Raw genomic sequence first — 57,112 nt, forward strand, 5'->3', positions numbered from 1 at the left:
AATATCGCCCGCGAAGGCGCCTTCGAAGTCAAAGCCACCAGCAACGGCAAACACCATTTCGTACTCAAAGCCAGCAACGGCCAGGTGATCGGGCAAAGCCAGATGTACAGCACGCCGGCCAGTTGTGAACAGGGCGTGCAGTCGGTGACCAAGAACGCCCCCGCCGCCACCCTGCAGGACGACAGCTAAAGCTCCGGCAAATGCACTAGTTGGCCTGTTTTCTGAACACATAAAACAGGTTCGGCTCGCTGACCAGGAAGATATTGCCGGCATCGTCGCTGGCAATCCCTTCGGCCTGCGGCACGGTTTTTTTCAGCCCGTGCTGACCGCGCATCAGCGACAGGCTGCTGATCGGCCGGCCATCGGCATTCAGCTCCAGCAGCAGTCGCGACTCATCGGAAAGCGCCAGCAGATGGCCGCTGCGCTGGTCGAAGGCGAGACTGGACAGATCGCGGACGAACAAGCCGGCATCGCGCTCGGGGTCATCGACCACATGCACGGCGAAGGGGCGCTCTGGATTGGTATGGGGAAAGCCGTGCACCTCATAGATGCGCACCGGATCGCGCTCCTTGGCGACGAACAGGCGCTTGCCGGCTGGATCGTAGGCCAGCCCCTCGAAACCCTTGTTGCCGCTGAGGCCGATGCCCAGCGTCAGCTGTTGGGCATCGGCCGCCTTGATCGGCGCCGAGCCCTCACCCAGGCGCACCTTGATCAGGCGCTGCTGGCGCTCGTCGGTGATCACATAGAGGCCTGGGCTGATGTACTCGATCGCCTCCGGATCGCCAAACCCCAGCAAGGGAATGCGCCGCAGAACCCGCCCATCCAGCGACAACTCAATGAGCTGGGAATTCTGGTTGGTGACGGTGAACAGCGTCTTGCGGTCCGGGTCGTAGGCCAGCGCGGAAACGTCATCCTCCAGCCCGGCAATGGGCTGCGCTTCGATGACCACCCGATAGTCCGGCAGCCAGATCGAAACTTCCCGCCACTCGCTGCCATGGCGCCATTCTTGCACTTGGAACCAGGCCCGCTCGAACAGGCGGAACTCCTGAGCCGCCGCTGCCAATAGCAGCAACAGGCCCAGCAGCAGGGCGCCCAGCAGGTGTTTCAGGGTCAGCAGGCGACGCATTCGGTTGAGCTCACGAGGAAAAGATCGGCTAGAAATAACATACCCATACTGAATTGAAGCTTAACGCCCCAAGTCTGGGGGAACCTGAGAGCTCAAGCGTTACAAGAAGAAGCACAAAAGGGACAAAGAATGGTTTTGTCATTGCTACCTGAAGAGCGCGCCCTGACCACCTTGCACACCATCGCCCTGGCGGTTAGCCAGCTCAGCGTAAGCGGGGTGCCACGCCAGCGCTTGCTGCAAGACAGCGGCCTGACCAGTGCGGATCTGGAAACCCCGGACAAACTGATCAGCCACGCCCAAGAACTGCGGGTCTTCGCCAACGCCATCCATTGCACCCGCGACCCGGCACTCGGCCTATCGCTAGGCCTACGGATGCACGTTTCGGCATACGGCATGCTCGGCTACAGCATGCTCGCCAGCCGCACCCTGCGCGATGCGCTGAGCCTGGCACTGGCGCATCCGGCGCTGCTCGGCACCTACTTCAAATTGAGCCTGCAAGAGGACGGCGACGAGGCCCGCCTGGTGGCGACCGGTTATCGCTACGCCCCGGAGTTGACGGTATTCAACACCGAGCTGTGCCTGACCTCGCTGCTCACAGTAATCCAGGATCTACTCGGTGAAGCGGTGCGTCCTCGGCGCTTACAACTGCCCTTCCGCCAACCGCTGCACGCCCAGGCCTATACCGACAAACTCGGCTGCCCGGTGGACTTCGGTGCCCCCGCGAGCGCGCTGTGCTTCAACGCCGCGCTGCTCGACCGCGAGTTGCCGCTGGCCGACCCGGTGACTTGCCATTACGGCCTGCAGCAATGCCTGAAGCTGGATGCTCAGTTGAACAGTGGCCACGATGTGCTCGAGCAGATCCGCCAGCACCTGGCCAGTCATTTGCGTGAAGCCAGTAGCCTGGAACGGGTCGCGGCTCAACTGCATCGCAGTGCGCGCACCCTGCGCCGTCATTTGCAACGGATGAACACCAGCTACCAACGCCTGCTCGACGAGGTGCGCTACGACAAGGCGCGCCAGCTGTTGATGCAGACCGACCTGCCTATCTACCTGATCGCCGAACAGCTCGGTTACAGCGAAACCGCCAGCTTCCGCCATGCCTTCCTACGCTGGAGCGGGCAGACGCCGAGCCTGTATCGGCGGTAGGGCCGACGCCACCGATGCTGAGCGGGGTGTAGGAGCGGATTTATCCGCGATAAATCGGTGAATGCAGGGCGTGCGCATGCTCGCCCTACGCTAGCCCCATCGCGGATAAATCCGCTCCCACAGAAGCCTGCCCCCCCCCCCCCCCCGCACCACGCAACTTGGCCACGATTATCCCCTTTTGTCCTGATCTATCGTTCTTAGCCACGCGGCACGCTGCCAGAATCAAGTCAAAGCGGGGCATGATCGCCTCAAGAAAGATAAAAAACCAACTATAACAACAAGTTAAGGTTATCTATCAGCATGTCCAGCGCGATCAGCATCGAACACCTGTGCATGGAATTCGGCGATCCAGGCCAGGGCGTCAAAGCCCTCGACAACGTCTCGCTAGAGATCCACGCCAACGAATTCTTCACCCTACTCGGCCCCTCCGGCTGCGGCAAAACCACCCTCCTGCGGCTCATCGCCGGCTTCGAGCAACCGAGCTCCGGCACCATCCGCCTGTACGGCGAGCCGATGCAGGATTTACCGCCGTTCCGACGGCCGGTGAACACCGTATTCCAGAGCTACGCGCTGTTCCCACACATGACGGTGGCGCAGAACATCGCCTTCGGCCTGGAGATGCGCGGCCTGTCGAAAAGCGAGATCGCCCAGACGGTCAGCGCCATGCTCGAGCTGGTCAAACTGCCGGAGGTCGGCAACCGCCGCGCCGATCAGCTTTCCGGTGGCCAACAACAGCGCATCGCCCTGGCCCGCGCGCTGGCCAACCGGCCCAAGGTGCTGCTACTCGATGAATCGCTCTCGGCCCTCGACCAGAAACTGCGCAAAGACATGCAGATCGAGTTGAAGCGCCTGCAGGGCGAAACCGGCATCACCTTCATCTTCGTCACCCACGATCAGGAAGAAGCCCTGACCATGTCCGACCGTATCGCGGTGATCAATAAGGGCCAGGTGCTGCAAGTCGGCACCCCCACCGAGATTTACGAGGCGCCGGTCAACCGTACGGTGGCGGATTTTATCGGCGAAACCAATTTCCTCGCGGCCGTGGCGCTGGAGACCGGCGTGCGCCTGGCTGACGGCCAGCTGCTCAGCGCCTTTAGCAGCAAACGCGGGGCCGTGACCCTGGCCATCCGCCCGGAACGGGTCAGCCTGGCCGAGGATGGCCAACTGGAGGCGCTGGTGGAAAACGTGGTGTATGTCGGCACCGACACCGTCTACCACCTGCAAGTCGCCGGGCAGAGCGGCTTTCGCGTGCGCCAGCAGAATCGCGACGGTGCACTCTGCGCCTATGGACCCGGAGAGCGCGTGCGCGTGCGGGTCGCGGCCACCGCGATCAAGGTGCTCAACGAATGAACAGCCCACGCCTTGTCGCCGCTCGGCGCCAGCTCAACCTCCGCATGCTGCTGAGCGCGCCAGCCATGCTGACCTTGCTGGTGTTCATGCTGTTGCCGCTGGGGATCATGTTCGTCATCTCGATCCTGCAATCGGGTGACTACGGCGGCGTGAAGTGGGGCCAGTACTCGCTGGAGGCCTACCGCAACTTCTTCTACGAGCGCGACCTGGACGACAGCCTGGTGTTCAACACCGACTACCTGCAGATTTTCCAGCGTTCGTTCTGGCTGTCGATACTGACCACCGCTGGCTGCCTGCTGATCGGCTTCCCCACCGCGCTGTACCTGGCCTTGCAGACCGAGCGCAAACGCAACCTGCTGCTGTTTCTGGTCACCGTGCCGTTCTGGACCAACCTGTTGGTACGCGCCTACGCCTGGATGCTGCTGCTGCGCAACGGTGGCCTGGTCGATGGCGGCTTGCAGGGGCTGGGGCTCACCGAGCAGGGTCTCGGTCTGCTCTACACCGACAACGCAGTGATCATCGGCCTGCTCTACACCTACCTACCGTTTATGGTGCTGCCGATCTACACCAGCCTGGAAAAACTCGACTGGCGCCTGGTGGAGGCTGCCTTCGACCTCGGCGCCAACCGTTTCCAGGCGCTGAAACGGATCATCGTGCCGCTGGCCATGCCCGGCATCGTCGCCGGCAGCATTCTGGTGTTCATCCCGTCGCTGGGTAACTACATCATTCCGGAACTGCTCGGCGGCGGTAAGACGTTGATGATCGGCAACCTGATCCAGCTGCAGTTCGGCGCCTCGCACAACTGGCCGCTGGGCGCCGCGCTGTCCTTCGCCCTGCTCAGCTTCGTGTTACTGGCCATGCTGATCTATAGCCTGCGCTTCAAACCGGTCACCGCCGGAGGCCACCCATGAACACGCAAAATCCCTTGTGGCGCTTCGCCGGCATGCGCCCGGCGGCCTGGTTCTTCTTCATCTTCCTGTATCTGCCGATTCTGGTGCTGGTGGTGCTGAGCTTCAACGGCGGGCAATCGGCGACCCTCTGGGATGGCTTCAGCTTGAAATGGTACTCGGTGGTGGCGAATGATCCGGACATCGTCCGCGCGGCGAAGAACTCGCTGATCGTCGCCAGCTTCGCCACCTTGATTTCCACCGGCCTGGCCACCTTGGCCGCGCTGGGCATGCGCGGCCGCGCTTTCCGCGGGCAGACCCTGATGAGCGGCGTACTCGGCCTGCCGCTGCTGGTGCCGGAGATTGTCACCGCGGTGGCGACCCTGATGTTCTTCGCCTTTATCGGTTTGAAGCTGTCGCTGTTCACCATCCTGATCGCCCATGTGGTGTTCTGCATCCCCTTCGCCTACCTGCCGATCCGAGCACGCCTGGAGGGCATGAACCCGCAACTGCTGGAAGCTGCTGCCGATCTCTACGCCTCTCCCTGGCACGCGTTCTGGAAGGTGAGCTTTCCGCTGCTGATGCCGGGGATTGTCTCGGGAGCGATGCTGGCGTTCATCATTTCCATGGACGACTTCGTCATCACCTACTTCGTCGCCGGCGCCGGCTCCACCACCCTGCCGGTGTACATCTTCAGTTCGATCCGCATGGGTATTTCGCCGAAGATCAACGCGATTTCCTCGATCATTCTCGTGATTTCCATAGCGTTTGTTGCGTTGTCCTACTACGTCGGTCAGCGCAAACGCTGACCTCACTCCGACCTGCAAGGAGATTTGCCATGCACCTACGCCGTACCTCGCTCGCGCTGTCCATCCTCTGCGGTTTCAGCCTCGCCAGTTCGGCCCAGGCCGCCGGCACCCTGCACTTCGCCAACTGGTCGGACTATTACCCGCCGGAGCTGCTGAAGAAGTTCGAGGCCGACACCGGGATCAAGGCCACGCTGGACGCCTACGACTCCAACGAAACCCTGCTGGCCAAGCTGAAAGCCGGCGGCGGCAGCTATGACGTGGTAGTACCGTCCGACAGCTTTATCGAGATCATGGTCAAAGAGGACCTACTGCAGAAATTCGACAAGAGCAAACTGCCCAACCTGGCAAACCTCAAGCCAACCTTCAAGGAGCTGCGCTTCGACCCCGGCCACGACTACAGCGTGCCGTATCTGTGGGGTACCACGGGCTATAGCTATGACAGCACCCAAGTGCCGGGCGGCAAGCTGGAAGAAAGCTGGAAATCCTTCTTCGAACCACCGGCCGAGCTGAAGGGCAAGGTGGTGGCGCTCAACTCCATCGAAGAGGTGTACATCCCGGCGGCCTTCTACCTAGGCGTCGACCAGTGCACCGAAGACCCAAAGGTCGCGCTGCAAATCCAAGAAGTGCTGCTCAAGCAGAAGCCCATGCTGGCCATGTACAACAGCGACGGCACCATCGAGCGGATGGCCGCCGGTGAAGTGGCGATGCACGAACAGTGGAACGGAGCCTTCCACCGCGCCCACGCGCAGCGCTCGACCCTCACTTACGTCTATCCGAAGGAAGGTATCAACGTCTTCATCGACAACTTGGTCATCCCCAAAGACGCCACCAACGTCGCCGAGGCCCACACTTTTATCAACTGGATGATGCAGCCGGAGAACATCGCCGCCGCCTCCAACTTCGCCAAGTACAACAATGCCATCGAGGGCTCGGACAAGTTCATGGACAAGGAGTTGTTCGACGACCCGGCGATCAACACCCCGGCCGACAAACTCGAGCGCCTGAAGCCATTCAAACTCTGCTCGCCGAAGGCCCTGAGCCTGCGCAGCAAGGTCTGGACCAAGCTGAAGAAGTAACGGACGGCATGGCCCCTGTAGGAGCGAGCTTGTGCCCCACATGGATGTGGGAAATGCAGTCAGCCGTAAGGAACGGCTGCTGCCTCGCGATATACCCGCGCAATCGCGAGCAGAGCTCGCTCCTACAACAAGCAGGCCTGCGTGCTCCTACTCACGGAACCGAACCCAGCACCGCCGAGACAACACCTATGCTGACTATTTATAGCGACGACCATCACCTGCACCACGGCAAGCACGAGCTGATCGGCGGCCAATTCAAGCCCTGCTTCGAGATGCCCAGCCGCGCCGACATGGTGCTCGACCGAGCCAAAGCCGTTGCTCTCGGCAACGTGCAGAGCCCACTGGACTTTGGCCTGGCGCCGATCCGCCGGGTGCATAGCGAGGGCTTCCTGCGCTTTTTGCAAAACGCCTGGGCCGACTGGCAAGCCATCGGCCGTAGCCACGACATGCTGCCGATCGCCTGGCCCACCCGGCGCCTGCGACAAGTGGAACCGACCGACATCGACGGCCGCCTTGGCTACTACTCCTTCGACGCCGGCGCCCCCATCACCGCCGGTACCTGGCAGGCCATCCTCAGCTCGGCCAACGTCGCCCTGACCGGCCAGGCCGAACTGGCCAAGGGCGCGCGTGGGGTCTTCTCGCTGTGCCGGCCGCCGGGCCACCACGCCGCCGCCGACTATATGGGCGGCTATTGCTACCTGAACAACGCCGCCATCGCCGTGCAGGCGCTGCTCGATCTCGGCGCCAAACGCGTGGCGGTGCTGGATGTGGACTACCACCATGGCAACGGCACCCAGGACATCTTCTACGACCGCGCCGACGTGCTGTTCACCTCGATCCACGGCGACCCGCGCTTCGAGTACCCGTACTTCCTCGGCTTTGCCGACGAGAAAGGCACAGGTGTCGGTGCAGGCTTCAACTTCAACTATCCATTGGCTGCCGGCAGCGATTGGTCGGTCTGGAGCCTGGCGCTGGCGGATGCCTGCCGGCAGATTCACGAGTACGCACCAGACGCGCTGGTCGTATCGCTCGGGGTGGACACCTTCAAGGCAGACCCGATCTCGCAGTTCAAGCTGGACAGCCCGGACTACCTGCGAATGGGCGAAGTGATCGGCAAACTTGGGTTGCAGACCCTGTTCGTCATGGAGGGTGGCTATGCCGTAGAGGAGATCGGCATCAATGCCGTGAACGTGTTGCAGGGCTTCGACAGCATCGCGTAGGTTGGTGCTGAACGCAGTGATGCCCAACAAGGAGTCGCTTAGCGACTCCCTCTGCTCGGTCTTGAACGTGAACGCCCGGCCTTGCAGGCCGGTTGCGGGGCATCGCTTCGCTCAGCACCAACCTACCACCAACCCATCGCCGGGTTACTTCAGCACTTCGACGATATCGACGTCGATTTCCCGGCCGGTCAGGTGGCGTTCGACTTCACCGCTGAGCCTGACCTTGGCCTGCTCGGAAACGGCTTGCGGCGGCCAGTCCTCATCATCGATCTCGACTTCCAGGGTGCCGGTGGCATCCTGGAACTCATAGGTGTCGTCTTTCAGACGTTTGACGATCTGCCCTTGCAGCATCACCGGCGTGTCATCGGCAGCTTCCAGGGCCGCGGCGACCGTGGTGATCTGCATATTGGCGCCCGGGCCGGTGTAACCGCCGGCCGCCAGAGCCGCGCCGGACAACAGTGGAGCAAACAGCAGAGCGAGTACTTGAGCTTTCATAGCGAGGTTCCCATCACAGTGGTTGATGGGGCCAGGCTAAAGGGCGTGGCTGAACTGAGGCTTAATTGCGCCTTAAGCCAAGCTTAAGACGCCGGCACCTCGGCCGTCGCCGGCTCAGGCGACTCAGGCTCCTTGCGAAACACATAGAACAGGTTCGGCTCGCTGACCATGTAGATGGTGCCCTGCTCGTCGATGGCCACGCCCTCGGCGCGCGGGATGCTCTTGTGCAGGCCGTTCATGCCGCCGTACAGGCTGATGAAGCTGATCGGCTGGCCGTGCTCATCCAGCTCCAGCAACAGCTTGGACTGAGCCGACAGTACCAGGGAGTGGCCCGTGCGCGGGTCGACGCTCAGCGCCGAGAGGTTGCGCATGTACAACTGGTCGCTGGGCAGCGGTACCATCTTGCCCTCGAGCCCCGCAGTGCCATCGCTGCTCCAGCTGAACATGGCCGTGGGCGAACGCTCTTTACCCAACAGCAAACGCTGCTGGGCCGGATCCCAGGCAATGCCCTCGAAGCCCTTATTGCCCGAATCGGCGAAGCCCAGGTCGAACTCCTGGGTATCGATGGCGCGCAATTCGATGGTCAGCGGGCTGAGCTTGAAAATCGATAGCGTACGTCGGCGCTCATCGGTGATCGCCATATTGCCATTGCTCAGCATCGCCACTCCTTCCGGGTTGGAGAAGCCGATCAGGTCGATACGCCGCAGCACTTCGCCATCCAGGCTCAACTCGACCAATTGGGGGTCCATGCCGGTCACGGTGAATAGCGTCTTGCTTTCGGGGTTGTAGGTCAGGTCCGAGGGTTCGTCGTCATCCAGATCGGCCAGAGGCTTGGCCTGGATCACCGCGCGGTAACCCGGCAACCAGATGCTGGCATCGCGCTGGGATTGGCTGACATTGCGTTCGTCGAACCAGTACAGCCCCTGCCCGAGCCAACGCTGGGTGTAGCCAAGGACCGCAACGACCAGGACAACGAAAACCAGCAGGAGCCGGCGCGGGCGCCACAGACGGGACAAAAGGTTAGACATATGAACCGGCTCGACAAGACAAAGACGGGCAAACTAGCCGCCACTGCATGACAGTCCCCTAACATCATCCCTGACAGAACCCTGGTCTCTGCAGCGCAGAGACCACCGACCTTACAACACCTGGCTGACGAAACGCGAGTGGCCGACCAGCTCCAGTACCAGCTCATCGCCGCGGCTCAGCGGGCCAACACCGGCCGGCGTGCCGGTCAGCAGCACATCGCCCGGCTGCAGGCTGAAGTGGCCGCAGATGTGCTGGATCATCGGCAGGATCGGGTTGAGCATGTCGCGGCTATTACCGTCCTGACGCACTTCGCCGTTGATGCTCAGGCGAATGCCGATGTCAGTCAGGTCTTCGATTGCGCTGCCCGGCACGAAAGGCGCAAGCACGCAGGCGCCGTCGAAGGACTTGGCGACCTCCCAGGGGTAACCCTTTTCCTTGAGCCTGGCTTGCACGTCGCGCAGGGTCAGGTCGAGCGCCGGGGCGAAGCCGGAAATGGCGTCCAGCACTTCTTCCTGGTTCGGCGTGCGCGATAGCGGTTTGCCGATCAGCACGGCGATTTCCGCCTCGTAATGCACTACGCCGCGATCCACAGGAATGCTGAAGCCACCCTCCAGCGGCACCACGCAACTACCCGGCTTGATGAACAGCAGCGGCTCGCTCGGCACCGGGTTATCCAACTCCTTGGCGTGCTCGGCGTAGTTGCGGCCGATACACACCACCTTGCCCAGCGGGAAGTGGATGCGAGTGCCGTCGATGTACTGGTGCTGGTAGCTCATACCGATTCCTAATCTCTGGTAGGGCGGGTGAAACCCGCCATCCGGCCCTGCTGGCCGGTGCTTCAATGGGTGCCGACGGCAGCAACGCGGGTTACAACCCGCCCTACAACTACGCCTTACCCGTAGGAGCGAGCATCGCGAGCGATCACTCGGGGGCCAATCGCGAGCAGAGCTCGCTCCTACAAGAGCCCGACGCGTCAGGCGAAGATTTTACCGGGGTTCATGATGCCGTTTGGATCGAAGGTGGCCTTGATCGCCTTCATGTAGGCAATCTCCACTTCCGAACGGCTGTAAGTCAGGTAGTCGCGCTTGGTCATACCGACGCCATGCTCGGCGGAGATCGAGCCGTTGTACTTCTGCACGATCTCGAACACCCACTTATTCACCGTGGCGCACTTGGCGAAGAACTCGTCCTTGCTCAGGTTGTCTGGCTTGAGGATGTTCAGGTGCAGGTTGCCGTCACCGATATGGCCGAACCAGACGATCTCGAAGTCCGGGTAGTGTTCGCCGACGATAGCGTCGATATCGTGCAAGAAGGCTGGCACTTTCGCCACGGTTACCGAAATATCGTTTTTGTACGGGGTCCAGTGCGAGATGGTCTCGGAGATGAACTCACGCAGTTTCCAGAGGTTCTGCAGCTGCTGTTCGCTCTGGCTCATCACGCCATCGAGCACCCAGCCCTGCTCGACGCAATGCTCAAAGGTGGCCAACGCAGCATTGGCGACTTCCTCGGTGGAGGCCTCGAACTCCAGCAGCGCATAGAACGGGCAATCGGTGTCGAACGGCGCCGGCACATCGCCACGCGCCAGCACCTTGGCCAGCGCCTTGTCGGAGAAAAACTCGAAGGCCGTCAGGTCCAGCTTGTTCTGGAAGGCATGCAGCACCGGCATGATCGAGTCGAAATCAGCCGCGCCAAGGACCATCGCGGTGAGGTTCTGCGGGGCGCGATCGAGGCGCATGGTCGCTTCGACCACGAAGCCCAAAGTGCCTTCTGCGCCGATAAACAGCTGGCGCAGGTCGTAGCCGGTGGCGTTCTTGATCAGGTCTTTGTTCAACTCAAGCAGATCACCCTTGCCGGTGACGACTTTCAGCCCAGCCACCCAGTTGCGGGTCATGCCGTAGCGAATCACCTTGATTCCGCCGGCATTGGTGCCGATATTGCCGCCAATTTGACTGGAACCAGCCGAGGCGAAGTCCACCGGGTAGTACAGGCCCTGCTCTTCGGCGTACATCTGCAGCTGTTTGGTGACCACACCCGGCTGGCAGACCACGGTGCGGTCGAATTCGCTGAAGGCAAGAATCTGGTTCATGTAGTCGAAGGCCACCACCACTTCGCCATTGGCGGCGACGGCGGCGGCAGAAAGCCCGGTACGGCCACCCGAAGGCACCAGCGCGACCTGCTTGTCGTTCGCCCAGCGGACGATGGCTTGCACTTGCTCGATGCTCTTGGGGAAGACGATGGCCAGCGGCGCCGGGGCGAAATGCTTGGTCCAATCCTTGCCGTAGGTATTCAGGGAGTCGGCGTCGGTCAGCACCTTGCCAGGCTCAACCAGGGTCTTCAGCTGTTCAATCAGGGCAACGTCGGTCATCTACGGAACTCTCGCAATATTCATGGTCGCCCTGAGAACGTTTCAGGTCGCAACCGAGCAAGGAAAAAGGAGAACATGCTAGCATACGCACCCCGCGAATCGTGCCCTCCGCTCGGTTTGCGCAGCGGCTCCACGCCGGCTCGGCCAGCCCGCGCTGTCCGCTTTCCCTGACATTTTTACCGGGACAACAGGTACTCAGATGAGCAAGACCTCTCTCGACAAGAGCAAGATCAAGTTCCTTCTCCTGGAAGGCGTCCATCAATCCGCCGTGGACACCATCAAGGCTGCCGGCTACACCAACATTGAGTACCTGACCGGCTCGCTGCCTGAAGATCAGCTCAAGGAAAAGATCGCCGACGCCCACTTCATCGGCATTCGCTCGCGCACTCAGCTGACCGAAGAGATTTTCGACTGCGCGAAGAGGCTGGTCGCGGTCGGTTGCTTCTGCATCGGCACCAACCAGGTCGACCTGAACGCCGCCCGCGAACGCGGCATCGCGGTGTTCAACGCGCCCTATTCGAACACCCGCTCGGTGGCCGAACTGGTGCTGGCCGAAGCCATCCTGCTGCTGCGCGGCATCCCGGAAAAGAACGCCTCCTGCCACCGTGGCGGCTGGATCAAGAGCGCGGCCAATTCCTTCGAGATCCGCGGCAAGAAGCTCGGCATCGTCGGCTACGGCTCGATCGGCACCCAGCTCTCGGTGCTGGCCGAAGCGCTGGGCATGCAGGTGTATTTCTATGACGTGGTGACCAAGCTGCCGCTGGGCAACGCCACCCAGGTCGGTAAGCTGCACGATCTGCTCGGCATGGCCGATATCGTCTCGCTGCACGTACCGGAACTGCCGTCCACCCAGTGGATGATCGGCGAGCCGGAAATCCGCGCGATGAAGAAGGGCGGCATCCTGATCAACGCGGCACGCGGCACGGTGGTCGAACTCGATCACCTGGCCAATGCGATCAAGGACAAACACCTGATCGGCGCCGCCATCGACGTGTTCCCGGTCGAGCCGCGCTCCAACGATGAAGAGTTCGAGAGCCCGCTGCGCGGCTTGGACAACGTGATCCTGACCCCGCACATCGGTGGTTCGACTGCCGAAGCGCAAGCCAACATCGGCCTGGAAGTCGCAGAGAAGTTGGTCAAGTACAGCGACAACGGTACCTCGGTGTCCTCGGTCAACTTCCCGGAAGTGGCGCTGCCCGCCCACCCCGGCAAGCACCGCCTGCTGCACATTCACGAGAACGTGCCGGGTGTGATGAGCGAGATCAACAAGGTGTTCGCCGACAACGGCATCAACATCTCCGGTCAGTATCTGCAGACCAACGACAAGGTCGGCTACGTGGTGATCGACGTCGACGCCGACTACTCCGACCTGGCGCTGGAGAAGCTGCAACACGTCAACGGCACTATCCGTAGCCGCGTGCTGTTCTAAGCACGCTGCGGCAAAGTGACCGTGAAAAGGGAGGCTTCGGCCTCCCTTTTTTGTGTGGTGCGCCAGGCATGGCGCGTAGCGCCGTGACTGGCGCTGTCTGGCTCACTGTGGTGGTGAGCTGGATGACTTGGAGGTGGAAGTCCTCTACACACCCGGCAAGGGGAAGTGTTAGCTGAAGGCAAGGGTGTCGCGGGCGACTGCGAATCTGAAGGAAGCCGAAGGCAAACTGCTGGCCTGACGAACAGGAAGCGGATTAGGCGGCGTAGCGGGGTGAGGTAGCCATAATTGCCAAAGCCCGATACTTGCACGGAACGCTACGACGTATATCCGACAGGCATAAGCAGGAAGGTCGCGCGAATTACCCTGGGAGATCTGTTCGCCTGCCATGTGCTACCGGCATCGTGAGGTGACGGGATGGGCGAGCAGAAGTCAGCCGAGGCCGTAGTAGTTGCTCGGAACCGGAGCAATGAAGGGCTGAACCTGCCATGAGCGGATAGTCAGGTGTGCTCTCTGAGCGGGTCGCAGGCACAAGCTCCCTTATACGGAGGCCTGGACAATCAGGAGGTAGGGGCCGGAAGTCCCGAGAGCCTGTCCGGGTGCTTAGACTACGCGGGCGACACATCGAACGAAACCAAGCTCGCTGATGCAGTTTGTCAGTAGGCAGGAACCGCCGTATACGGAACCGTACGTACGGTGGTGTGGGAGGACGGCGGGGGTGACCCCGCCTCCTACCCGATCACTCCGATTGGTTTTTGTGTGTCCCCTGATGGGCGGATGAGAAGAGCGTCATCCACCCTCCGCAAGGCGAGAGCCTGCGCAGGGTGGAAAACCCGCACCGCGGTTTTCCACCGAGGGTCTGCCTGGCGCCTCGCGCGGCCCCGTCCGCTCAAGCGCTAGCTTCGGCCTCCAAGACCAGCAAGGCCGCTGCCGCCGCCGGTAGCTCCTCCTCGTTAAAGACTTGCACCCCGGCGCGCCTGAGCAACGCGGCGGTGACGCCCTCACCCGCCACCTTCATCCCGCTGAAACTGCCATCGTAGTTCTCACGATTGCCGCACGACGGGCTGCGCGCCTTGAGCACAGCCAGGCGAATACCCTGTGCTTGCACCAGTTCCAGGGCCTGCTGCGCACCGGCGAGAAAAGCCGCACTGACATCCTCGCCATCGATCGTCAGAACCGCACGCTGGCCGTCGAGCACCAGAGCCCCCTGACCGCCGGGAATTTCCGCTGGTGGCCGTGGCGTCGGCAGACCACCCGCGACTTCCGGACACAGCGCCACCACGCGACCTTCCGCCTGCCAAAGCGCCAGCAGCTCAAAGGGGCCGTGGGCGCCGCCGTCATAACGCACCCGATGCCCAAGCAGACAGCGGCTGACCAAGACTTTTTGCATCATGATCTCCAGATTCAAACTCCAGCCTAACCCGCCAAGCACGCAAGGTCACCGCCGGTAACAGCACTCGCAGGTGCCTGGCGAGGCGGCCTGATCGAAGGTGCGGTAATGCCCTGAGAATGCCAAGCCAATCACCCGACAAACCCGTACAACCCACGGCAATCGAGCGCGCCAGGCCCATCCTTAGACGGGAAACGCTCAACGCCGATGGCCAGTCCAGGTCTCTCACTCCAGACTGGCCAGGCACCCCGTCAAGGAAGTCCCAGCATGTTCAGCCTAAGAAACCTCCTGCTCCTGCCATTGGTCTGCGGCTCCACCCTGTTGGCCTTGCCCAGCCAGGCAGCTTTGCTGGCCTTGGACAACCAGTCACTCAGCGAGGTCAGCGGCCAAGCCGGTATCAGCATTCGCCTGGACCTGATGGCGCGGATCAATGAGCTGCGCTGGAGCGATACCACCGGCAACGTATCGCTACGCAACATCAAGATCGACAACGGCTGCGTCAATCCAGGCGATTGCCCAAATGGCGCCGGTGGCAGCTTCGCCTTAGGCGCCGCGCAATTGGGCCTGGTGCTGCCGATCTTCGGCGTCAACCAGCCGACGCTGATGATCGACGTAGTCAAAAACGCCAGCGGCCAGGAGCAGCTGCAATTCACCCTGCCGGACCTGACCACCATCAACCAGCAACTGATCGCCAGCGGCCTGGCGGCGCAGCGCATTCGCCTACGGGTCTTAAGCGATATGTATGTCGGCACTAACCGCCTCGGGAGTCTCGAAATCCGCGACATCACCGACCTGCACGGCAGCATTAAAGTCTGGGGCCACTGAGCACCTGCTCAATATCTGCTGCGCTTGACCATGCTGCGTTGAACAGGTTCTGAGCTGCAACCAAGCCCAGGCTACAACGGGCTACCGCCGCGGCGACGAAACCAGCCGGCCAGTGACAAGCGCTCGCGAGCCGCCGGTAACACCTCGTGCGGCAACTCGGCCGACATGAACACCACCAGGCTGCCGCCTAGCGGGGCAAGGTCATGCTCCCGCTCGCCCTTGAGATACAGGCGCAAGGCGCCGCCGTGTTCCGGCAGCCAGTCCTGATTGAGGTAGAGCACGACCGAGACTGCCCGCCGATCATCGTCGCGAAAGCGATCCAGATGCTTCTGGTAGTAAGCCCCGGGCGGATACAGGGCGAAGTGGCTTTCGTAGTCCTCCAGTCCCAGGTAGAGCCCCTGGTTCAGCGCCTGGCGCAAGCCTTCCATTAGGTCCAAGTAGCGATCGGAGGCCGCCGACTGGCCCCTTTCCAGCCACTGGATCTGGTCGCCACGAACCCCCTCGCGCACCACCTGAGTCGCGCCACGGCCGATACTGGCCGGGCTTAAGCCACCTTGCGCAGCACGCTTACGGCACTCCGTCGCCAGTTCGAGGGTCAGATCTTGCGCGATAAAGAGGTTCTGCCGCGACCAGCCAGACTCGGCCAGGTCATCGACGATAGCTAACAGCAGTGAGTGATCGGTAGTCGTAGGCATAGCCTGGATTCTAGGTTCTGTACGGAAGTCAGCCAAGCGAAGTCAGGGCCGCACCCGTTCTCGAAAATGCTCCCGGCATTTTTCCTACCTCCCCCATCCATGGGGTCGCCTACGGGTAGCGGCATTCCCCACATCCATGTGGGTCACAAGGCGTAACAACAGGCGAGAAAGCGGAGTTTACAAGTTGTAAATGAGCATTCCGAGCCACTTTTTAACGCAGCATCACCGAGAGCAGGCACTTTTCGTATAGAACCTGACAGCGCGGCTCACGCGCCTCGACAAGCCTGGGTCAAGCCGCTGAAAATAGCCGCCTGCTCGACAGGAGTCCTTATGCGCGTCCTTTTTGCTTTTGTGTTGTTGCTTTGCAGTCTGCCAGCTCTGGCCGACGACCTCGCCCAGCTGTATCAGGTGGCCGGCTGGCCGCAGCAACGCGCGCATTTCAGTGACGCCCTCAGCGCCGCCCAGCAGCGTTACCGCAACAGTTTGCCGCCAGCGGTCTATCAGGCACTGGTCAACAACAGCAATCAGCGCTTCGCGCCCCAGGCCATGGATCAACGTGCCCAGGCCGGGCTGCGGCAAAATCTGCCCGACCCAGGTCCGGCGCTGGCGTTTTTCCAATCACCGCTGGGCCTCAAGATCACTGCGGCCGAGGTCAACGCGACCCACCGCGAGCAACTCGCTAAACATGCCAACGGCATTCCAAAGATCGAAGCCAGCGCCACCCGCCGCCTGCTGATCCGCCACCTGGCCCAAGCCTTGCCGGCGAAAGAGGCAGGCGCCGAAGTCAGCCTGGCTCTGGCCGGAGTCGCCGCAGACAGCCTCAGCCAGATGATCCCCGGCCTGCTCGGCGCCGATCAGGCCCAAGGCTTGCTGAACAGTCAGCGGCAGCGGTTGATGGAGCAGATCGGCGCCGATCTGGATAACACGCTGCTTTACGTCTACCGCGACTTGTCCGACCCGGAACTGGAAGAGTTCGCTACCTTCGCCGAGTCCGCCGCCGGCAAGGCTTACTACCAGGCCGCGCTGGCCGCGATGCGCGCCGGTTTGGCAGTCGGCCAGAGCAGCGCCAACCTGGCACCGGCGCAGCCAGGTATCTAACTCGCGCAGTGGCTACGGCGGTCAATGGACATGTATCTGTAGGCTGGGTAGAGCGAAGCGACAAAACGGCAGGGAAGCCGTTTTGCACAGCTTTAGCTGCCCACAGGGCGAGGTGCATGGATGCACCTCATGAAACCCAGCGTCTGCCCAGCTGGGTTTCGGCTAAAAAACGCCTCTACCCAGCCTACGGTCTGGGTAGAGCCTACGGCCTGAGCCTGTTTTTAACGCAGCATCATGCGCGAAGCCCGCAGGCACTTTCCGTACAGGACTTAAGACGCTCAGTGAGAAAGTCGAAGTAGCGCGCCCGCAGCGCCGCGGACTCATTCGCCAGATGATGGCGCGCCTCAGGCACCATCAGCACCGTCGGGCTAGCGAATTTGTCCTGCAACACCGCCAGGTTATGGCGCCAGTCCACCGTCAGGTCGGCATCGCCCTGTACGATCAACGGACTCCGCGCACTCCGTGGCGCAGCCTCGATATAGGGCACCCAGCGCGCCAGCGCGCCCACCCAAGCGGTCGGCAGACTCAGCGGCTGCAAGGGGTCGCGCTGGACGAACTCGAGAAAGTTGGCGTCGTTGGAGTTGGCGTTGAAGCGCCGCTCAATCCCGGTGACGAAGGGTTTGAGCAAGCGATAGCTGAACTTCGACCAGCCCCAAGCGCGGGGCCGTACCAGCGGCGAGAGCAGGATAGTTTCGCCCAGTTCGGGACGCCCGCCATCATTTAGCAGATAGTCGACCAGAATCGCCCCACCGGTGCTCTGCCCGCACAGGTGCCAGGGCTGCGGCAGCTCGAGCGCGGCGGCTTCGGCAAACAGCCCCTGGAGCACCGTCTGGTACTCGGCGAAGTCGCCGATGCTGGCACGCGTGCCGCTGGACAGGCCATGCCCCGGTAGATCACAGGCGAGCACGGCAAAACCCATCCCCAGCGCCCAGTCGACCACATGCCGATACAACCCCATGTGGTCGTAGTAGCCGTGCTGCAGCAGCAAGGTTGCCACCGGCTGCACGGGCCACCAGAGCTGGGCGACAATCTTATAGCCTGCCGCCTGGAAGCAGCCAAGGCGGCTCTGCAAGTGAGGATAGCGCTCAGCCAAGTCAAGGCCATAGAAGCGCCGATAGGCCTGTACCTCCGGCGGTTCGGCCGCCGCTGCGACTAAGGGTCGCAGGCGTGGACGCAGGGTATCGGGTTGAAAACGCTCTGGCATAAGACTTTCCACGGACCTCTCAGATAAGCGGCGGACATCCCGCAGGGATTTATCCGCCCGGCGACGGCTGCCGATATTCAGCTGCCGGGCCTGACATGGCAAGCTACACGCCCCCTAGGCTCTGTTAACGTAAGCGAGCATGCCGCGACGGAGGCCGTCTTGTCGCAGGGCAAGGCGCGAGGAGAGAAGTTTGGTATTCCAAATGAACGACGAGTCACGCAGCCCTGCGACAAGACTGCACCGTCCCTGCGGGTTGCGCGTCAAAGCCCACCATGCGTTGTTGCGGGACTTGCCAAGGGAATGACCATTGCCTGCGTCCCGCGCCTAGCCTGGCGGGCTTTGACGCGGCAACGCGGCGCGCTCGCTTACGTCAACAGAGCCTAAGATCTGCCATGCGCTTGCCTCGCCGTAAAACTCTGCTCGCCAGCCTGCTCGCCGTGGTTTGGCTGGGCGCCATGCTGGTTGCCTTCTGGTGGTTCGAGGCCCGCTATATCCGCCCTTTCAGCGAACAGACCGCGTTGTTCGCCGGCGATGGTCTGCGCCTACCGGACGAGTTGGCAGGGCCGGGGCCAATCCGCGTGGTGCACTTCTGGGATCCCGCCTGCCCGTGCAATGTCGGCAACCTGCAACACCTGGCGGAACTCCTCGAACGCTTCGCACCGCAAGGCGTGGCCTTCTATGCCGTGCAAAAGCCCGGCAGCCATGGGCAATTGCCGGACACCCTGAGCGCGTTGCAACCGCTGAGCCACTTGCCCGGCGCCGAACAACTGCCCGCCAGCCCCGCCGTGGGCATCTGGGATAAAGACGGGCGCCTGGCCTATTTCGGCCCTTACAGCGAAGGCGCGACCTGCACCTCCAGCAACAGCTTCATCGAGCCGATTCTCGAAGCGCTGGCGCAGGGCCGACCGGTCAACGCCACGCATACCCTGGCCGTCGGCTGTTACTGCCCATGGCCGGAAACCACCAATAAATCCGGATAAATCGGGCGCAGGCCACCCTTACTGGTCTTTGCGGCTTTACGCCCGCGCACCTTCACCCCGCACCATCAACGACTGCCTGCCCTGACTGTCCTGGCCCGCTGCGACCGGCAAATGACCGGCGCCAACCTTTCGTCGGATTTAACCCGCTGCCAATTGGACATTCGTGCCACTCCCGCAAAACTCAGTGATGCCATTACTCTGGCATCACTTTTATCCGGGCAGCGGGAGGGAAACCATGTCCACCAGCTTCTATCGTCAAGCCGACCGCCTGATGCTCGCCGTACTCTGGGCGATGACGCTGTACGCGTTCGGCCTGGCCTTCTGGCATTCCACCTGGGCGGCCGCGCTGACCATCGGCGGCGGTACCGCCCTGGCGCTGAGCGCGCTGTACTCACTGATTGGCGGGAGTCGCGCGTACCGCTGCCTGATCGGCGTCGCCTTTATGGCGATCGCCGCCCTGCATATCCAACAAAGCCACGGCATGATCGAGATGCACTTCAGCGTCTTCGTGCTGCTGGCCATTCTGGTGTATTACCGCGACTGGCTGCCGATCCTGCTGGCGGCGGGAACCATCGCTGTGCACCACTTGCTGTTTTTCATCGCCCAGCAGAACGGCGATACCATCCACCTCGTGCAGGCCGGTGCGGGCTGGCCGGTGATTCTGATCCACGCCTCCTATGTAGTAGTGGAAACCCTGATCCTGTTGGTTTTGGCCCTCCACAGCGCGCGCGAAGCGGCGGTTGGCGAGGATCTGCAGCGCACCTCCGCACACCTGTTGCGCGATGGCGAGCCGGTCGATCTGGCCTACCGCAGCCCCTCGAGCGAACGCCTGGCCCAACGCTTCAACCGTTTCCTCGACTTGCTCGATCGCCTGGTCAGCCGCGTGGTCGGCGCCGGCGATGAATTGCGCGCAACCAGCAGCCATCTCAGCCGCTCGACCGCCCAGCTGAACCAGGGCGCCGAAACCTTACAAAGCGCCACTGCACAGATGGGCCGCGCCATCGAAGAAATGACCCAGGCGGTGGGCGCGGTCTCGAATGACGCCGAGCAGGCCGCCCTGACCGCGCGCCAGGCGGATGCCGATGCCGCCGCAGGGACTGCGGCCATCGCCGCGACGCAGGTGGGGATTCAGGAACTGGCGCGGGAAATGGACGGCAGCAGCGAAGTGGTGCGCGCGCTGGCCGAGGAATCACAACAGATCGGCCGGGTGCTGGAAGTGATTCGCGCGGTAGCCGAACAAACCAACCTGCTGGCGCTTAACGCCGCGATCGAGGCTGCCCGTGCCGGTGAGCATGGCCGCGGTTTCGCCGTGGTCGCCGACGAGGTGCGCCAGTTGGCACGCCGCACCCAGGAGGCCACCGGCGAAATCCAGAACATGATCGGCCGCCTGCAGCAAGGCGCCGCCAATGCCGTGGCGGCCATGGCGCAGAGCCATGAAGGGGTGGCGCGCTGTGTCGGCCACACCGAGCGCACCGTGACCCTGCTCGACAACGTGCACCGCTCGATTGAGGCGATTCAGGCGATCAGTGTGTCCACCCGCCAACAGTTGGCCGCCACCAGCGAAGTGGCGCGGCTGATCGACAGCGTGCGCGCGATTGCCGGCGAGACCGCCCGCGATGCCGCCGAGGTGGCCGAGGACAGCCAGCGTCTGGAGCAACTCGCCGAGCATCTGACCAGCCTGTGCGGCGAGTTCCGGGTCAGCAGTGCTCCGCCCGTGAGCCCGGCGTCGGATGAGGCCTGGCCGGCCGCCTCAACGGGCTACTTCCAGCCCGTGTCAGCCTACTAGGTCTGGGGGGCAGTGCAACGCGACCTATAGGCCTGCGGGGTACAGCCAAACCAACGGCGGAACGCCCGGTAGAACGGCGACAGCTCGGCAAAGCCGCAGGCGCGGGCCACTTCGCGGATCGCCTGGCCAGCGCCGAGTAGTTCCAGCGCGCGCTGCCGGCGCACTTCCTCATGCAAGGCGCGGAAGCTGCTGCCCTGGGCCGCCAGGCCACGCTGCAAGGCGCCGCCGCTCAAATCCAGCGCCACGGCGCAGGCCTTCAAGTTACAGCCCGGTTGCCCAAGGTTGCCCGTCAGCCAATAGCGTACCCGGTTGAACAACTGATTCTCCGCCAACTCCGCCAGCTCCAGTTCCGCCTGCTGGCTGAGCAAGGCAAACAACCGTGGATTGGCACTACGCGACGGCCGCGCTAGCAGCGCGCTCGGGAAGATCAACGCGTCATGCGCCTGCGCAAAGCGTGGGGTCAGACCGAACAAGCGCCGATGCTCACTGAGCCGTCGCGGCGCCGGATGGCGGAAGTCGATGCCCTGCACCGCAAACTCACCATCGCTGACGCTGCCAAGCATCTTGATCAGCAGCAGCGCCAGGCATTCCATCTGCTGGCGCAGCGAGCCAAAACCGCGATAGTTCAGATCCAGCACCAGGCGCACCGTTTCGCCCTCCTCCTCCAGGCGCGCGGCAAAACCGCCGGAGAGAATGTGCTGATAGCGCACAAAGCACAGCACCGCCTCGCGCAGGTCGCGACTGGCGAGCAGCAGGTAACTCACCACATCCAGCGGCCGTGGCTTCATCACTTCGCCCAGGTGCAGGCCAATGTCCACATCCCCCGTCAGCCCAGCCAGTGCCTGCCAGAACAACGGTGCGTTGTCGTGCTCCTCCCGCCCGCTGAACAAGGGTGGTGGCAGCGGCACGCCCTGATAGGCACGGCGGTAGGTATCGGTGGGATCCAGCCCCAGACTGGCCAGCGCCTCGTACAACAAACGCCGCAAGGTCGGCGAATGGGTCAGCGCCGCAGAGCTGTGACTTGCCTGTTCTAAGTTCATTGTCTACCCCTATATTGACCAAAGACTTCCAGTATTCGAGCGCCTGGTCAATGTCGCAGCGCCTCAAGCTGCGCAGAATGCAGGGCGCTCTGCGATTGCTGCGCATGCCCACGCCCCATAAGAACAAGGAAAACTCGATGAAACGCACCCTAACTGTCCTCGCCGTGGTGGTTACTGCTGTGGCTGCCGGCGCGACCTGGTATGTCCACAGCAAGCAGCCGGTCCGCGACGGCCAAGCGCAGATCGCGCATCTGCAGGCGGCGGTCAGCGTGCGTTACGACGAACGCGGCGTGCCACATATCAAGGCCCAGAACGAAGCGGATATGTACCGCGCGCTGGGCTATGTGCATGCTCAAGATCGCCTGTTCCAGATGGAAATGCTCCGCCGCCTGGCGCGTGGCGAGCTGGCGGAAGTGCTCGGCGCCAAGCTGCTCGACACCGACCGGCTGTTCCGCACCCTGCGCATCCGCGAGCATGCCGACGAGTACGTGACCAAGCTCGACAAGCAGTCACCTTCCTGGCTGGCGCTGGAGGCCTATCTGGATGGCATCAACCAATACCAGGCCAGCCACGCCAAACCTGTCGAGTTCGACCTGCTGGGGATCGAGCCGCGCCCCTTCACCGCGGAAGATACCGTCAGCGTTGCCGGTTACATGGCCTACAGCTTTGCCGCGGCCTTGCGCACCGAGCCGGTATTGACCTATGTGCGTGATGAACTGGGCGCCAATTATCTGAAGGTGTTCGACCTCGACTGGCACCCACAAGGCGTAGTCGGTCAAGCGAGCCTGGCCGCCAGCGACTGGAAAGACCTCAACGCCATCGCCCGGATCAGCCAGCAGGCGCTGGTCGAAGCTGGCCTGCCGCAGTTCGAGGGCAGCAACGCCTGGGCCATCGCCGGCAACCGCAGCCAAAGCGGCAAGCCGCTGCTGGCCGGCGACCCGCATATCCGCTTCGCCGTGCCAGCGGTGTGGTACGAGGCGCAGCTGTCTGCGCCGGGCTTCGAGCTGTACGGTCACCACCAGGCGCTCAACCCCTTCGCCTCGCTCGGCCATAACCTGGATTTCGGCTGGAGCCTGACCATGTTCCAGAACGACGACCTCGACCTGATCGCCGAAAAGGTCAACCCGGCCAACGCCAATCAGGTCTGGTTCAACGGCCAGTGGGTCGAGCTGACAACCAGCGAGCAGGAAATCCGCGTCAAAGGCGAGGCAGCGGTCAAGCTGACCCTGCGCCAGTCGCCCCACGGCCCGATCATCAACGACGCCCTTGGCGTCAGCGGCGGCAACACCCCGATCGCCATGTGGTGGGCCTTCCTCGAAACCGAGAACCCGCTGCTCGACGGTTTCTACCAGCTCAACCGCGCCGACAGCCTGGCAAAGATGCGCAGCGCCGCGGCGAAAATCCAGGCCCCCGGCCTCAACCTGGTCTGGGCCAACGCCAAGGGGGATATCGGCTGGTGGGCAGCCGCGCAGTTGCCAAAACGCCCGGCCGGGGTGAACCCGAATTTCATCCTCGACGGCAGCACGACTGAAGCGGACAAGAACGGCTTCTATCCGTTCAGCGACAATCCGCAGGAAGAGAACCCGGCGCGTGGCTATATCGTCTCCGCCAACTTCCAGCCGGTTTCGCCGACGGCTATGGGGATTCCCGGTTACTACAACCTGCCGGACCGCGGCCAGCGCCTCAATCAACAGCTGGCCGACAACTCGGTGAAATGGAACCTGGACAACAGCCAGGCGCTGCAACTCGACACCGCCACCGGCTACGGCCCACGCCTGGTCGCACCGTTGCTGCCGGTGCTGCGTGAAGTGGTGACGGCGCCGGAAGAACGCGCGCTGCTGGAACAGCTGGCGACCTGGCAAGGCGACCACCCGCTCGGTTCGACCAGCGCCACGCTGTTCAACCAGTTGCTGTTCCAACTAGCCGATAGCGCCATGCATGACGAACTCGGCGATGCCTTCTTCGACAACCTGCTGTCGACCCGCGTGCTCGACGTCGCCTTGCCACGGTTGACGGCAGACGCCGACTCGCCCTGGTGGGACAACCGCAACACGCCGGCACAAGAAAGCCGCGCCGATACCGTCAAAGCGGCGTGGCAGACCAGCCTCGCCCACCTCAAACAGACCCAGGGCAACGATCCCGCCGGCTGGGACTGGGGCAAGGCCCATACCCTCACCCTCGGCCATCCGCTCGGTCAGCAAAAGCCGCTGGATAAGCTGTTCAACGTCGGCCCCTTCGCGGCCCCGGGCGGCCACGAAACGCCGAATAACCTCTCCGCCCGTGTCGGCCCAGCACCCTGGCAAGTGGTCTACGGCCCGTCGACCCGCCGCCTGATCGACTTCGCCGACCCGGCGCACAGCCTCGGCATCAACCCAGTCGGCCAGAGCGGTGTGCGCTTCGATCAGCACTATGCGGATCAGGCGGAGACTTATATGCAGGGCGGCTACCTGCCGCAGCACTTCGAAGAGTCGGAAGTGGCGGCCAATACCAAAGGCACGCTAAAACTGATGCCGGCCCAGTAGGCCGGCTCGAAGCATAAAAAGCTCCGCACTGGCGGTAATGCTGTTCACTTAAGTATGCGTCTGCGCTTTTTATCCCCTCGCCCCTCCGGGGAGCGGGTTAGGGAGAGGGAGAGGGAGAGGGAGAGGGAGAGGGGAGCATGGCCAAATGAATTCACTTTTGGCCGAGACTCACTCTCTCCCCCGGCCCCCGCTCCGCGCCCCGGCCTGCACGCGGAGCGTTCAGGCGCTCATCGGCACACGAGCCTGCGGCTCTAAAAACATGCCTCCTCGCCCAGTAAAACGGGCGAGGGGGGTCAGGCGCACAGACCTTATGCTGCGAACAAAGTGCTTCATCTGAATAGCCGGTTGCATGGGTTCCGAACACCCCGATGAATCGCCCCGGGTCACAGAGCCCAACCAAGGCCGGGTATACGAATGCAACCGCACTGACGACAGGGTTGGAAAAGCATTACTCGCCACTTGCGGGGGAGAGTCCATATACGACTTGCTAGAGCCCAACTATTTAAGTGCTAAGGGATTTTGCTGCCTCAATGATCAGGGCAGACACTTCAGAAGGTTGAGAGGCTAACGATGCATGACTGGCTGCCAGTGTGATGGTCTTCCGCGGATTCATTCGGGTGGACATCAACCTCTGGTTCTCGGGGTTGATCATGCGGTCTTCGCTGGAAATCTGATACCAAGAGGGCTTTGTTTTCCACGCTGGTGTGCTCACGGTGTCGCCAAAAGTACTAGCTAATGGCGCCTTTTGAGTGATAGCCATGGCCAAGGCTTCGTCAGCAGGCAGGTCTTGGCAGAAACTCTCGTGATACTTGTCGTAGTTGAGCCACAAATAACCATCACTGTCAGGAGTGAGGTTGGCGATGGCTGCAGGGGGATGAGCCTGACTAATTCCACCTGGGCTTTCCCCGGCGCCAGGTGCGAAAGCAGCAATAAAGACCAAGCCAACTACGTTTGGTAGATTGCCCGCTTCTGTAATTACGGCCCCACCGTAGGAGTGCCCAACCAGCAAGACGGGCCCTTGTTGCTGCTTCACCATTTTTCGCGTGCGTTCAGCATCATCAGCAAGTGATGTGAGTGGCAGTTCAACGGCTCGCAGGTCGGTGTATCCATTTCTGGAGAGATCGATAATCACCTTATTCCAGTGTGCTGCGCCGCCCCAAAACCCATGCACAAGGATGATTGTAGGAGATGTGCTCATTCTGCGACTCCATGGCTGAGAGAGAGGAAAGCCATTTTGCTATACGTCTATAGCTCATTATTCAAGCGAGTCAATTAGCAGAGGCGGTTACAGGCTTGGTGGATAACATTCCTTATTCTCTCGCCTACCCTCTGACGAGGCCGGGCTTTGTGTCAGCCTGGTGACCGCTGAAGGGGTTTATACACCATGGACGGAAAGCCCAATCTGCTCAGTCAGTTCCGGCAGTAGAAGAAGCATAGCTACTCATTTGCCATCGCTCCGCCCAATGGCTGCTTCACGCCGAAAAGCGCCAGTCATACGGTGGCCATATGGCGCCTTCAGAACCGACTTTCGCCGCTCAAGTCGAACGTCATTGCGTGTTCCAGTTGAATGCAGCCAGGTGTACAAAGCCCTACCATTGCCTCGTGGCCTGTGTGGCTAGTTCCATTAGTCAATTTCGGCGCCTGAAGCCCCGATACTGCGTTGCCGCGGATCAAAGTAGCCCAGCTATGACTCGTCACGGCGCCTTGTCTCAGGACTCCAGGCATCCGAACTTGAGTTAACCAACTAGCCGTACAGGCCACTAGTCAACACTCAGCACGACTTAACCAGCCTAGCGGGCGGCGGTTTGGCGCAATCGCCGGGGCGGAACGCTTAACCAAGCGATAAAAAAAGGGCCACCGAAGTGACCCTTTGTTGTGCTAACTCCCGACCGCTTAGGCGGCGATTTGCTGTTGCGACGGATCGCGACGGCTGTCCGGCCCCTTCAGCAAGGCCGCACCGGTGGTTTCATCCATGGCTTGCTGGATGTGGCGCTTGCGCCGTTCTTCGGCCTTACGGCCGAAGAACCAGATCATGAAGGTCATCAGGGACACCGCCAGCAGGATCAAGCTGGCCACCGCGTTGATCTCCGGCTTCACCCCCAGACGCACGGCGGAGAACACTTCCATCGGCAAGGTGGTGGAACCCGGTCCGGAGACGAAGCTGGCCAGCACCAGGTCATCCAGCGACAGGGCGAAGGACATCATGCCACCCGCCGCCAGCGAGGGCGCGATCATCGGGATGGTGATCAGGAAGAAGACTTTCCACGGCTTGGCGCCGAGGTCCATCGCCGCTTCCTCGATCGACAGGTCCAGCTCACGCAAGCGCGCCGACACCACCACTGCCACATAGGCTGCGCAGAAGGTGGTGTGGGCGATCCAGATGGTGAGGATGCCACGCTCAGCCGGCCAGCCGATCAACTGAGCCATGGCCACGAACAACAGCAACAGCGACAGACCGGTGATCACTTCCGGCATCACCAGCGGCGCGGTGACCAGGCCACCGAACAGCGTGCGACCCTTGAAGCGGGTAACCCGGGTCAGCACGAAGGCCGCCAGGGTGCCCAGCGCGACCGCGGCAATCGCCGTGTAGCAGGCGATTTCCAGCGAGCGCACCACCGAGTTCATCAGTTGAGTGTTGTCGAGCAGACCGACATACCACTTCACCGACCAGCCGCCCCAGACCGTCACCAGCTTGGAGGCGTTGAACGAGTAGATCACCAGAATCAGCATCGGCAGGTAGATGAATACCAGCCCCAGTACCAGCATCAGATTCGAGAAACTGAAGCGCTTCATGCTCTGCCCTCCATTTCCTTCGCCTGACTACGGTTGAACAGAATGATTGGCACTATCAGGATCGCCAGCATCACCACCGCCAGAGCCGAGGCTACCGGCCAGTCGCGGTTATTGAAGAACTCTTGCCAGAGCACCTTACCGATCATCAATGTCTCCGGCCCGCCGAGCAGTTCCGGAATCACGAACTCGCCGACTACCGGGATAAACACCAGCATGCAGCCGGCGATGACGCCGTTCTTCGACAGCGGCACGGTGATCTTCCAGAAGCTGTTGAAGTTGCTCGAACCGAGGTCGGCCGCGGCTTCCAGCAGCGACAGGTCATGTTTGACCAGGTTCGCGTAGAGCGGCAGCACCATAAACGGCAGATAGGAGTACACCACACCTATGTAGACCGCGAGGTTGGTGTTGAGGATCTGCAGCGGCTCATCGATCAGCCCGAGGCCCATCAGGAAGGCATTCAGCAAACCGTTGTTGCTGAGAATGCCCATCCAGGCATACACGCGGATCAGGATCGCCGTCCAGGTCGGCATCATGATCAAGAGCAGCAGCACCGTCTGCATTTCCTTGCTGGAGCGAGCGATGCCGTAGGCCATCGGGAAGCCAATCAGCAGGCAGAGCAAGGTGCTGAAGAAAGCCATCTTCAGCGAGCCCAGATAGGCCGCGATATACAGCTCGTCCTCGCCGAGCAGCAGGTAGTTGCCGAGGTTGAGGAGCACCTGCAACTTCTGCTCAACGAAGCTGTAGATCTCGGTATAGGGCGGAATGGCGACGTCGGCTTCGGCGAAGCTGATCTTCAGGACGATGAAGAACGGCAGCATGAAGAACAGGAACAGCCAAATGAACGGCACGCCGATGACGACGTGTCGGCCCCTGGGCAGGAGCCGCTTTAGTTTTCGAGTGTTCATGAGCGCAATGCTACCCCGCTATCGTCTTCCCACCAGACGAACACTTCGTCGTTCCAAGTCGGCCGAGTGCCGCGGCGCTCGGCGTTGGCCGCGAAGGACTGGACGACTTTGCCGCTCGGCAGCTCGACGTAGAACACCGAGTGGCCACCCAGGTAGGCAATGTCCTGCACCTTGCCACGTGACCAGTTGTACTCGCCGGTCGGTTTTTCGGTGGTGACCAGCAGCTTTTCCGGGCGAATGGCGTAGGTGATGTTCTTGTCCTGCACCGAGGTGCTGACGCCGTGGCCGACGTAGATGTTGCGCTCCAGCGCCGGGCTGTCGATCACCGCGTGGCCCTCGGCGTCCTCCACCACTTGACCGTCGAACAGGTTCACGTTGCCGATGAATTCGCAGACCATGCGGCTGGTCGGCGTTTCATAGATGTCGATCGGGCTACCGATCTGCGCGATCCAGCCGAGGTGCATGATGGCGATGCGCTCGGCCATGGTCATGGCCTCTTCCTGGTCGTGGGTCACCATCACGCAGGTCACGCCGACCCGCTCGATGATTTCCACCAGTTCCAACTGCATCTGCGAGCGCAGCTTCTTGTCCAGCGCGCCCATCGGCTCATCGAGCAGCAGCAGTTTCGGGCTCTTGGCCAGCGAACGGGCCAGGGCCACACGCTGACGCTGGCCGCCGGACAGCTGATGCGGCTTGCGCTTGGCATACTGGCTCATCTGTACCAGCTTGAGCATCTCGGCCACTCGCGCATCAATCTCGGCGGCCGGCATTTTGTCCTGCTTCAGGCCGAAGGCGATATTTTGCGCCACGGTCATGTGCGGGAACAGTGCGTAGGACTGGAACATCATGTTGATCGGCCGCTCGTAAGGCGGCATATCGGTAATGTCTTCACCATCGAGGAAGATCCGGCCCTCGGTTGGACGTTCGAAACCTGCCAGCATCCGCAGCAAGGTGGATTTACCCGAACCAGAGCCGCCGAGCAGGGCGAAAATCTCGCCCTTGTTGATAGTCAGGGACACATCGTCCACCGCTATAGTCTCGTCGAACTTCTTGGTCACCCGGTCGATTTTAACCAGCACCTCTTTAGGTTGCTGGTTGCCCTCGAGGGCTTTCTTGTAGGCGCCGGAGGCAACTGCCATTACAAAACTCCCAACTTATAGAGGGCCAGGCCACTGCGGTCTGGCCTTTTGCACTTACTTACCCGACTTGATTTTGGTCCAGCTACGGGTCATCAAGCGTTGCACTTTCGGCGGCAACTCGGCCGATACGTAGAGCTTGGCCAGCACCTCTTTGGAGGGGTACACGGCCGGATTGCTACGGACGGACTCGTCCAGCAATTCCAGCGACTTGGGGTTCGGGTTGGCATAGCCAACGTAGTCACTGACCTTGGTGATCACGTCCGGACGCAGCACATAGTTAATGAACGCATGCGCTTGCTCAGGGTTAGCGGCATCGGCCGGAATGGCCATCATATCGAACCAAAGGTTGCCGCCTTCTTTCGGGATCACGTAATCGATCTTCACGCCCTTGCCTGCCTCTTCGGCACGGCTAGCGGCCTGGAACACGTCGCCGGAGTAGCCGAAGGCGACGCAGATGTTGCCGTTGGCCAGGTCGGAGATGTATTTGGACGAGTGGAAGTAGGTCACGTAGGGACGCACGGCCAATAGCTTGGCCTCGGCCTTCTGGTAATCCGCAGGGTTAGTGCTCCTGGGATCCAGGCCCAGGTAGTTGAGCACGGACGGGAACAGCTCGTCGGGTGAATCCATGAAGGAGACGCCGCACTGGCTGAGCTTCTTGATGTTCTCCGGCTCGAAGAGCATGGCCCAAGAGTCGATCTTGTCGACGCCGAGCACGGCTTTGACCTTCTCCACGTTGTAGCCGATGCCGTTGGTGCCCCACAGGTAGGGCACCGAATATTCATTGCCCGGGTCGTTGACCTCGAGCTGCTTGAGCAGCGCCGGGTCGAGGTTGCTCCAGTTCGGCAGCTTGCTCTTGTCCAGTTTCTGGAAGGCGCCCGCCTTGATCTGCTTGCCGAGGAAGTGGTTGGACGGCACCACGATGTCATAACCGGAACGACCGGCGAGGAGCTTGCCTTCGAGGGTTTCATTGGAGTCGAAAACGTCGTACACCACCTTGGTCCCAGTTTCTTTCTGGAAGTCAGCCAGGGTGGTCTCGCCGATGTAATCGGACCAGTTATAGACATGTACGGTCGACTCAGCCTGGGCAGCCGCGCTCAGGCTCAACAAGGCCAGCGTGCTGATCAGGGTTTTGCGGAAGGAAATTCGCACATGTCAGTCCTCGTTCTTGTTAGGTCAGTATGGCCGTTGATCGCGGCCAGTTTTACGCCTCTGCTCAGCCAGGCTGGCAGAACGTCATATCCAGGGCGCAGCAAACTGCGAACGCCAACTGCTTGGAGCTAGCACTTCAACTATAGGTACGTCCAAGTACGGGGTTTAAGCACTTCATCCAACACGCTCCTGACAGGCCTCCAGCGGGAGCACCCGCCGGAGGGTGTCGTGGGCTTATTTGCCGGACTTGATCTTGGTCCAGCTGCGGGTCATGGTGCGTTGCACATTGGCCGGCAAGTCCGGGAAGGCGTAGAGCTTCTTCATCGTCTCCGCGGTCGGGTAGATGCCCGGGTCGTTGCGGATCGCCTCATCCACCAGCGGCGTGGCGGCGGCGTTGCCGTTGGGGAACTGCACTTCGTTGGTGATCTCGGCCATGATTTCCGGCTTCAGCAGGAAGTTCAGGAAGGCATGCGCACCCTCGACGTTGGCGGCATCCGCCGGGATCGCCAACATGTCGAAGAAGGTACCCGCACCTTGCGTCGGAATGTTGTAAAGGACCTTCACACCAGCTTTGGCTTCATCGGCGCGCGACTTGGACTGGTAGATATCGCCCGAGTAACCGATAGCCACGCAGATATTGCCGTTAGCCAGATCGGAGATGTATTTGGACGAGTGGAAGTAGGCCGTGGACGGGCGAACCTTCAAGAACAGCTCTTCAGCCGCTTTCAGTTCTTTCGGATCCTGGCTATCGGATTTGTAACCCAGGTAGTGCAACGCAGCTGGCAACATCTCGGTCGGCGAATCGAGGAAGCTGACTCCGCAGTCTTTCAACTTAGCCATGTTCTCTGGCTTGAACACCAGATCCCAGGAGTTCACTGGCGCGTTTTCGCCGAGAGCTGCCTTGACCTTATCGACGTTGTAACCAATGCCGATGGAGCCCCACATGTAGGGGAAGGCGTACTGGTTGCCCGGATCGCTGACTTCCACGGTCTTCAGCAGGTTGGTGTCGAGATTCTTCCAGTTCGGCAGCTTGGACTTGTCCAGCGGCTGATAGACCTTGGCTTTGATCTGCTTGGCGAGGAAGTTGTTGGACGGCACGACGATGTCATACCCCGACTTGCCTGCGAGCAGTTTGGCTTCCAGGGTTTCGTTGCTGTCGAAGACGTCGTAGACCACCTTGATGCCGGTTTCTTTGCTGAACTTCGCGACGGTATCCGGAGCGATGTAATCCGACCAGTTGTAAACGTGCAGCACTTTGTCATCGGCCTGAACAGCGCCGGCCATGACTCCCACTAGGGACAACGCGAGTAAGGACTTGCCGAATGTTTTCATGCGTACAGCTCCTGTTGTTGTTTAAGTATCCGAACGGTGACGTTTGCCCTGGGAAGTTCGAAACCGCGAACCGCCCTTCAACTTCACCCTTCGGTGAGCCTGGCCAACGCACAAGTGCAGTCTGGCAAGGTCTAGCGCGGGTTTACAACTGCCAGCGAAACTGGCTAACAAGTTATAGACCCGCTCTGCGGCTTAACCCAGCACTGCACTGGCGGTGAGATCCAGGCACAGCCGCGCCTTGGCCACCAGTTCGTCGATTTCGGCTTTGCTGATCACCAGCGGCGGCGAAATGATCATGGTGTCGCCAACGGCGCGCATGATCAGCCCGTTATCGAAGCAGTGACCGCGACAGATCATGCCGACGCCCTTGCCCTCGAAACGCTCGCGGGTCTGCTTGTTCTTCACCAGTTCGATCGCACCGAGCAGGCCGACGCCACGCACTTCGCCCACCAGCGGATGATCCGCCAGCTCGCGCAGACGCTTTTGCAAATAGGGTGCCGTTTCCTCGCGCACGCGCTCGAGAATCTTCTCTTCGCGCAGGATGCGGATATTTTCCAGCGCCACCGCCGCCGCCACCGGGTGCCCGGAGTAGGTAAAACCGTGGTTGAAATCGCCACCCTCATTCAGGGTATCGACAATCTTGTCGCTGACGATCAGCCCGCCCATGGGGATGTAACCGGAGGTCAGGCCCTTGGCGATGGTCATCAGATCCGGCGCGTTGCCGTAGTAGTCGCTGCCGAACCATTCGCCGGTGCGGCCGAAGCCACAGATCACTTCGTCGGCAACGAACAGAATGTCGTACTTGGCGAGGATCTCGCGGATTTTCGGCCAGTAGCTGTCTGGCGGAATGATCACGCCGCCGGCGCCCTGGATCGGCTCGGCAATGAAGGCCGCGACCTGGTCTTCGCCGACTTCGAGGATTTTCTTTTCCAGTTGCTCGGCAGCCCAGATGCCGAACTCGTCCGGCGTCATGTCACCGCCTTCACCGAACCAATACGGCTGCGGGATGTGCACGATGCCCGGAATCGGCAGGTCGCCCTGCTCGTGCATGTACTTCATGCCGCCCAGACTGGCGCCAGCCACGGTGGAGCCGTGGTAGCCGTTGACACGGCCGATGATGACTTTCTTCTGCGGCTGGCCCTTGATCGTCCAGTAATGGCGGACCATGCGCAGCATGGTGTCGTTGCCTTCCGAGCCGGAGCCGGTGAAGAACACGTGATTCATGCCGGCCGGCGCGATATCGGCAATCGCCTTGGCCAGTTCCAGCACCGGCGGGTGCGCGGTCATGAAGAAGGTGTTGTAGAAGGGCAGCTCTTTCATCTGCTTGCTGGCCGCCGCTACCAACTCGTCACGACCATACCCCACCGCCACGCACCAGAGCCCGGCCATGCCGTCGAGGATCTTGTTGCCCTCGCTGTCCCAGATGTAGACGCCTTCGGCCTTGGTAATAATCCGCGGACCCTTCTCCTTCAGCTGTTTGTAGTCGCTAAAGGGCGCCAGGTGGTGCTCATTGCTGAGCGCCTGCCACTTGCGGGTCTGTGGGTTAGTCTCTTGGCTATTCATATTCGTACCTCTTTCAAACAGGTTCGGCGGAGCCGAACCTGGCATCGTGCGTAGGGGCGGATTCATTCGCCCTGGGGAATCAGTGTAGGGGCGAATGAATCCGCCCCTGCAGTTGGCACTGACGCCCGTTTGATTACACCGCGAACAGCAGGAACTCACGTTCCCAGGAGCTGATCACCCGCTTGAAGTTCTCGTGCTCGGCACGCTTCACCGCGACATAGCCGCTGATGAACTTGCTGCCGAGGTAATCTTCCAGCGTCTTGCAGTTTTCCATGCGCTCCAGGGCATCCTCGATGGTCAGAGGCAGACGCAGGTTGCGCCGTTCGTAGCCGCGGCCCTTGACCTGGGGGCTTGGACTGAGCTGCTCGACCATCCCGATGTAGCCGCACAGCAAGCTTGCTGCGATGGCGATATAAGGGTTGGCGTCGGCGCCCGGCAGGCGGTTTTCCACCCGACGGTTTTCCGGGCTGGCATCTGGCACGCGCAGACCGACAGTGCGGTTCTCTTCGCCCCACTCGACGTTCACCGGTGCCGAGGTATCCGGCAGGAAGCGGCGGAACGAGTTGACGTTCGGGGCGAATAGCGGCAACAGCTCAGGGATGAACTTCTGCAGGCCTCCGATGTGGTGGAGGAACAGCTCACTCATCGAACCATCGTCATTGGAGAAGATGTTCTTGCCGGTCTTCTTGTCGATGACGCTCTGGTGCAGGTGCATCGCGCTGCCTGGCTCGCCGGTCATAGGCTTGGCCATAAAGGTGGCGGCGACGTTATGTTTCAACGCCGCTTCACGCATGGTGCGCTTGAAGATGATGATCTGGTCGGCCAGGTGCAAGGCTTCGCCGTGACGGAAGTTGATCTCCATCTGCGCGGTGCCGTCTTCATGGATCAGCGTATCGAGGTCCAACTCCTGGGCTTCGCACCAGTCATAGACATCTTCGAACAGCGGATCGAATTCGTTCGCGGCATCGATGGAGAACGACTGGCGGCCGGTTTCCGGGCGGCCGGAACGACCGATCGGCGCTTGCAGCGGGTAGTCCGGGTCATCACTGCGCTTGGTCAGGTAGAACTCCATCTCCGGCGCCACGATCGGCTGCCAACCTTTATCGGCGTAGAGCTTGAGCACTTTCTTGAGGATGTTGCGTGGCGACAACTCGATGGGGTTGCCCATCTTGTCGTAGGTGTCATGGATCACCTGGGCGGTGGGCTCGACGGCCCAGGGCACGAGGAACACGGCATTCTCGTCCGGACGGCAGACCATATCGATATCGGCCGGGTCGAGCAGGTCGTAATAAATGTCGTCTTCCACGTAGTCACCGGTGACCGTCTGCAGCAGTACGCTTTCAGGTAAGCGCATGCCCTTCTCGTCGATGAACTTATTGGTCGGCGCGATCTTGCCACGGGAAATACCGCTGAGATCACTGATAAAGCATTCAACTTCAGTGATCTTGCGCTCTTTCAGCCAACTAGTGAGCTGGTCGAGTTTGGGGCTCATAAAGACCTCAGGGGGGGATTTAGAGCTTAGCTGTTATAGCTAAGCCCAGCGTTGACTCGCCCGCTTGCGACAGGCATCTCCAAATGCCTGGAAGATGGCGAGGTAATCGGGATTCGAGCGTACTTGCCACTCCGGGTGCCATTGCACCCCAAGGGCAAAGCTCTTGGCTCCCTCGACCGAGATGGACTCGATCAGCCCGTCAGGAGCCAAAGCCTCAACACGCAGGCCCGGCGCCAGACGTTCAACGCCCTGGCCATGAATCGAATTGACGTGAATCTCGTCCGGCAAGCCGAGGCCGGCGAGTACACCGCCCGGCTGCACGTGCAGCGGGTGGCTTGGTGCGTATTGGACTTCCAGCGGCTCGTTCTCCGGCTCGCGGTGATCCATAAAAGTTCCGACCTCATGCACCTTCTGGTGCAGGCTGCCGCCGAAGGCCACGTTCATTTCTTGGAAGCCGCGGCAGATGCCGAGCAGCGGAACACCGGCTGCCACCGCCGCACGAATCAGCGGCAAGGTGGTGCGGTCACGCTCAGGGTCGTGCTGAGTGCCTGGCGCACTGGCCGGGCCATGGTAGAGATGAGGTTCGACATTCGATGGCGAGCCGGTAAACAGCAAACCGTCTAGACTTTCTAACAAGGTCGGTTGGTCGATCAGTTCAGCCAGCGATGGAATGATCAGCGGCAAGCCCCCGGCTCCGACGACTACCGCACGAACGTATCTGTCACCCACAATATGGTAGTGCTTGAGGCCGATCTGCTTGGAGCAGGCGGTAACGCCGATTAACGGCAGGCGCGACATGGGACACCCGTTTTATTGCTGTTATGGGTTTGAACCGAGCTTAGCCTTGTTCATTTTTTTACACAATAGTTATGTAAAAAATTAAACACACCTCGCTGAGCGCCGCGCCGGCCAAGGCCGCGCGAGGGGTGACAATGCTCTGCAGCGCCCTAAAAACGGCCGTCACGCCCCTTTTGAGGGCAAAATGTGGCACTATTGACAGCGTGAGGCGTTTAAGATTGACTCACACCCCATCAGTCGAATGATTGATATTTTTAACAAAATAGGTGTTGCATCATGTCGGTACCCCTGCGTGCCGTTCAGCTTAATGAAGCGAACGCGTTCCTTAAGGAACATCCTGAGGTCCTGTTCGTCGACCTTCTAATTGCAGATATGAATGGAGTGGTGCGCGGCAAGCGCATCGAGCGTACCAGCCTCCATAAGGTGTACGAAAAAGGCATCAATCTCCCCGCCTCTTTGTTTGCACTCGACATCAATGGCTCGACCGTGGAAAGCACCGGTCTTGGCCTGGATATCGGTGACGCCGACCGTATCTGCTACCCCATCCCCAACACCCTGAGCAATGAGCCTTGGCAGAAGCGCCCGACCGCGCAACTGTTGATGACCATGCATGAACTGGAAGGCGAGCCGTTCTTCGCCGATCCACGGGAAGTGTTGCGCCAGGTGGTGACGAAGTTCGACGAACTGGGCCTTACCATTTGCGCCGCTTTCGAACTTGAGTTTTATCTGATCGACCAGGAAAACGTGAACGGTCGGCCTCAGCCGCCACGTTCGCCGATTTCCGGTAAACGTCCGCATTCCACCCAGGTCTACCTGATCGACGACCTGGATGAATATGTCGACTGCCTGCAAGACGTCCTTGAAGGTGCCAAGGAGCAAGGCATTCCTGCCGACGCGATCGTCAAAGAAAGCGCCCCGGCCCAGTTCGAAGTCAACCTGCACCACGTCGCCGACCCGATCAAGGCTTGCGACTACGCGGTGCTGCTCAAGCGTCTGATCAAGAACATCGCCTATGACCACGAGATGGACTCGACCTTTATGGCCAAGCCCTACCCAGGTCAGGCCGGCAATGGTCTGCATGTGCACATCTCGATTCTGGATAAAGACGGCAAGAACATCTTTGCCAGCGAAGATCCGATCGAGAGTGCACCGCTGCGCCATGCCATCGGCGGTGTACTGGAAACCATGGGCGCCTCGATGGCGTTCCTCTGCCCGAACGTCAACTCCTACCGTCGTTTCGGCGCACAGTTCTATGTGCCGAACTCGCCGTGCTGGGGTCTGGACAACCGCACCGTAGCGCTGCGCGTACCGACAGGTACCGCCGATAACGTGCGCATCGAGCACCGTGTCGCTGGCGCCGACGCCAACCCCTACCTGTTGCTGGCCTCGGTATTGGCCGGCGTGCATCACGGCCTGACCAATAAGATCGAGCCCAATGCACCGGTAGAAGGTAACTCGTACGAGCAGAACGAGCAGAGCCTGCCGAACAACCTGCGTGATGCCCTGCGCGAGTTGGACGACAACGAGATCATGGCGCGCTATATCGACCCGAAATACATCGATATCTTCGTCGCCTGTAAGGAAAGCGAGCTGGAGGAGTTCGAACACTCGATCTCCGACCTCGAATACAACTGGTACCTGCATACCGTGTAAGCAAGACCCGACGCCGGCCCTGAGCCGGCGTCGTTTTATCTAGCGACACCCACCGAATTATTCGCCGCACCCTTGGCTCTGCGCTGCGGCTTAGTGCTGCCGCTCAATTGCGGCGCGCACAACGTCAGCCAGCAGAACAAGCCTCAGGCCCGCTCGGCGCCGCTCAGCTTGAATAGATGGACCTCATCCGCGGCACCTCGTGATGGCGCTGCACATGCTGTGAACCGACACTTAAGGAAGGTCGTCATGCCCCGCTTTCTCGCTCCGCTGCTGCTCGCTTTGACTCCTCTGCTGGCCACCCCGCTACCGGCCAACGCCGAGGAGCTGATCCGCGTCTACAACTGGAACGACTACATTGCGCCGCAGGTGCTCACGGACTTCGAAAAGGAGACCGGCATCCGCGTCGAATACCACACTTTCAGCACCGCCGAAGAATTGGAAAAAGCACTCGCCAGCAGTGAGGCCATCGATATTGCCGTCCCTTCCCATGACACCCTGCCCGCCTTGATCAAAGCCGGGCGCCTGCAGCCGCTGGAGATGGCCAAACTGCCTAATCGCCAGCACCTGGATAAAGCCCTGCTGAGCAAGCTCGCTGCGGTCGATCCGCAGAACCGCTATGCGATTCCCTACCTATGGGGCGCCATCGGCCTAGCGGTGAATACCCAACTGGCGGAACAAGCCTTCGGTGGCCCGCTACCCGATAGCTGGAGTGTGTTGTTCGATCCCGCCCAAAGCTCGCGCCTGGCCAGTTGCGGGATCGGCGTCTTGGATGCCCCGGACGAAGTCCTGGCCGTGCTCCTGAACTACCAGGGACATAGCCTGGCCCACAGCCCGCCGCGGCAGATCAAACGGGCCGGCAGCGTGCTCAATGAGCTGCGCCCACACCTCAAATACGTCGACAGTGCGCGCTACATCGACGACTTGCAGCAAGGTCAGCTGTGCCTGGCCCTGGCCTGGGGCGGCGATGCCCTGGCCGCCGCCGATACCGGCCAGCCCGTGCGCTTTATCGTGCCGGATGAAGGCTCCGTGCTGTTTATCGATAACCTGGTGATCCCCAGCAGCGCGCAACGACCCGATCTGGCGCACCGTTTCATCGACTACCTGATGCAGCCCAAAGTGGCCGCGCTGACTACCGCGCAAACCCTCTACCCGAGCGGTAACGCCGACGCCAAGCAGTTCCTCGACCCGGCGCTGCGCGATCAGCCGGGACTCTACCCGGACAGCGACACCAGGCGTCGCCTGTTCGCCCTGGAAACCCTGCCGGAGAAGCTCGGCCCGGTACGCGACCAGGTCTGGGCGCGCTTTCGCAGCGGCCAATGAATCGGCCCGCACCTTGTAGGCTGGGTAGAGCGCAGCGACAAAACGGCAGGAAAGCCGTTTTGCACAGCTTTAGCTGCCCGCAGGGCGAGGTGCATGGATGCACCTCATGAAACCCAGCATTGGCTCCCGCTGGGTTTCGCCAAAAAACGGCTCTGCCCAGCCTACAGAACCAGCGCCCGGTTATCCGCCTCGCATGCAGACTTGCGAGCTGCCCACCAGCTGACGTCCAATAGCACCCCCTAAGGAGAGGTGACCGTCATGCAGCGCCCCGCTAACGCTCGCAAACCACGCGCCAGCAGCCAAGCACGGATCGCCGGGATACTCGCCGCCGCCCGTGCCCTACTGGCCGAAGAAGGCGTCGCCGGCCTGTCGATCTACAGCGTGGCCGAACGCGCGGAGATGCCGCCGTCCTCGGTCTATCACTTCTTCGCCAGCGTGCCGGCCATCCTCGAAGCCCTCACCGCCGATGTGCATGCGGCCTTTCGCGCCTGCCTGCAACAGCCAATCGAAACCAGCGCCCTGCGCGACTGGCGCGACCTCTCCCGGCTGGTCGAACAACGCATGCTGGCGATCTATGCCGGCGACGCCGCCGCCCGCCAACTGATCCTCGCGCAGCACGGCCTTAGCGAAGTCACTCAGGCCGACCGCCAGCACGACATCGAACTCGGCCATCTGATGCACGCGTTGTTCGACCACCACTTTCCTCTGCCGGTGTTGCCAGCAGAAATAGATGTGTTCGCCCTGGCGCTGGAGCTTAGCGATCGTGTGTACGCGCGCTCGGTGCAACTGCACGGGGAGATCACACCCCGCCTGGCCGAGGAAGGCATGCGCGTCTTCGATGTGTATCTTGGTCTCTACCTGCCACCTTACCTGCCCAAGCGCGACTCGCAGTCCTAGTGGCCAGTACGGCTAGCTGGTTAACTCAAGTTCGGATGCCCGGAGTCCTGAGACAAGGCGCCGTGACGAGTCATAGCTGGGCCATGACGAGGAGCGGCAACGCAGTATCGGGGCTTCAGGCGCCGAAATTGACTAATGGAACTAGCTACCCAGGCCACTAGACCGTCCGTAGCGCCCAGCAAGGCCAACGGCCGCATCAAACCGGATACAGTCCGCGCCACCCGAGCAGGCGACGCAATTCGCTGTATTTGTTGGACTTGCTAACTTACTAAAACAGATATTTATCCGTATTTTTATCGATAAATATCTTCCAATAGAAAAAATAAGCCTCTAAAGCAGATTTTTATCGACTATAAAGTCAGTAACCGCACGACAGACGCTTGTCTGCCGACTCGGCATTGCCACAGCTGTCTGCTAGCGTCTGATGACCAGTGCAGATGACCCCAATCGTAATCTCTCTTACGAGGTGTTCCATGTCCCGTATCGTCACCGTCGCCGCCACGCAGATGGCTTGTTCCTGGGATCGCACGGCGAATATCGCCAACGCCGAGAAACTGGTGCGCCAAGCCGCTGCCAAAGGCGCGCAGATCATCCTGATCCAGGAACTGTTCGAGACCCCGTATTTCTGCCAGAAGCCGAATCCGGACTACCTGCAACTGGCCACCAGCGTGGAAGAAAACGCCGCTATCGCGCATTTCCAGAAGCTCGCCAAGGAACTGCAAGTGGTGCTGCCGATCAGCTTCTTCGAGCATGCCGGGCGGGCGCGCTACAACAGCATCGTGATCATCGACGCCGACGGGAAAAACCTCGGTATCTACCGCAAGAGCCATATCCCAGACGGCCCCGGCTACCACGAAAAGTACTATTTCAACCCGGGCGACACCGGCTTCAAGGTCTGGCAGACCCGCTACGCCAAGATCGGCGTGGGCATCTGCTGGGATCAGTGGTTCCCGGAAAGCGCGCGCAGCATGGCGCTGCTCGGTGCCGAACTGCTGTTCTACCCGACCGCCATCGGCAGCGAGCCGCATGACCCGAACATCACCTCGCGCGAGCACTGGCAGCGCGTGCAGCAGGGCCACGCCGGCGCCAACCTGATGCCGCTGATCGCCAGCAACCGCATCGGCCGCGAAGACCAGGGCGACTACCACATCAACTTCTACGGCTCGTCCTTCATCGCCAACCAGTTCGGCGAGAAGATCGCGGAACTCAACCAGACGGAGGAAGGTGTGTTGGTGCACAGCTTCGACCTGGATGCGCTGGAACATACCCGCAGCGCCTGGGGCGTGTTCCGCGACCGTCGGCCGAACCTTTACGGCCCGATCAAGACTCTGGACGGCGAGTTGCAGTCCTAAGAACCTGTTCACGATCGTCGCGAGCGAAGGTCAGGCAAGGCGCAACGCAGCAAAGCGGAGTAACAGCCGCAGGCTGGCCCGAAGGGCGAGCGCTAGCGAGTCAAAACTGGCGAGAAAGCGGAGTTTACGAGTTGTAGATGAGCAGTCCGAAGCCATTTTTAACGCAGCATGACCGAGCGCAGCAGATCGTGAACAGACTCTAACCTGGCCAGCCCGAATTCGGGCTATGGACTTCTTGGCGGTAGGAGCGGGCCATGCCCGCGATATCCGATGTTTCGCGGGCATGGCCCGCTCCTACTCATAGCCGCCCTTTGTAACAGGCCCAACAAGCATGAAAACCCTAAACAGCATTCCGCGCACCGATGGCTTCCGCATGCCGGCCGAGTGGGAAGCACACAGTCAGACTTGGATGGTCTGGCCGGAGCGCCCGGACAACTGGCGCCTCGGCGGCAAGCCTGCGCAGGCCGCGTTCAGCGCGGTGGCCAAGGCCATCGCACGCTTCGAGCCGGTGACCGTCTGCGTCTCCGCCGGGCAATATGAGAACGCCCGCGCACGGCTCGATGAGGCCAATATCCGCCTCGTCGAAATCACTACCGACGACGCCTGGGTGCGCGACACTGGGCCGACCTTCGTGACCGACGACCGCGGCGAAGTACGCGGCGTGGACTGGGCCTTCAACGCCTGGGGCGGCTTTGACGGCGGCCTGTATGCACCATGGCAGCGCGACGATCAGGTAGCGAGCAAGATCCTCGAGATCGAGCGCTGCCGGCGCTATCGCACTGAAGGTTTCGTACTGGAAGGCGGCTCCATCCACGTGGATGGCGAAGGCACGCTGATCACCACCGAAGAGTGCCTGCTCAATCGCAACCGCAACCCGCACCTCGGCCGTGAAGAGATCGAAACGGTCTTGCGCGAGCACTTGGCGGTGGAAACGGTGATCTGGCTGCCGGATGGCCTGTTCAACGATGAGACCGACGGCCACGTCGACAACTTCTGCTGTTACGTGCGCCCAGGCGAAGTACTGCTGGCCTGGACCGACGATGTGCAGAACCCCAACTACCCGCGCTGCCAAGCGGCCATGCGGGTGCTGGAGAGCGCGAAAGATGCCAAAGGCCGCAGCCTGATCGTGCACAAGATGCCGATCCCTGGGCCGATCTACGCAACCGATGCGGAATGCGCTGGCGTCGATCTGGTCGCAGGGACGCAGGAGCGTGATCCGTCGATCCGCCTGGCCGGCTCCTACGTCAACTTCCTGATCGTCAACGGCGGCATCATTGCCCCGAGCTTCGACGCCCCGAAAGATGCCGAGGCGAAAGCCATCCTCCAGAGCCTGTTCCCAACCCATGAAGTGGTGCTGGTGCCAGGCCGGGAAATCCTCCTCGGTGGCGGCAATATCCACTGCATCACCCAGCAACAACCCGCGCCGCAACAGCGCTGACGCAGCCTCCGTCGTCCTCGCGAAAGCGGGGACCCAGTACAGCCGACGCAGTCCTCCGCGGCCCCTGGATTATGAGCCCAGGGGCTCACCCTTCGGGCCAGCGCCAAAGCGCTGTTCAGGTCCCGCTCCCCGCTTACGCGGGGACAGGCTACGTGGGAATGACGGGTATTTTGCCCAGCCTTTCAGGCCAAGACGATCTGGTTCTTGCCTTGCCGTTTGGCCTGGTACATGGCTGCATCGGCACGGGCGAACAGCGCATCGAGGGCGACGTCACTGCTCCGCAGGCTGGTCAGCCCCTGGCTGACAGTGACGCCGAAAATCTGCTCATCACAGCTGAACGTCAATCGCTGGATTTCCCGCTGCAGGCGCTCGGCTATCTGCATCGCCAACTCCGGCGCACAGCATGGGAACAGCGCGGCAAACTCCTCACCGCCGATACGCCCAAACAGGTCACCGCACCTGAGCGCGCCGGCACCGCATTGGGCAATTCGTTGCAGCACCACGTCGCCCATCTGGTGACCATAGGTGTCGTTGATTTGTTTGAAGTCATCGACATCCAGCAGCAGGAAGGCCAGTGGAGCAGCTGCCTGGCTCGCCTGCTCGAACTCAGACTGAGCGCACTCGAAGAAATACCGGCGGTTGCTGCTTTGCGTCAGCACATCGGTGGTCGCCAACCGTTGCAGCTCGCCTTCCAGCTGCTTCTGCGCGGTGATGTCTTCGGCAATCCCGACCACGATCAGCGGCTTGCCGGCAGCGGATTGGCGGCTGATAAAGCATTTATCGCTGAGCCAGCGCAGCTGCCCATCGGCGCGCAGGATGCGGTATTCACGAGCTTCGACCGCGCCCTTGACCAGCACTTCGGCGAGACTCGCGGCGGCGTACTCGACGTCGTCCGGATAGATGCTATTAAGCCACTCGCCATAGTCGGCCAACAGCAGCCCGGCGGAGCGGCCAAAGATCCGTTCGTAAGCCGGGCTGACGTAGATGATGCGCTGCGCTTGCCAGTCGAAAGCCCAGAGCACCGCGTTGACGCTATCGAGCAGGGAACTGAACAACTGCTCGCGCTCACGCAAGCGCTCGACTTCCCCACGACTGTGCAACAAAGCCAGGGTCAACGCCTCGAGTTCCGGCGGAAGAGGGGTCTGCTCGTCCATTAGAAGTCCCTTCCTTATGAATGCATGGCCGACACTTGCAGCTTACTGCGCCCGACACACGCGCAACAAAAAGCCCGCCGAACGGCGGGCTTAAGCCTAGCGGGCAACGCTTAAGCCAAGGCTGGACGTAGTGAGTAAGTCTTCAGTTGTTCGGCAAAATCGCGCAGCGATTGGATGCCACTGGCCTCTGCCTCGTGTACCCAGACTTTCATCGCTTCGAGCATGTCGTGACCGTTAGCACTGGTTTTCACCCAGATCTGCTGCAGCGCCAGACGCTTCTCGTAAATCACCTTGAGCGCTTGGCTCTGCTCAAGCATGACCTGGATGCGCGCGTGATGTTTGTCCTCCAACAGGCTGGTCTCACGCGACAACAGACGCTTAGCTCGGTGGAACTGATGCCTGACCGAGGCGTCGGCCTTGGCCAGCTCTTGCTTGACCAGTGGCCCGATCACCAACTTGCGGTACTGCGCCATGATCTGGAAGCGGTTGTTGAGGATCGCCATGGCGGTATCCATGTCCAGGTTGCCCTTGCCGGCCACCCGGTGGGCAATCGGCGCGACCCGCTGCACCTTGGCCAGACGCAGGAAGCTGAACACTTGGATCCAGGCCCAACCGAGGTCGAACTCCCACTTCTTCACCGACAACTTGGCCGAATTCGGGTAGGTGTGGTGGTTGTTATGCAGCTCTTCGCCGCCGATCAGGATGCCCCACGGCACCAGATTGGTGGCGGCGTCGCGGCATTCGAAGTTGCGATAGCCGACCGCATGGCCAAGGCCGTTGATCACCCCCGCGGCCCACACCGGAATCCACATCATCTGCACGGCCCAGACGGTGATACCGATCACGCCGAACAAGGCCAGGTCGATGATGGCCATCAGCACGATACCGCCGATCGGAAAGCGCGAATAAACGTTACGCTCGATCCAGTCTTCCGGGCAGTTCTTACCGTAGATGCGCAGGGTCTCGGGGTTTTGCGCTTCTGCGCGATACAGTTCGGCGCCGGTGCGCAGGACAGTGGACAGCCCTTTGATCACCGGGCTGTGCGGGTCATCGACGGTCTCGCATTTGGCGTGGTGTTTACGGTGGATCGCCGTCCACTCACGGGTGTTCTGGCCGGTGGTCAGCCACAGCCAGAAACGGAAGAAATGCTTGAGCGCCGGGTGCAACTCCAGCGCGCGGTGCGCCGAGTAGCGGTGTAGGTAGACGGTGACCGCGACGATGGTCACGTGCGTCATCAGCAGAATAGCCGCCAGCACTTGCCAGGCCGACAGGTCGAGAAAACCGTTGTACCACATAGAAAACGTTACCTCGGGTAATGAACTCACGACTTGTCTGACAAGCCTGGACGCATTATCACCGAGCGTACTGAGAAAACCAGTCCGTCTTTTAGATAGGAATGACGCAATTGAGGCCTTAGCCGGGGCTGCTGAGCAGAAATGCGACGCCCGCGTACCGCCACGCGCCACCCAGCAAGCCCGCAAAGCCCGAAGCCGGTGATTTCTAGCCAGCAAAGCGACGGCCAGCCTGACAGCAACGCTGCCGGCTGACCGCCGATCCTTGTAACAAAGCCGCTAGACAACACAGCCGCCGAACCTCACAGCTTGGCGATCGACACCTCGGTCGATTTGACGAAGGCGATGACTTCGCTGCCCACACCCAATTCCAACTCTTTCACCGAGCGGGTGGTGATCACCGAAGTGACGATGCCCGCGGTGGTTTGTACGTCGATCTCCGACAGCACCGGGCCTTCGATGACTTCCTTGATCACGCCTTTGAACTGGTTGCGAACGTTGATGGCTTTAATGGTCATGGTGTTTCTCCTGAATGCTACGGGGTTGGGTTGAAACTCTGGGTGCGGCACAGGGAAGTGCCGCCTTAGGTGTTGCGTAGCCCGGATGTAACCCGGGATGTCCACGGGCTCCGCATTCCCGGATTGCGCTGCGCTAAATCCGGGCTACAGCGCCCAACGCAATTGCGTGGGCAAGGGTGAAACGGGGTCGGGTGTCGGCGGCGCGGGCGGGTGCGCGAGCACGCGGCCGAGCACTTCGGCTTCCAACGCGGCCAAGCGCGCCGAGCCACGGGCCCGAGGACGCGGTAGCGCGATCGGTAGATCGAGGCCGACCTGACCGTCTTCGATCAGGATCACCCGATCGGCGATGGCCACCGCCTCGCTGACGTCGTGGGTAACCAGCAACACGGTGAAGCCATGCTGCTGCCAGAGGCGTTCGATCAGTTGCTGCATCTCGATGCGGGTCAACGCATCCAGTGCACCGAGCGGCTCATCCAGCAGCAACAGGCGTGGTTGGTGAATCAAGGCGCGAGCCAGGGCCACCCGTTGTTTCTGGCCACCGGACAACGCCGCCGGCCATTCATGCGCCCGCTCGGCCAAACCGACCGCTTGCAGCGCGGCCAGCGCCCGCTCACGCCAGTCGCCAGGCAGGCCCAGGCCGACGTTGTCGACCACCCGTTTCCACGGCAGCAGTCGCGCGTCCTGGAACATCAACCGAGTGTCTTCGCGCACCTCACTGAGTGGCGCGGCGCCGGCCAGCAAGGCGCCGCAGCTGGGTGAGTCGAGTCCGGCCAACAGGCGCAGCAGCGTGCTCTTGCCGCAACCACTACGGCCGACCACCGCGACGAACTGACCGGCAGGGATCAGCAGATCGATGTCCTGCAGCACCGGGCGGCTGCCGAAGGCCTTGTGCAAGCCGCGCACCGCCAGCGGAATACCGCGCTTCAACTGTTGCGGTGGATTGAACGCCGTCATACCGCACCGCCTTTGGCTACTTGATAGGCCGGGTGCCAACGCAACCAGACCCGCTCCAAACCGCGAGCGGCGAGATCGGCCAACTTGCCGAGCACTGCGTAGAGCAGAATCGCCAGCACCACCACGTCGGTCTGCAAAAACTCGCGGGCATTCATCGCCAGGTAGCCGATGCCGGCGCTGGCGGAAATGGTTTCCGCGACGATCAGCGTCAGCCACATGAACCCGAGAGCGAAGCGCACGCCGACCAGGATCGACGGTAGCGCGCCGGGCAGGATCACCTGGCGGAACAGGCCAAAGCCGGACAAGCCATAGCTGCGGGCCATTTCCACCAAAGCCGGGTCAACGTTGCGGATGCCGTGGTAGGTATTGAGGTAAATCGGGAAGACCGTGCCGAGGGCGACCAGGAAAATCTTCGCCGACTCGTCGATGCCGAACCACAGAATCACCAAGGGGATCAGCGCCAGGTGCGGGACGTTGCGAACCATCTGCACCGAGCTGTCGAGGAAGCGTTCGCCCCACGTCGACAGACCGGTGATAAAGCCCAGCGACAGACCGATGCCGCCGCCGACTGCGAAGCCAATAGCAGCGCGCCAGCCACTGATCGCCAGGTGCTGCCAGAGTTCGCCACTACGCACCAGCGCCACTCCGGCTTCGATGACCGCACTCGGCGCCGGCAAGATGCGCGTCGACAGCCAGCCACCGACCACCGCCAGTTGCCAGCCCGCCAGCAGGGCCACGGGCAGCGCCCAAGGCGCCAGGCGCCGGGCCAAGGTATTTATGTAATTTGTCGTCATGTCCATTCCTTCCTGGCTTACGCCCGCCACCCCGATAACGCTGGGTTTCGGCTTTGCCTCTACCCAGCCTACGAATCCATGAATCCCTTAGCTCTGCGACGCTGCTTTAGGCAGCTTTCTTTCCGGCGGACCATCGTTGGCCACCATCTCGCCGAACGGACTGACATAACCACGGCCTTCCGGTGCCTGCGGGCACGCCAGGTCCAGATGTGGAAACAGCAGCTCGGCCACGCGGTAGGACTCTTCCAGGTGCGGATAGCCGGAGAAGATGAAGGTGTCGATGCCCAGTTCCGCGTACTCCTTCACCCGGGCCGCCACCGTCGGGCCATCGCCGACCAGCGCCGTACCCGCGCCACCACGCACCAGGCCGACCCCAGCCCAGAGATTCGGGCTGACTTCCAGGTTGTCGCGGCTACCGCCGTGCAGGGCGGCCATGCGTTGCTGACCGACCGAGTCGAAGCGCGCCAAGGACGCCTGCGCGCGGGCGATGGTGGCACCGTCGACGTGGGCAATCAGCCGTTCGGCGGCCTGCCAGGCCTCGGCAGTGGTTTCGCGCACGATCACATGCAGGCGAATGCCGAAACGCACCGTGCGGCCGAGCTTGGCGGCCTTCTCGCGCACCTGGACGATCTTCTCGGCCACCGCGGCGGGCGGCTCGCCCCAGGTCAGGTACAGCTCGACCTGCTCGGCGGCGAGGTCCTGCGCGGCATCCGAAGACCCGCCGAAATACAGCGGCGGCCGTGGTTGTTGGATTGGGGGATAGAGCAGCTTGGCGCCCTTCACGCTGATGTGCTTACCGGCGTAATCGACGGTTTCGCCTTCCAGCACCCGGCGCCAGATGCGGGTGAATTCGACAGACGCCTCGTAACGTTCTTCGTGGCTGAGGAACAAGCCATCGCCGGCCAGTTCATCGGGGTCACCACCGGTGACCAGATTGAACAGCGCACGGCCATTCGACAGCCGATCCAGAGTCGCCGCCTGCCGTGCCGCGACAGTCGGCGAGATGATCCCAGGGCGCAGCGCGACCAGGAACTTCAAGTTCTGCGTCACGGGGATCAACGAAGCAGCGACCAGCCAGGAGTCCTCGCAAGAACGCCCGGTCGGGATCAGCACGCCAGCGAAACCAAGACGATCCGCCGCCTGGGCGATCTGTTGCAGGTAGCCGTGATCCACCGCGCGGGCGCCCTCGGCGGTGCCAAGGTAATGGCCATCGCCATGGGTGGGCAGGAACCAGAAAATGTTGAGGCTCATGGGAGTTGTCTCCTTGGGGGGCAGCGTTGTTTTTCTCCCCTCGCCCATTGATGGGAGAGGGGTTGGGGGAGAGGGAATACCGTCAGCAAACAACCCTCCCCCGACCCTGCGGGCCACCCTCTCCCGTAAACGGGAGAGGGTAAGCGCCTATTGGGCTTTGCTGGCCCCCTTGAGCGGCGGCGTCCAGATCACATCCCTGATGCTCAACGGCTTGGGAATCAGCTTGAGCTGGTAGAAGCTGTCGGCGATTTTCTGCTGCGCCTGCACCACTTCCGGGCTGAGGAACTGCGCGCCATAGCCTTGGCGTTTCACCGCGGTCAGGGTGATGTCCTTGGACAGGCCGAGCAGCGGAGCGACCTGCTCAGTGACCTTCTGCGGATCGGCTTTCGAGTCCTCGCCGACAACACGCACTTCCTCGATCAGAGTGCTGATGACCTTCGGGTTTTTCTGCGCATAAGGTTTGGTCGCCAGGTAGAACTGGTGGTTGTCGACCAGGCCTTGGCCATCGCGCAGAGTGCGGGCCTGCAGTTGCTGCTCGGCGGCGGCCTGGAACGGGTCCCAGATGACCCAGGCATCCACGCTGCCACGCTCGAAGGCCGCGCGGGCATCAGCCGGGGGCAGAAACACCGGTTGGATATCGCTGTATTTCAGACCGGCATCTGCCAACGCCCGCACCAGCAGGTAGTGCACGTTGGAGCCTTTGTTCAGCGCGACCTTCTTGCCTTTCAGCGCCTGCACCGAGTTGATGGGTGAATCCTTGGGCACCAGGATCGCCTCACTGTGTGGCGCTGGCGGCTCGTAGGCGACATAAAGCAGATCCGCGCCGGCCGCTTGGGCGAAGACCGGTGGGGTTTCGCCGGTCACGCCGAAGTCGATCGAGCCGACGTTGAGCCCTTCCAGCAACTGCGGACCACCGGGGAATTCGGTCCACTTCACCTCAACGCCCTGCTCTGCCAAGCGCTTCTCCAGCGAGCCCTTGGCCTTGAGTAGCACCAGGGTGCCGTATTTCTGATAGCCGATCCGCAAGGTCTCAGCTTGTGCTTGGGTGATGGCGCCGAAGGAGATGGCCGCGACAAACAGGGCGACCAGGCTTCGACGCAAAGTGACAGTGCGCATAGCGCTCTCCTTTGCTTTCGGTTTGGTTGGCGACCTGCTGACCCGTTGGCGGGCGAGTAAGGCTGAGTTGTTTTTTGCCCCCTCTCCCGTTTACGGGAGAGGGCTGGGGAGAGGGCTGCTTTACGGACCCTCTCCCCCAGCCCCTCTCCCACTAGTGGGAGAGGGGAGTAGAAGCGTCAGATACTCCAGCGGGCACTCACCAGCCGGTCATTCAACACATTCGGGTCAAGCGGTCTGGGCCGTCGCGCCAGGGCGCTGACGAACTGTTCCAACGCCTCGTCCAGGCGCTGCTCCAAACCTGGCGCCAGCTGCGCCGCCGCGCTGCCCTCGCCATAGGCAATTTGGCTATCGTCGGCGAACACCCCGTGCAGCACTTCCTGTGCCTTCAGCGCGGTCAGCACCGGCCGCAGCGCGTAATCCACCGCCAGCATGTGCGACTTGCTGCCGCCGGTAGAAAACGGCAGCACCACCTTGTGGCTCAGTGCGCGCTCCGGCAGCACATCGAGCAGCGCCTTCAGGGCCCCCGAGAAGGAGGCCTTATAGACCGGCGTGGCAATCAACACCCCGTCGGCAGCGGCGATATGCTCAATCAGCGCGATGATCCGCGGGCTGTCGAAACGCGCATGCAGCAAGTCCTCGGCGGCAAAATCGCGAATTCCGTACGACACCACCTCGACGCCGCGTAACTGCAACCAGCGCCGCGAGCGCTCCAGCAAGATTCCACTACGGGATCTCTGGCTGGGACTGCCGCCCAATGAAACCACCAGCATTGCTTACTCCTTTCCTTTCAAACCTGTTGCTGAGCGCCAATCGCAGTGCTCAGACGCAAGCGAGCATCAGCGATTCGGCTGCGGGGTGAGGCGCAGGTAGGGTTTGATCGCGCGATAGCCTCTCGGGAAGCGCTGCTTGATTTCCTCCTCGTCCTTCAGCGAAGGCACGATCACCACCTCATCACCGTCCTGCCAGTTGGCCGGGGTGGCGACCTTGTGGTTTTCGGTCAGTTGCAGAGAGTCGATCACCCGCAGGATCTCGTTGAAATTGCGCCCGGTGCTGGCCGGATAGGTGATGGTCAAACGCACCTTCTTGTTCGGGTCGATAACAAACAGCGAACGTACGGTCAGGGTGTCGTTGGCGTTTGGATGGATCAGATCGTAGAGGCCGGATACCTTGCGATCGGCGTCGGCGATGATCGGGAAGTTGACCGTGGTGTTCTGGGTTTCGTTGATGTCCTCGATCCACTTCAGGTGCGAGTCCGCCGGGTCGACCGAGAGCGCGATGACCTTGACGCCGCGTTGGGCGAACTGATCCTTCAACTTGGCGGTGAAGCCCAGTTCGGTGGTGCACACCGGGGTAAAATCCGCCGGGTGAGAGAACAGCACACCCCAGCTATTGCCCAGCCACTGGTGAAAACGAATGCGGCCTTCGCTAGAGTCTTGTTCGAAGTCGGGGGCGAGGTCGCCGAGTCTGAGGCTCATGGTGCTGCTCCTGAGGTAAGTCGTTGCGTGGGCTCACTATGCTCAGGACCAAATAAAATTAAAAAGAATAAATAACAATTTATTTATATCATTATTGAATATAAGAGACCCACACTAAGCACACGAAGCCACGCCCTCGGAGCTGAGCGGCACCGCCTAAGAGGCATAAGCAAGTAATTAATTATTCTTTATAAGAATAAGCAGGGGCTTTTATAGTTCGCCTGTTTACTCCCGAACCAAGGATCTAGGACTAAGGACCTTTCGATGAAGCGATTACTCTCCACCACCCTGCTCGCGGCCAGCCTGGCACTGGCTTCCAGCGTACAGGCAGCCACCTTGCTGAACGTCTCTTATGACGTGATGCGCGACTTCTACAAGGACTATAACGCGGCCTTCCAGAAGCATTGGCAAGCCGAGGGCGGCAAGGACCTGACCATCCAGATGTCCCATGGCGGTTCGAGCAAACAAGCCCGCGCGGTGATCGATGGTCTGCAAGCCGACGTGATCACCATGAACATGGCCACCGACATCAACGCCCTGCATGACGTCGGCAAGCTGATCCCGGAAAACTGGGCCACGCGCCTGCCGGACAACAGCGCGCCATTCACCTCGGCCACTGTGTTTATCGTCCGCAAAGGCAACCCGAAGAACCTGCACGACTGGCCGGATCTGCTGAACAGCGGCGTCGAAGTGGTGGTGCCAAACCCGAAGACCTCCGGTAACGGCCGTTACACCTACCTCTCCGCCTGGGGCTATGTGCTCAAGCAAGGTGGCGATGAAAAGGCCGCCCGCGAGTTCGTCGGCAAGCTGTTCAAGCAAGCGCCAGTGCTGGACACCGGCGGCCGCGCGGCGACCACCACCTTTATCCAGAACCAGATCGGCGACGTACTGGTGACCTTCGAGAACGAAGCGGAAATGATCGCCCGCGAGTTTGGCCGTGGCGGCTTCGAAGTGGTCTACCCCAGCGTTTCCGCCGAGGCCGAGCCGCCGGTGACCGTGGTTGACAAAGTGGTCGACAAAAAAGGCACCCGCAAAGAGGCCGAGGCTTACCTGAAATACCTCTGGTCCGATGAGGGCCAGCGCATCGCCGCCAACAACTACCTGCGCCCACGCAACCCGGCAATCCTCGCCGAGTTCGCCGACCGCTTCCCGAAAGTCGAGTTTCTGCCGGTGGTGAAAACCTTCGGCGAATGGCCGCAAATCCAGAAGACCCACTTCAACGATGGCGGCGTGTTCGATCAGGTCTACGGCGGGCAGTAACGGCCCGCCCGCAATACAAAAAGCCCGGCCTTGCGCCGGGTTTTTTGTTGGGTTGTGCATATGGCAGGTTGGCGCTCTCGGAGGTTGGCGCTGAGCGCAGCGATGCCCAACAAGGGGTCGACCAGCGGCTCCTTATTCTCGGGCTCGCGACTGGAAGCCCGGCCTTGCAGGCCGGTTGTTGGGCATCGCCTTTGGCTCAGCACCAAGCTACAGGAAGCTGCGGATAAAACCGGATAAGCAAAAGAAAACCCACCCCGGCATCCGCCCGCTCAATGAAAGGCCTAGGCACAGGTTCCAAGCCAACGAGCGGCAACGCTCTTACACCCATGACCAACCAACGCCCAGACACAAAAAAACCGGACCCTGGGGCCCGGCTGGAAACTGCAACCTGAAGAGCTTTAAAGCAACGGCAAGGTATAGCTGACGATCAGGCGGTTTTCATCCTGATCGTTCTGGGTCGCCACGCTGCTGCGCAGGACCGCATTGCGCCAGGAGAAACCCACCCCTTTGAAGGCGCCACCCTGCACCGCGTAGTCCAGGCGGAAGTCGCGCTCCCACTCGGACTGATCGCCGGTTTTCGAGTCGATGTGTTCGCCCTTGAGGTAGGTGATCACGGCTTTCAGGCCCGGCGCTCCGGCTTTGGCGAAGTCATAGGCATACTCGCTCAGCCAGGTCCGCTCGCCAGCGCGCGCGAACTTGCCGATCTGCCGGTCGGTGATCAGGTAGGCCGTCGCCCCATCGCCCTGGTCGAGGTAGGGGAAGTTGCTGTCGCCGGCGACTTGCTGATAGCCGGCGCTGAGCGCGTGGCTGCCCAGGCTGTAGGTGAACAAGCCACTCCAGGTGCGGTTGTCGACTTCACCGCTGTGGCGGTCGCCGGCGTTCCAGAAACCACTGCTTTTGAAGCCCTCGTTACGCCCGCTGAGGCTGCTGTTCTTGCCATCGGAGCTGCTGTTGAAGTAGCGCAGGTCGGACTTCAAGCTGCCCGCCGGCAGGGCCAGGGTGTGGGTCAGGCCGAGGAAGTGCTGCCGGTAGAAGTCTTCCAGGTTGCCGTAGTAATACTGCGCCAACAGGTCCTTGCTGATTTTGTAGTCGGCACCGGCGTAGTAGAAGGTGTTGCTGAACTGTGGATTCCTGCTGCGATTGTTCGCCCCACCGATCGACAGGCTGTCGCTGTTGCTCGAGCTACGGCCTTTGGCATGTTCCAGCTGGCCGCCGATCAGGGTCAGGTTGTCGATCTCGTTGGAGCTGACCTGGCCGCCTTCGAAGGTCTGCGGCAACAGGCGACCGTCGTTGTAGGTCACCACCGGCAGCTTCGGCAGCAGCGTGCCGAGCCGTGCTTCGGTCTTGGAAATCTTCGCCTTGCCGGTCACGCCGAGGCTGCTGAAATTGTCCACCGCCTCGCCATTGCTCTCGGTCGGGAACACCGTGCCGCTGTAGCTACTGCTGGTCGGGTTGTAATGCGTGCCTTTGCCGGAATCCAGTTTGACCCCGAGCAGGCCCAGCGCATCGACCCCCACCCCCACGGTGCCTTCGGTGTAGCCCGAGCTGTAGTTGAAGATCAAGCCCTGGCCCCACTCTTCCTGCTTGTTCGGCGTGGTCGCGGCCTTGTTGTCCCGCGCGACATTGCGGTTATCGGTGTTGATGTAGAAGTTACGCAGGCCAAGGCTGGCCTTGCTGTCTTCGATGAAGCCGGCGGCAGTGGCCTGTTGAGTCAGGATGCCGAAAGCGATGGCCAGCGCCAGGGTGGATTTGTTCATGGTCTTACTCCAGATGCAGTTCTTTTTTTGGCTTGGTTCCGACACTGCAAGGGAGACCTTCGGGAGGGCGCGCAAGGCGGCGCCTCAGGCTGACGTGGTCGACATTTAAACTTCCTTGGTGCGGGTCAGTGCGGCTGTCCGCTGTCGACGAGGCGCACAGTAATGAAAAAGACATAATCCTAAAAAGAATTATTAGTTAGTTTTTAATTCTTTTTTTGAATATAAACTTTTCAACCGCACATTTGCCGCCCCTCTTTGCGAGAGCCGTTTATTCGCTGGGTCATAGCCCTTTGTAGGAGCGCACTCAGCTCGCGATTCGCTTCATAAGCTAATATCTAAAAATTATTTATTGCGCTGTTTTTAGATCGTTTAGCTTTGCAACACCGGACTACCGGCTCTCGACCGTCCCCCCATTAGTCCGTGCTTAGTGCCCTTTTCGAGCCCGCACGACTGCTTCGAGAAGAGGTGAGTCCATGTCCCATTCTTTACCTCGGTTCCTGCTCGCAGGTTTCGTATTCACCCTGGCGGTGGCTGCGACTGCGCCGGTCGACGCCCACCCGCACCTGCGCAGCGGCGACCAGCAGCCATCCAGCCTGAGCACCCGGCTAAAAACGCCAGCCCCTTGGCAATACCAGCGCGACAAAGCCGATAGCCTCGGCGAGCCATCGCGCATCGTAGAAGCTGTCTTCGGCCCAGCGCTGCCAGCCAAACCGTTAGCGGCCAGTTGGCAAGCAGAGGCCAGTGATGGCCGCTGAGCTACGCGCAGCCCGCGCTCATCCCGGCCAAGCCCCCTTGTTCGAGTCGCGCCTGTTCCCGGCCGAGTTCGGCGGCCGCACGGCCAAGGTCGAACGCCTGGCCAGACGCCTCGCCGCCACCGCGGTGGAGCGTGACCAGCGTGGCGGCAGCGCCAGTGCCGAACGCCAGTTGCTGCGCGATAGCGGCCTGCTGAGCCTGGCGATTCCGCAAAGCTTTGGCGGCCAGGGAGTGGCCTGGCCGGAGATCTACCATTTGGTGCGCTACCTGGCAGCGGTGGATAGCTCGCTGGCGCACCTGTTTGCCTTCCAGCATCTGCAAGTGGCGACCCTGCTGTTGTTCGCAAGCATCGACCAACAGCGTCACTGGCTAACCCGCACAGCGCAGGAACAGTGGTTCTGGGGCAACGCCAGCAATGGCCGCGACACCCGCCTGAAGCTGACCCGGCGCGATGAGCACTACGAATTGAACGGGGTGAAATCCTTCTGCTCCGGCGCACTCGGCGCCGATGCCTTGATGGTCAGTGCGCCGCGCGGCCACAGCAGCGAAGAGCGGACCTTTTTGGTGTTGCCGACTCAGCGCGAAGGTTTGGCGATCAATGACGACTGGGATGGTTTCGGCCAGCGCCAGACCGACAGCGGCACGGTGCAGTTTGAAAACGTCTTCGTCGACAGCAGTGAAATCCTCGGCCCCAGTGGCGCCAGTCCGCGTAGCAGCTTGCGCAGCTGCCTGTCGCAACTGGTGCTGACCCAGCTCTACCTCGGCAATGCCCAAGGCGCGCTGGACGCGGCGCTGCACTACACCCGCGAACAGGCTCGGGCCTGGCCGGCCTCGGGCGCCCCGGAGGCCCGCGACGAGCCGTTTATCCAGCAGCGCTATGGCGAGTTGTGGCTGCAATATCGCAGCGCCGTGCCGCTGGCCGAAGCCGCCGCCCAGCGCCTGCAAGCCGCCTGGGAAAAACCCGCGCTGACCGCCGCCGAGCGTGGCGAAGTGGCCGTGCAGGTGGCCGAAGCCAAGGTGGTCGCGGCTCGCGCTGCCCTCGAGATTACCAGCCAGATCTTTGAAGCCATGGGCGCGCGCGCCACCTCATCGCGTTACGGCTTCGACCGCTTCTGGCGCAACGTACGGGTGCACACCTTGCACGATCCCATCGACTACAAGGTGCGCGACCTCGGCCGTTGGCTACTCAGCGGAGTGCCTCCAAGCCCCTCGCTCTATTCATGACGCGCCCTCAGCGGGGCACGTTGCAACGCTTTAGGGCGGGATGCTCAGGCAGGGCGCCCGCCCTTCTTTTCTGCTCGCACAAATCGCCCCCGCGCCAAGCCATCGGTCGATGGTTGGTGCTGAGCCGAAGGCGATGCCCAACAACTGGCCTGCAAAGTTGGGCCGTCAAGTTCAAGACTTTCAGGGGCTACAGGTCCGTGCCACGTGGATTCCCGCCTACGCGGGAATCCACGTGCATCTGGAGCCGCAAGCGACTCCCTGTTGGGCATCGCTACGTTCAGCACCAACCTACTCCCCGAACATTGAACAGTTATTTATGAGGCTGCACACTACGAGAGTGAACCCGACTCTCCGATACCCTGAGCGCTCACCCGTCCCCCATGAAGCTCTCTGCTGACGACCTCGCCCAAATCGCCGCCCTTACCCTTGAGCACTACAACCAGTGCGCCGAGGACTTCCGCGCGGGTACCCGCGATCACGATGTGAGTCAGAACATCGCCGCGTTGTTGCGCCATATCGAGGCTGAGCCGCCGTTTACCCTCCTCGATTTTGGCTGTGGGCCGGGGCGCGATCTCAAGGTATTCACTGGCTTGGGCCACGTGGCTATCGGGCTGGATGGCTCTTTGCGCTTTGCCGAGATGGCACGTGCCGACAGCGGCTGCGAGGTCTGGCAGCAGGACTTCCTCAAGCTCGATCTACCGGCGGAGCGCTTCGATGGCGTATTCGCCAATGCCGCGCTGTTTCATGTGCCAGGCCAGGAATTGCCACGGGTGTTGCGGCAACTGCATGCCACGCTAAAACCTGGCGGCGTGCTGTTCAGCTCCAACCCGCGCGGGCACAATCAGGAAGGCTGGAATGCCGAGCGTTATGGCGCTTACCACGATCTGCCGAGCTGGCGACGTTACCTGACAGCAGCGGGCTTCCAGGAACTCGAACACTACTACCGGCCGGCGGGTTTGCCACGCGAGCAACAGCCGTGGCTGGCCAGCGTGTGGCGCAAGCTATAACCGGCCTATCCGGACCATCGGCGGTGCCAAGAAGCACTCGACACAGCAAGTACGCTCAAGGTGAAGGGCTTTCGCGGGCATGGCCCGCTCCTACAAAGAGCTTCAGCTCAACATTCGCAAAAAAACGCCGGCGCTAATACAAGCTCGCCGGCGTGAGGAGAGACGTGAGGCGTGTTCACCCGGTGGTGAAATCAGAACGCAGGAACCACGGCCCCCTGGTATTTCTGCTCGATGAAGGCTTTGACTTGCGGGCTGGT

General features: G+C 61.4%; 51 protein-coding genes (2 of these 51 only partly in view). 22 read left to right on the forward strand and 29 right to left on the reverse strand.

Annotated elements, in window-relative coordinates:
• A protein-coding gene (locus tag D3879_RS04350) for a YegP family protein (RefSeq protein WP_119952850.1) crosses the window boundary here: on the forward strand, positions 1–189 show its 3' portion. It extends 144 nt beyond the left edge of the window; 189 of the gene's 333 nt are visible here — the last part of the coding sequence; its start codon lies off the left edge, out of view; its stop codon occupies positions 187–189.
• A gap of 16 nt (positions 190–205) precedes the next feature.
• Here the strand turns inward: D3879_RS04350 and D3879_RS04355 are convergent, their stop codons facing one another.
• Entirely contained in the window at positions 206–1,126 is a 921-nt protein-coding gene (locus tag D3879_RS04355) for an SdiA-regulated domain-containing protein (RefSeq protein ID WP_119952851.1), read from the reverse strand.
• Positions 1,127–1,255: 129 nt separating this feature from the next.
• Here D3879_RS04355 and D3879_RS04360 point away from each other — a divergent pair, with 129 nt between their 5' ends.
• From D3879_RS04360 to D3879_RS04385, 6 genes are all read left to right on the forward strand, one after another.
• Entirely contained in the window at positions 1,256–2,272 is a 1,017-nt protein-coding gene (locus D3879_RS04360) for an AraC family transcriptional regulator (protein WP_119952852.1), read from the forward strand.
• Positions 2,273–2,572: 300 nt separating this feature from the next.
• Positions 2,573–3,622 carry an ABC transporter ATP-binding protein gene (locus D3879_RS04365; protein ID WP_119952853.1) on the forward strand — a complete coding sequence of 350 codons (1,050 nt, stop codon included), beginning with the start codon at positions 2,573–2,575 and terminating at the stop codon, positions 3,620–3,622.
• Entirely contained in the window at positions 3,619–4,533 is a 915-nt protein-coding gene (locus D3879_RS04370; protein ID WP_119952854.1) for an ABC transporter permease, read from the forward strand. Before D3879_RS04365 ends, D3879_RS04370 begins: the two co-directional genes overlap by 4 nt.
• A complete protein-coding gene (locus D3879_RS04375; protein WP_119952855.1) occupies positions 4,530–5,318 on the forward strand; it encodes an ABC transporter permease in 789 nt (262 codons plus the stop codon). Before D3879_RS04370 ends, D3879_RS04375 begins: the two co-directional genes overlap by 4 nt.
• A 29-nt stretch (positions 5,319–5,347) precedes the next feature.
• The gene (locus D3879_RS04380) at positions 5,348–6,394 is read left to right on the forward strand and encodes an ABC transporter substrate-binding protein (protein WP_119952856.1); all 1,047 of its coding nucleotides are present in this window, start codon (positions 5,348–5,350) and stop codon (positions 6,392–6,394) included.
• Positions 6,395–6,582: 188 nt separating this feature from the next.
• Entirely contained in the window at positions 6,583–7,614 is a 1,032-nt protein-coding gene (locus tag D3879_RS04385; RefSeq protein ID WP_119952857.1) for a histone deacetylase family protein, read from the forward strand.
• Positions 7,615–7,758: 144 nt separating this feature from the next.
• Here the strand turns inward: D3879_RS04385 and D3879_RS04390 are convergent, their stop codons facing one another.
• The 4 genes from D3879_RS04390 to D3879_RS04405 all read right to left on the reverse strand — a co-directional run bounded on the left by D3879_RS04390 (position 7,759) and on the right by D3879_RS04405 (position 11,503).
• Complete coding sequence (locus D3879_RS04390; RefSeq protein WP_119952858.1) at positions 7,759–8,109, reverse strand: NirD/YgiW/YdeI family stress tolerance protein; 351 nt, start codon at positions 8,107–8,109, stop codon at positions 7,759–7,761.
• Between the two features lie 83 nt (positions 8,110–8,192).
• Positions 8,193–9,137, reverse strand: coding sequence for an SdiA-regulated domain-containing protein (locus tag D3879_RS04395; RefSeq protein ID WP_119952859.1), 945 nt, complete (start codon positions 9,135–9,137; stop codon positions 8,193–8,195).
• A 111-nt stretch (positions 9,138–9,248) separates the two neighbouring features.
• Complete coding sequence (locus tag D3879_RS04400; RefSeq protein WP_119952860.1) at positions 9,249–9,914, reverse strand: fumarylacetoacetate hydrolase family protein; 666 nt, start codon at positions 9,912–9,914, stop codon at positions 9,249–9,251.
• 197 nt (positions 9,915–10,111) lie between these two features.
• Positions 10,112–11,503 carry an FAD-binding oxidoreductase gene (locus tag D3879_RS04405; protein ID WP_119952861.1) on the reverse strand — a complete coding sequence of 464 codons (1,392 nt, stop codon included), beginning with the start codon at positions 11,501–11,503 and terminating at the stop codon, positions 10,112–10,114.
• A gap of 199 nt (positions 11,504–11,702) precedes the next feature.
• Here D3879_RS04405 and serA point away from each other — a divergent pair, with 199 nt between their 5' ends.
• Positions 11,703–12,932, forward strand: coding sequence for a phosphoglycerate dehydrogenase (serA, locus tag D3879_RS04410; protein ID WP_119952862.1), 1,230 nt, complete (start codon positions 11,703–11,705; stop codon positions 12,930–12,932).
• Positions 12,933–13,818: 886 nt separating this feature from the next.
• Here serA and D3879_RS04415 read toward each other — a convergent pair.
• Complete coding sequence (locus tag D3879_RS04415; RefSeq protein WP_119952863.1) at positions 13,819–14,319, reverse strand: 2-thiouracil desulfurase family protein; 501 nt, start codon at positions 14,317–14,319, stop codon at positions 13,819–13,821.
• A gap of 267 nt (positions 14,320–14,586) precedes the next feature.
• Here D3879_RS04415 and D3879_RS04420 point away from each other — a divergent pair, with 267 nt between their 5' ends.
• The gene (locus D3879_RS04420; protein WP_119952864.1) at positions 14,587–15,144 is read left to right on the forward strand and encodes a DUF6160 family protein; all 558 of its coding nucleotides are present in this window, start codon (positions 14,587–14,589) and stop codon (positions 15,142–15,144) included.
• A 71-nt stretch (positions 15,145–15,215) separates the two neighbouring features.
• Here D3879_RS04420 and D3879_RS04425 read toward each other — a convergent pair whose 3' ends face one another.
• A complete protein-coding gene (locus D3879_RS04425) occupies positions 15,216–15,839 on the reverse strand; it encodes a 2OG-Fe(II) oxygenase (RefSeq protein WP_420800901.1) in 624 nt (207 codons plus the stop codon).
• 330 nt (positions 15,840–16,169) lie between these two features.
• On the opposite strand from D3879_RS04425, the gene D3879_RS04430 reads away from it, so the two are divergent.
• A complete protein-coding gene (locus D3879_RS04430; protein WP_119952865.1) occupies positions 16,170–16,937 on the forward strand; it encodes a hypothetical protein in 768 nt (255 codons plus the stop codon).
• Between the two features lie 232 nt (positions 16,938–17,169).
• On the opposite strand, the gene bipL is transcribed toward D3879_RS04430, so the two are convergent.
• A complete protein-coding gene (gene bipL / locus D3879_RS04435; RefSeq protein ID WP_119952866.1) occupies positions 17,170–18,141 on the reverse strand; it encodes a phospholipase BipL in 972 nt (323 codons plus the stop codon).
• Positions 18,142–18,533: 392 nt separating this feature from the next.
• Here bipL and D3879_RS04440 point away from each other — a divergent pair, with 392 nt between their 5' ends.
• Positions 18,534–19,121, forward strand: a complete 588-nt coding sequence (locus D3879_RS04440) for a DUF6436 domain-containing protein (RefSeq protein ID WP_119952867.1) — start codon at positions 18,534–18,536, stop codon at positions 19,119–19,121.
• Between the two features lie 1,147 nt (positions 19,122–20,268).
• Positions 20,269–20,907 carry a methyl-accepting chemotaxis protein gene (locus D3879_RS27780; RefSeq protein WP_420800917.1) on the forward strand — a complete coding sequence of 213 codons (639 nt, stop codon included), beginning with the start codon at positions 20,269–20,271 and terminating at the stop codon, positions 20,905–20,907.
• On the opposite strand, the gene D3879_RS04450 is transcribed toward D3879_RS27780, so the two are convergent.
• Positions 20,904–21,947: an AraC family transcriptional regulator gene (locus D3879_RS04450; protein ID WP_119952869.1), complete on the reverse strand. Its 1,044-nt coding sequence runs from the start codon at positions 21,945–21,947 to the stop codon at positions 20,904–20,906. The two genes, D3879_RS27780 and D3879_RS04450, sit on opposite strands and share 4 nt — an antisense overlap.
• A 137-nt stretch (positions 21,948–22,084) precedes the next feature.
• Between D3879_RS04450 and D3879_RS04455 the strand changes: the two genes are divergently transcribed.
• On the forward strand, positions 22,085–24,469 hold the full coding sequence (locus D3879_RS04455) for a penicillin acylase family protein (protein WP_119954887.1): 2,385 nt from the start codon (positions 22,085–22,087) through the stop codon (positions 24,467–24,469).
• Between the two features lie 502 nt (positions 24,470–24,971).
• Here the strand turns inward: D3879_RS04455 and D3879_RS04460 are convergent.
• From D3879_RS04460 to D3879_RS04500, 9 genes are all read right to left on the reverse strand, one after another.
• Complete coding sequence (locus tag D3879_RS04460; protein WP_119952870.1) at positions 24,972–25,667, reverse strand: alpha/beta hydrolase; 696 nt, start codon at positions 25,665–25,667, stop codon at positions 24,972–24,974.
• A gap of 695 nt (positions 25,668–26,362) precedes the next feature.
• Positions 26,363–27,262, reverse strand: a complete 900-nt coding sequence (locus tag D3879_RS04465; RefSeq protein ID WP_119952871.1) for an ABC transporter permease subunit — start codon at positions 27,260–27,262, stop codon at positions 26,363–26,365.
• On the reverse strand, positions 27,259–28,140 hold the full coding sequence (locus D3879_RS04470; RefSeq protein WP_177412415.1) for an ABC transporter permease subunit: 882 nt from the start codon (positions 28,138–28,140) through the stop codon (positions 27,259–27,261). Before D3879_RS04470 ends, D3879_RS04465 begins: the two co-directional genes overlap by 4 nt.
• Positions 28,141–28,163: 23 nt before the next feature.
• A complete protein-coding gene (locus tag D3879_RS04475; RefSeq protein WP_119952873.1) occupies positions 28,164–29,306 on the reverse strand; it encodes an ABC transporter ATP-binding protein in 1,143 nt (380 codons plus the stop codon).
• Positions 29,307–29,360: 54 nt separating this feature from the next.
• Entirely contained in the window at positions 29,361–30,428 is a 1,068-nt protein-coding gene (locus D3879_RS04480; RefSeq protein WP_238474239.1) for a polyamine ABC transporter substrate-binding protein, read from the reverse strand.
• Positions 30,429–30,689: 261 nt separating this feature from the next.
• The gene (locus D3879_RS04485; protein WP_119952875.1) at positions 30,690–31,787 is read right to left on the reverse strand and encodes a polyamine ABC transporter substrate-binding protein; all 1,098 of its coding nucleotides are present in this window, start codon (positions 31,785–31,787) and stop codon (positions 30,690–30,692) included.
• Positions 31,788–31,979: 192 nt separating this feature from the next.
• A complete protein-coding gene (locus D3879_RS04490; protein WP_119952876.1) occupies positions 31,980–33,350 on the reverse strand; it encodes an aspartate aminotransferase family protein in 1,371 nt (456 codons plus the stop codon).
• Positions 33,351–33,483: 133 nt separating this feature from the next.
• Positions 33,484–34,842 (reverse strand): glutamine synthetase family protein, encoded by a 1,359-nt coding sequence (locus D3879_RS04495; protein ID WP_119952877.1) that lies wholly within the window; start codon positions 34,840–34,842, stop codon positions 33,484–33,486.
• A gap of 39 nt (positions 34,843–34,881) precedes the next feature.
• Positions 34,882–35,640, reverse strand: coding sequence for a gamma-glutamyl-gamma-aminobutyrate hydrolase family protein (locus D3879_RS04500; RefSeq protein WP_119952878.1), 759 nt, complete (start codon positions 35,638–35,640; stop codon positions 34,882–34,884).
• Between the two features lie 276 nt (positions 35,641–35,916).
• Between D3879_RS04500 and D3879_RS04505 the strand changes: the two genes are divergently transcribed.
• The 5 genes from D3879_RS04505 (at position 35,917) to aguA (ending at position 42,300) form a co-directional block, all read left to right on the forward strand.
• Complete coding sequence (locus D3879_RS04505) at positions 35,917–37,293, forward strand: glutamine synthetase family protein (protein ID WP_119952879.1); 1,377 nt, start codon at positions 35,917–35,919, stop codon at positions 37,291–37,293.
• Between the two features lie 246 nt (positions 37,294–37,539).
• Complete coding sequence (locus D3879_RS04510) at positions 37,540–38,613, forward strand: polyamine ABC transporter substrate-binding protein (RefSeq protein ID WP_119952880.1); 1,074 nt, start codon at positions 37,540–37,542, stop codon at positions 38,611–38,613.
• Between the two features lie 258 nt (positions 38,614–38,871).
• On the forward strand, positions 38,872–39,510 hold the full coding sequence (locus D3879_RS04515) for a TetR/AcrR family transcriptional regulator (RefSeq protein WP_119952881.1): 639 nt from the start codon (positions 38,872–38,874) through the stop codon (positions 39,508–39,510).
• Positions 39,511–39,983: 473 nt separating this feature from the next.
• Positions 39,984–40,862, forward strand: a complete 879-nt coding sequence (aguB, locus tag D3879_RS04520; protein WP_119952882.1) for an N-carbamoylputrescine amidase — start codon at positions 39,984–39,986, stop codon at positions 40,860–40,862.
• Positions 40,863–41,193: 331 nt separating this feature from the next.
• Positions 41,194–42,300, forward strand: coding sequence for an agmatine deiminase (aguA, locus tag D3879_RS04525; protein ID WP_119952883.1), 1,107 nt, complete (start codon positions 41,194–41,196; stop codon positions 42,298–42,300).
• Between the two features lie 182 nt (positions 42,301–42,482).
• On the opposite strand, the gene D3879_RS04530 is transcribed toward aguA, so the two are convergent.
• The 9 genes from D3879_RS04530 to D3879_RS04575 all read right to left on the reverse strand — a co-directional run bounded on the left by D3879_RS04530 (position 42,483) and on the right by D3879_RS04575 (position 50,854).
• Positions 42,483–43,454, reverse strand: a complete 972-nt coding sequence (locus tag D3879_RS04530) for a GGDEF domain-containing protein (protein WP_119952884.1) — start codon at positions 43,452–43,454, stop codon at positions 42,483–42,485.
• A gap of 110 nt (positions 43,455–43,564) precedes the next feature.
• Positions 43,565–44,749 carry a delta-9 fatty acid desaturase DesA gene (gene desA / locus D3879_RS04535; protein ID WP_119952885.1) on the reverse strand — a complete coding sequence of 395 codons (1,185 nt, stop codon included), beginning with the start codon at positions 44,747–44,749 and terminating at the stop codon, positions 43,565–43,567.
• A 299-nt stretch (positions 44,750–45,048) separates the two neighbouring features.
• Positions 45,049–45,264, reverse strand: a complete 216-nt coding sequence (locus tag D3879_RS04540) for a TOBE domain-containing protein (protein ID WP_119952886.1) — start codon at positions 45,262–45,264, stop codon at positions 45,049–45,051.
• A 144-nt stretch (positions 45,265–45,408) separates the two neighbouring features.
• A complete protein-coding gene (gene ssuB / locus D3879_RS04545; protein ID WP_119952887.1) occupies positions 45,409–46,218 on the reverse strand; it encodes an aliphatic sulfonates ABC transporter ATP-binding protein in 810 nt (269 codons plus the stop codon).
• A complete protein-coding gene (gene ssuC, locus D3879_RS04550; RefSeq protein ID WP_119952888.1) occupies positions 46,215–47,012 on the reverse strand; it encodes an aliphatic sulfonate ABC transporter permease SsuC in 798 nt (265 codons plus the stop codon). The genes ssuB and ssuC overlap by 4 nt, the downstream gene beginning before the upstream one ends.
• An 87-nt stretch (positions 47,013–47,099) precedes the next feature.
• Positions 47,100–48,263, reverse strand: a complete 1,164-nt coding sequence (gene ssuD, locus D3879_RS04555; protein WP_119952889.1) for an FMNH2-dependent alkanesulfonate monooxygenase — start codon at positions 48,261–48,263, stop codon at positions 47,100–47,102.
• 147 nt (positions 48,264–48,410) lie between these two features.
• Positions 48,411–49,379: a sulfonate ABC transporter substrate-binding protein gene (locus tag D3879_RS04560; RefSeq protein WP_119952890.1), complete on the reverse strand. Its 969-nt coding sequence runs from the start codon at positions 49,377–49,379 to the stop codon at positions 48,411–48,413.
• Between the two features lie 176 nt (positions 49,380–49,555).
• Positions 49,556–50,149, reverse strand: coding sequence for an NADPH-dependent FMN reductase (gene ssuE / locus D3879_RS04570; RefSeq protein WP_119952892.1), 594 nt, complete (start codon positions 50,147–50,149; stop codon positions 49,556–49,558).
• A 66-nt stretch (positions 50,150–50,215) separates the two neighbouring features.
• On the reverse strand, positions 50,216–50,854 hold the full coding sequence (locus tag D3879_RS04575; RefSeq protein WP_119952893.1) for a peroxiredoxin: 639 nt from the start codon (positions 50,852–50,854) through the stop codon (positions 50,216–50,218).
• Positions 50,855–51,118: 264 nt separating this feature from the next.
• Between D3879_RS04575 and D3879_RS04580 the strand changes: the two genes are divergently transcribed.
• Positions 51,119–52,114: a sulfate ABC transporter substrate-binding protein gene (locus D3879_RS04580; protein WP_119952894.1), complete on the forward strand. Its 996-nt coding sequence runs from the start codon at positions 51,119–51,121 to the stop codon at positions 52,112–52,114.
• Between the two features lie 398 nt (positions 52,115–52,512).
• Here the strand turns inward: D3879_RS04580 and D3879_RS04585 are convergent, their stop codons facing one another.
• Entirely contained in the window at positions 52,513–53,871 is a 1,359-nt protein-coding gene (locus D3879_RS04585) for an OprD family porin (RefSeq protein ID WP_119952895.1), read from the reverse strand.
• 473 nt (positions 53,872–54,344) lie between these two features.
• Between D3879_RS04585 and D3879_RS04590 the strand changes: the two genes are divergently transcribed.
• From D3879_RS04590 to D3879_RS04600, 3 genes are all read left to right on the forward strand, one after another.
• A complete protein-coding gene (locus D3879_RS04590) occupies positions 54,345–54,626 on the forward strand; it encodes a hypothetical protein (RefSeq protein ID WP_119952896.1) in 282 nt (93 codons plus the stop codon).
• Entirely contained in the window at positions 54,616–55,848 is a 1,233-nt protein-coding gene (locus D3879_RS04595; RefSeq protein ID WP_119952897.1) for an acyl-CoA dehydrogenase family protein, read from the forward strand. Before D3879_RS04590 ends, D3879_RS04595 begins: the two co-directional genes overlap by 11 nt.
• Before the next feature lie 380 nt (positions 55,849–56,228).
• On the forward strand, positions 56,229–56,855 hold the full coding sequence (locus D3879_RS04600) for a class I SAM-dependent methyltransferase (protein ID WP_119952898.1): 627 nt from the start codon (positions 56,229–56,231) through the stop codon (positions 56,853–56,855).
• A 191-nt stretch (positions 56,856–57,046) separates the two neighbouring features.
• Here the strand turns inward: D3879_RS04600 and D3879_RS04605 are convergent, their stop codons facing one another.
• Positions 57,047–57,112, reverse strand: the end of a protein-coding gene (locus D3879_RS04605; RefSeq protein WP_119952899.1) for a MetQ/NlpA family ABC transporter substrate-binding protein. The gene runs 717 nt beyond the window's last position; only the last 66 of its 783 coding nucleotides appear in the window; its start codon lies off the right edge, out of view; the stop codon is at positions 57,047–57,049.

Source organism: Pseudomonas cavernicola (assembly GCF_003596405.1).
GTDB classification, from domain to species: Bacteria; Pseudomonadota; Gammaproteobacteria; order Pseudomonadales; family Pseudomonadaceae; genus Aquipseudomonas; species Aquipseudomonas cavernicola.

Bases quoted from the DNA above. Each gene is read 5' to 3' on its own strand.
- D3879_RS04375 (WP_119952855.1), top strand. From the start codon at position 4,530: ATGAACACGCAAAATCCCTTGTGGCGCTTCGCCGGCATGCGCCCGGCG.
- D3879_RS04460 (WP_119952870.1), bottom strand. From the start codon at position 25,667: ATGAGCACATCTCCTACAATCATCCTTGTGCATGGGTTTTGGGGCGGC.
- D3879_RS04450 (WP_119952869.1), bottom strand. From the start codon at position 21,947: ATGAACTTAGAACAGGCAAGTCACAGCTCTGCGGCGCTGACCCATTCG.
- D3879_RS04355 (WP_119952851.1), bottom strand. From the start codon at position 1,126: ATGCGTCGCCTGCTGACCCTGAAACACCTGCTGGGCGCCCTGCTGCTG.
- D3879_RS04475 (WP_119952873.1), bottom strand. From the start codon at position 29,306: ATGGCAGTTGCCTCCGGCGCCTACAAGAAAGCCCTCGAGGGCAACCAG.
- ssuE (WP_119952892.1), bottom strand. From the start codon at position 50,149: ATGCTGGTGGTTTCATTGGGCGGCAGTCCCAGCCAGAGATCCCGTAGT.
- D3879_RS04595 (WP_119952897.1), top strand. From the start codon at position 54,616: ATGGCCGCTGAGCTACGCGCAGCCCGCGCTCATCCCGGCCAAGCCCCC.
- D3879_RS04360 (WP_119952852.1), top strand. From the start codon at position 1,256: ATGGTTTTGTCATTGCTACCTGAAGAGCGCGCCCTGACCACCTTGCAC.
- D3879_RS04405 (WP_119952861.1), bottom strand. From the start codon at position 11,503: ATGACCGACGTTGCCCTGATTGAACAGCTGAAGACCCTGGTTGAGCCT.
- D3879_RS27780 (WP_420800917.1), top strand. From the start codon at position 20,269: ATGGACGGCAGCAGCGAAGTGGTGCGCGCGCTGGCCGAGGAATCACAA.
- D3879_RS04590 (WP_119952896.1), top strand. From the start codon at position 54,345: ATGTCCCATTCTTTACCTCGGTTCCTGCTCGCAGGTTTCGTATTCACC.
- D3879_RS04580 (WP_119952894.1), top strand. From the start codon at position 51,119: ATGAAGCGATTACTCTCCACCACCCTGCTCGCGGCCAGCCTGGCACTG.
- D3879_RS04515 (WP_119952881.1), top strand. From the start codon at position 38,872: ATGCAGCGCCCCGCTAACGCTCGCAAACCACGCGCCAGCAGCCAAGCA.
- ssuB (WP_119952887.1), bottom strand. From the start codon at position 46,218: ATGACGGCGTTCAATCCACCGCAACAGTTGAAGCGCGGTATTCCGCTG.
- D3879_RS04390 (WP_119952858.1), bottom strand. From the start codon at position 8,109: ATGAAAGCTCAAGTACTCGCTCTGCTGTTTGCTCCACTGTTGTCCGGC.
- D3879_RS04540 (WP_119952886.1), bottom strand. From the start codon at position 45,264: ATGACCATTAAAGCCATCAACGTTCGCAACCAGTTCAAAGGCGTGATC.
- D3879_RS04425 (WP_420800901.1), bottom strand. From the start codon at position 15,839: ATGCCTACGACTACCGATCACTCACTGCTGTTAGCTATCGTCGATGAC.
- D3879_RS04455 (WP_119954887.1), top strand. From the start codon at position 22,085: ATGAAACGCACCCTAACTGTCCTCGCCGTGGTGGTTACTGCTGTGGCT.
- D3879_RS04365 (WP_119952853.1), top strand. From the start codon at position 2,573: ATGTCCAGCGCGATCAGCATCGAACACCTGTGCATGGAATTCGGCGAT.
- D3879_RS04585 (WP_119952895.1), bottom strand. From the start codon at position 53,871: ATGAACAAATCCACCCTGGCGCTGGCCATCGCTTTCGGCATCCTGACT.
- aguA (WP_119952883.1), top strand. From the start codon at position 41,194: ATGAAAACCCTAAACAGCATTCCGCGCACCGATGGCTTCCGCATGCCG.
- D3879_RS04600 (WP_119952898.1), top strand. From the start codon at position 56,229: ATGAAGCTCTCTGCTGACGACCTCGCCCAAATCGCCGCCCTTACCCTT.
- D3879_RS04370 (WP_119952854.1), top strand. From the start codon at position 3,619: ATGAACAGCCCACGCCTTGTCGCCGCTCGGCGCCAGCTCAACCTCCGC.
- bipL (WP_119952866.1), bottom strand. From the start codon at position 18,141: ATGCCAGAGCGTTTTCAACCCGATACCCTGCGTCCACGCCTGCGACCC.
- desA (WP_119952885.1), bottom strand. From the start codon at position 44,749: ATGTGGTACAACGGTTTTCTCGACCTGTCGGCCTGGCAAGTGCTGGCG.
- D3879_RS04560 (WP_119952890.1), bottom strand. From the start codon at position 49,379: ATGCGCACTGTCACTTTGCGTCGAAGCCTGGTCGCCCTGTTTGTCGCG.
- D3879_RS04485 (WP_119952875.1), bottom strand. From the start codon at position 31,787: ATGAAAACATTCGGCAAGTCCTTACTCGCGTTGTCCCTAGTGGGAGTC.
- D3879_RS04385 (WP_119952857.1), top strand. From the start codon at position 6,583: ATGCTGACTATTTATAGCGACGACCATCACCTGCACCACGGCAAGCAC.
- D3879_RS04495 (WP_119952877.1), bottom strand. From the start codon at position 34,842: ATGAGCCCCAAACTCGACCAGCTCACTAGTTGGCTGAAAGAGCGCAAG.
- D3879_RS04575 (WP_119952893.1), bottom strand. From the start codon at position 50,854: ATGAGCCTCAGACTCGGCGACCTCGCCCCCGACTTCGAACAAGACTCT.
- D3879_RS04400 (WP_119952860.1), bottom strand. From the start codon at position 9,914: ATGAGCTACCAGCACCAGTACATCGACGGCACTCGCATCCACTTCCCG.
- serA (WP_119952862.1), top strand. From the start codon at position 11,703: ATGAGCAAGACCTCTCTCGACAAGAGCAAGATCAAGTTCCTTCTCCTG.
- D3879_RS04510 (WP_119952880.1), top strand. From the start codon at position 37,540: ATGCCCCGCTTTCTCGCTCCGCTGCTGCTCGCTTTGACTCCTCTGCTG.
- D3879_RS04415 (WP_119952863.1), bottom strand. From the start codon at position 14,319: ATGCAAAAAGTCTTGGTCAGCCGCTGTCTGCTTGGGCATCGGGTGCGT.
- ssuD (WP_119952889.1), bottom strand. From the start codon at position 48,263: ATGAGCCTCAACATTTTCTGGTTCCTGCCCACCCATGGCGATGGCCAT.
- D3879_RS04465 (WP_119952871.1), bottom strand. From the start codon at position 27,262: ATGAAGCGCTTCAGTTTCTCGAATCTGATGCTGGTACTGGGGCTGGTA.
- D3879_RS04505 (WP_119952879.1), top strand. From the start codon at position 35,917: ATGTCGGTACCCCTGCGTGCCGTTCAGCTTAATGAAGCGAACGCGTTC.
- D3879_RS04380 (WP_119952856.1), top strand. From the start codon at position 5,348: ATGCACCTACGCCGTACCTCGCTCGCGCTGTCCATCCTCTGCGGTTTC.
- D3879_RS04430 (WP_119952865.1), top strand. From the start codon at position 16,170: ATGCGCGTCCTTTTTGCTTTTGTGTTGTTGCTTTGCAGTCTGCCAGCT.
- D3879_RS04490 (WP_119952876.1), bottom strand. From the start codon at position 33,350: ATGAATAGCCAAGAGACTAACCCACAGACCCGCAAGTGGCAGGCGCTC.
- ssuC (WP_119952888.1), bottom strand. From the start codon at position 47,012: ATGACGACAAATTACATAAATACCTTGGCCCGGCGCCTGGCGCCTTGG.
- D3879_RS04440 (WP_119952867.1), top strand. From the start codon at position 18,534: ATGCGCTTGCCTCGCCGTAAAACTCTGCTCGCCAGCCTGCTCGCCGTG.
- aguB (WP_119952882.1), top strand. From the start codon at position 39,984: ATGTCCCGTATCGTCACCGTCGCCGCCACGCAGATGGCTTGTTCCTGG.
- D3879_RS04500 (WP_119952878.1), bottom strand. From the start codon at position 35,640: ATGTCGCGCCTGCCGTTAATCGGCGTTACCGCCTGCTCCAAGCAGATC.
- D3879_RS04530 (WP_119952884.1), bottom strand. From the start codon at position 43,454: ATGGACGAGCAGACCCCTCTTCCGCCGGAACTCGAGGCGTTGACCCTG.
- D3879_RS04395 (WP_119952859.1), bottom strand. From the start codon at position 9,137: ATGTCTAACCTTTTGTCCCGTCTGTGGCGCCCGCGCCGGCTCCTGCTG.
- D3879_RS04420 (WP_119952864.1), top strand. From the start codon at position 14,587: ATGTTCAGCCTAAGAAACCTCCTGCTCCTGCCATTGGTCTGCGGCTCC.